The organism is Streptomyces sp. NPDC001604 (assembly GCF_042893475.1).
Taxonomy (GTDB): Bacteria; Actinomycetota; Actinomycetes; order Streptomycetales; family Streptomycetaceae; genus Streptomyces.
The window spans coordinates 225,737-283,407 of record NZ_JBIAUY010000008.1 but is presented as its reverse complement, the minus strand read 5'-3'; the positions used below and the strand labels follow the sequence as shown (position 1 = coordinate 283,407).

Annotated in this window: 48 protein-coding genes and 2 tRNA genes (2 of these 50 running past the window's edge); 34 read left to right on the top strand and 16 right to left on the bottom strand. The window is 70.1% G+C overall.

Translation table 11 applies throughout. From position 1 onward, the window contains the following. The 5 genes from ACFY1E_RS23725 to serA all read left to right on the top strand — a co-directional run. Positions 1-2,090 carry the 3' portion of an EAL domain-containing protein gene (locus ACFY1E_RS23725; RefSeq protein ID WP_389079123.1) on the top strand. It extends 922 nt beyond the left edge of the window, so the window shows 2,090 of its 3,012 coding nt (coding positions 923-3,012); its start codon lies beyond the left edge, outside the window; the stop codon is at positions 2,088-2,090. Positions 2,091-2,326: 236 nt separating this feature from the next. After that, positions 2,327-4,180 (top strand): acetolactate synthase large subunit, encoded by a 1,854-nt coding sequence (locus tag ACFY1E_RS23720; RefSeq protein WP_351475797.1) that lies wholly within the window; start codon positions 2,327-2,329, stop codon positions 4,178-4,180. 22 nt (positions 4,181-4,202) lie between these two features. Beyond that, positions 4,203-4,727 carry an acetolactate synthase small subunit gene (gene ilvN / locus ACFY1E_RS23715; protein ID WP_059128941.1) on the top strand — a complete coding sequence of 175 codons (525 nt, stop codon included), beginning with the start codon at positions 4,203-4,205 and terminating at the stop codon, positions 4,725-4,727. Between the two features lie 118 nt (positions 4,728-4,845). After that, entirely contained in the window at positions 4,846-5,844 is a 999-nt protein-coding gene (gene ilvC, locus ACFY1E_RS23710) for a ketol-acid reductoisomerase (RefSeq protein ID WP_389079119.1), read from the top strand. Between the two features lie 232 nt (positions 5,845-6,076). Then, the gene (serA, locus tag ACFY1E_RS23705) at positions 6,077-7,666 is read left to right on the top strand and encodes a phosphoglycerate dehydrogenase (protein WP_099931493.1); all 1,590 of its coding nucleotides are present in this window, start codon (positions 6,077-6,079) and stop codon (positions 7,664-7,666) included. Positions 7,667-7,725: 59 nt separating this feature from the next. Here the strand turns inward: serA and ACFY1E_RS23700 are convergent, their stop codons facing one another. Further along, a complete protein-coding gene (locus tag ACFY1E_RS23700; protein WP_389079115.1) occupies positions 7,726-9,246 on the bottom strand; it encodes an MFS transporter in 1,521 nt (506 codons plus the stop codon). Positions 9,247-9,341: 95 nt separating this feature from the next. On the opposite strand from ACFY1E_RS23700, the gene ACFY1E_RS23695 reads away from it, so the two are divergent. Next, on the top strand, positions 9,342-9,923 hold the full coding sequence (locus ACFY1E_RS23695; RefSeq protein WP_389079113.1) for a TetR/AcrR family transcriptional regulator: 582 nt from the start codon (positions 9,342-9,344) through the stop codon (positions 9,921-9,923). 137 nt (positions 9,924-10,060) lie between these two features. On the opposite strand, the gene ACFY1E_RS23690 is transcribed toward ACFY1E_RS23695, so the two are convergent. Further along, the gene (locus tag ACFY1E_RS23690) at positions 10,061-11,272 is read right to left on the bottom strand and encodes a PucR family transcriptional regulator (RefSeq protein ID WP_389079111.1); all 1,212 of its coding nucleotides are present in this window, start codon (positions 11,270-11,272) and stop codon (positions 10,061-10,063) included. A 128-nt stretch (positions 11,273-11,400) separates the two neighbouring features. Between ACFY1E_RS23690 and ACFY1E_RS23685 the strand changes: the two genes are divergently transcribed. The 3 genes from ACFY1E_RS23685 to ACFY1E_RS23675 all read left to right on the top strand — a co-directional run bounded on the left by ACFY1E_RS23685 (position 11,401) and on the right by ACFY1E_RS23675 (position 14,377). After that, a complete protein-coding gene (locus tag ACFY1E_RS23685) occupies positions 11,401-12,327 on the top strand; it encodes a proline dehydrogenase family protein (RefSeq protein ID WP_389079109.1) in 927 nt (308 codons plus the stop codon). Between the two features lie 80 nt (positions 12,328-12,407). After that, on the top strand, positions 12,408-14,039 hold the full coding sequence (pruA, locus tag ACFY1E_RS23680; RefSeq protein ID WP_389079106.1) for an L-glutamate gamma-semialdehyde dehydrogenase: 1,632 nt from the start codon (positions 12,408-12,410) through the stop codon (positions 14,037-14,039). Positions 14,040-14,065: 26 nt separating this feature from the next. After that, positions 14,066-14,377 carry an alpha/beta fold hydrolase gene (locus ACFY1E_RS23675; protein ID WP_389079104.1) on the top strand — a complete coding sequence of 104 codons (312 nt, stop codon included), beginning with the start codon at positions 14,066-14,068 and terminating at the stop codon, positions 14,375-14,377. A 205-nt stretch (positions 14,378-14,582) separates the two neighbouring features. Here the strand turns inward: ACFY1E_RS23675 and ACFY1E_RS23670 are convergent, their stop codons facing one another. Continuing rightward, positions 14,583-14,789 (bottom strand): DUF5988 family protein, encoded by a 207-nt coding sequence (locus tag ACFY1E_RS23670; protein WP_351475510.1) that lies wholly within the window; start codon positions 14,787-14,789, stop codon positions 14,583-14,585. 285 nt (positions 14,790-15,074) lie between these two features. Here ACFY1E_RS23670 and ACFY1E_RS23665 point away from each other — a divergent pair, with 285 nt between their 5' ends. Next, positions 15,075-15,206: a hypothetical protein gene (locus ACFY1E_RS23665; RefSeq protein ID WP_107056436.1), complete on the top strand. Its 132-nt coding sequence runs from the start codon at positions 15,075-15,077 to the stop codon at positions 15,204-15,206. Between the two features lie 52 nt (positions 15,207-15,258). On the opposite strand, the gene ACFY1E_RS23660 is transcribed toward ACFY1E_RS23665, so the two are convergent. Continuing rightward, on the bottom strand, positions 15,259-16,770 hold the full coding sequence (locus ACFY1E_RS23660) for a purple acid phosphatase family protein (RefSeq protein WP_389079101.1): 1,512 nt from the start codon (positions 16,768-16,770) through the stop codon (positions 15,259-15,261). Positions 16,771-16,987: 217 nt separating this feature from the next. Here ACFY1E_RS23660 and ACFY1E_RS23655 point away from each other — a divergent pair, with 217 nt between their 5' ends. Both ACFY1E_RS23655 and ACFY1E_RS23650 read left to right on the top strand, forming a co-directional pair. Beyond that, entirely contained in the window at positions 16,988-18,031 is a 1,044-nt protein-coding gene (locus ACFY1E_RS23655) for a 3-isopropylmalate dehydrogenase (protein WP_389079099.1), read from the top strand. 249 nt (positions 18,032-18,280) lie between these two features. After that, entirely contained in the window at positions 18,281-19,387 is a 1,107-nt protein-coding gene (locus ACFY1E_RS23650; protein ID WP_389079096.1) for a branched-chain amino acid aminotransferase, read from the top strand. A gap of 37 nt (positions 19,388-19,424) precedes the next feature. Here the strand turns inward: ACFY1E_RS23650 and ACFY1E_RS23645 are convergent, their stop codons facing one another. Continuing rightward, positions 19,425-20,906 (bottom strand): cytosine permease, encoded by a 1,482-nt coding sequence (locus tag ACFY1E_RS23645; protein WP_389079094.1) that lies wholly within the window; start codon positions 20,904-20,906, stop codon positions 19,425-19,427. 118 nt (positions 20,907-21,024) lie between these two features. On the opposite strand from ACFY1E_RS23645, the gene ureA reads away from it, so the two are divergent. From ureA to cimA, 7 genes are all read left to right on the top strand, one after another. Further along, positions 21,025-21,708: an urease subunit gamma gene (gene ureA / locus ACFY1E_RS23640; protein ID WP_389079092.1), complete on the top strand. Its 684-nt coding sequence runs from the start codon at positions 21,025-21,027 to the stop codon at positions 21,706-21,708. Beyond that, positions 21,705-23,399, top strand: a complete 1,695-nt coding sequence (locus ACFY1E_RS23635; RefSeq protein ID WP_389079090.1) for an urease subunit alpha — start codon at positions 21,705-21,707, stop codon at positions 23,397-23,399. The genes ureA and ACFY1E_RS23635 overlap by 4 nt, the downstream gene beginning before the upstream one ends. Before the next feature lie 84 nt (positions 23,400-23,483). After that, positions 23,484-24,521 (top strand): agmatine/peptidylarginine deiminase, encoded by a 1,038-nt coding sequence (locus ACFY1E_RS23630; protein WP_389079087.1) that lies wholly within the window; start codon positions 23,484-23,486, stop codon positions 24,519-24,521. Positions 24,522-24,558: 37 nt separating this feature from the next. Continuing rightward, positions 24,559-24,882: a hypothetical protein gene (locus tag ACFY1E_RS23625; protein ID WP_389079085.1), complete on the top strand. Its 324-nt coding sequence runs from the start codon at positions 24,559-24,561 to the stop codon at positions 24,880-24,882. Then, positions 24,879-25,481, top strand: a complete 603-nt coding sequence (locus ACFY1E_RS23620) for a TetR/AcrR family transcriptional regulator (RefSeq protein WP_389079083.1) — start codon at positions 24,879-24,881, stop codon at positions 25,479-25,481. The genes ACFY1E_RS23625 and ACFY1E_RS23620 overlap by 4 nt, the downstream gene beginning before the upstream one ends. A 148-nt stretch (positions 25,482-25,629) precedes the next feature. Continuing rightward, positions 25,630-26,907, top strand: a complete 1,278-nt coding sequence (locus tag ACFY1E_RS23615) for a TolB family protein (protein WP_389079080.1) — start codon at positions 25,630-25,632, stop codon at positions 26,905-26,907. A gap of 318 nt (positions 26,908-27,225) precedes the next feature. Then, positions 27,226-28,830, top strand: coding sequence for a citramalate synthase (cimA, locus tag ACFY1E_RS23610; RefSeq protein WP_389079077.1), 1,605 nt, complete (start codon positions 27,226-27,228; stop codon positions 28,828-28,830). Positions 28,831-28,851: 21 nt separating this feature from the next. Here the strand turns inward: cimA and ACFY1E_RS23605 are convergent, their stop codons facing one another. Continuing rightward, positions 28,852-29,340, bottom strand: a complete 489-nt coding sequence (locus tag ACFY1E_RS23605) for a hypothetical protein (protein WP_389079075.1) — start codon at positions 29,338-29,340, stop codon at positions 28,852-28,854. A gap of 291 nt (positions 29,341-29,631) precedes the next feature. Between ACFY1E_RS23605 and ACFY1E_RS23600 the strand changes: the two genes are divergently transcribed. Then, positions 29,632-32,640 (top strand): carbohydrate binding domain-containing protein, encoded by a 3,009-nt coding sequence (locus ACFY1E_RS23600; protein WP_389079074.1) that lies wholly within the window; start codon positions 29,632-29,634, stop codon positions 32,638-32,640. A 70-nt stretch (positions 32,641-32,710) separates the two neighbouring features. Further along, the gene (locus ACFY1E_RS23595) at positions 32,711-34,066 is read left to right on the top strand and encodes a hypothetical protein (RefSeq protein ID WP_389079071.1); all 1,356 of its coding nucleotides are present in this window, start codon (positions 32,711-32,713) and stop codon (positions 34,064-34,066) included. Positions 34,067-34,080: 14 nt separating this feature from the next. Here ACFY1E_RS23595 and ACFY1E_RS23590 read toward each other — a convergent pair whose 3' ends face one another. After that, on the bottom strand, positions 34,081-34,506 hold the full coding sequence (locus tag ACFY1E_RS23590) for a MarR family winged helix-turn-helix transcriptional regulator (RefSeq protein ID WP_389079070.1): 426 nt from the start codon (positions 34,504-34,506) through the stop codon (positions 34,081-34,083). A 62-nt stretch (positions 34,507-34,568) separates the two neighbouring features. Here ACFY1E_RS23590 and ACFY1E_RS23585 point away from each other — a divergent pair, with 62 nt between their 5' ends. The 3 genes from ACFY1E_RS23585 (at position 34,569) to ACFY1E_RS23575 (ending at position 36,975) form a co-directional block, all read left to right on the top strand. Beyond that, positions 34,569-35,729: an FUSC family protein gene (locus tag ACFY1E_RS23585; RefSeq protein WP_389079068.1), complete on the top strand. Its 1,161-nt coding sequence runs from the start codon at positions 34,569-34,571 to the stop codon at positions 35,727-35,729. Continuing rightward, the gene (locus ACFY1E_RS23580) at positions 35,659-36,204 is read left to right on the top strand and encodes a hypothetical protein (RefSeq protein ID WP_389079067.1); all 546 of its coding nucleotides are present in this window, start codon (positions 35,659-35,661) and stop codon (positions 36,202-36,204) included. The genes ACFY1E_RS23585 and ACFY1E_RS23580 overlap by 71 nt, the downstream gene beginning before the upstream one ends. 90 nt (positions 36,205-36,294) lie before the next feature. Beyond that, complete coding sequence (locus tag ACFY1E_RS23575) at positions 36,295-36,975, top strand: DUF899 family protein (RefSeq protein ID WP_389079064.1); 681 nt, start codon at positions 36,295-36,297, stop codon at positions 36,973-36,975. A gap of 33 nt (positions 36,976-37,008) precedes the next feature. Here ACFY1E_RS23575 and ACFY1E_RS23570 read toward each other — a convergent pair whose 3' ends face one another. Continuing rightward, positions 37,009-37,563 carry a YceI family protein gene (locus ACFY1E_RS23570; RefSeq protein WP_389079063.1) on the bottom strand — a complete coding sequence of 185 codons (555 nt, stop codon included), beginning with the start codon at positions 37,561-37,563 and terminating at the stop codon, positions 37,009-37,011. A 158-nt stretch (positions 37,564-37,721) separates the two neighbouring features. Between ACFY1E_RS23570 and ACFY1E_RS23565 the strand changes: the two genes are divergently transcribed. From ACFY1E_RS23565 to ACFY1E_RS23555, 3 genes are all read left to right on the top strand, one after another. After that, positions 37,722-40,025, top strand: a complete 2,304-nt coding sequence (locus ACFY1E_RS23565; protein WP_389079060.1) for a polysaccharide lyase 8 family protein — start codon at positions 37,722-37,724, stop codon at positions 40,023-40,025. A gap of 154 nt (positions 40,026-40,179) precedes the next feature. Next, the gene (locus ACFY1E_RS23560; protein WP_389079058.1) at positions 40,180-41,763 is read left to right on the top strand and encodes an acyl-CoA carboxylase subunit beta; all 1,584 of its coding nucleotides are present in this window, start codon (positions 40,180-40,182) and stop codon (positions 41,761-41,763) included. 57 nt (positions 41,764-41,820) lie between these two features. After that, positions 41,821-42,015: an acyl-CoA carboxylase subunit epsilon gene (locus tag ACFY1E_RS23555; RefSeq protein ID WP_389079055.1), complete on the top strand. Its 195-nt coding sequence runs from the start codon at positions 41,821-41,823 to the stop codon at positions 42,013-42,015. A gap of 113 nt (positions 42,016-42,128) precedes the next feature. Here the strand turns inward: ACFY1E_RS23555 and ACFY1E_RS23550 are convergent, their stop codons facing one another. The 8 genes from ACFY1E_RS23550 to ACFY1E_RS23515 all read right to left on the bottom strand — a co-directional run bounded on the left by ACFY1E_RS23550 (position 42,129) and on the right by ACFY1E_RS23515 (position 52,694). Then, positions 42,129-42,710 (bottom strand): ATP/GTP-binding protein, encoded by a 582-nt coding sequence (locus ACFY1E_RS23550; RefSeq protein ID WP_026248371.1) that lies wholly within the window; start codon positions 42,708-42,710, stop codon positions 42,129-42,131. After that, complete coding sequence (locus ACFY1E_RS23545) at positions 42,691-43,284, bottom strand: DUF742 domain-containing protein (RefSeq protein ID WP_115905690.1); 594 nt, start codon at positions 43,282-43,284, stop codon at positions 42,691-42,693. Before ACFY1E_RS23545 ends, ACFY1E_RS23550 begins: the two co-directional genes overlap by 20 nt. A 98-nt stretch (positions 43,285-43,382) precedes the next feature. Further along, positions 43,383-43,796 carry a roadblock/LC7 domain-containing protein gene (locus ACFY1E_RS23540; protein WP_004983065.1) on the bottom strand — a complete coding sequence of 138 codons (414 nt, stop codon included), beginning with the start codon at positions 43,794-43,796 and terminating at the stop codon, positions 43,383-43,385. 10 nt (positions 43,797-43,806) lie between these two features. Continuing rightward, positions 43,807-47,100, bottom strand: a complete 3,294-nt coding sequence (locus tag ACFY1E_RS23535) for a nitrate- and nitrite sensing domain-containing protein (RefSeq protein ID WP_389079053.1) — start codon at positions 47,098-47,100, stop codon at positions 43,807-43,809. 387 nt (positions 47,101-47,487) lie between these two features. Next, the gene (locus tag ACFY1E_RS23530) at positions 47,488-48,063 is read right to left on the bottom strand and encodes an ATP/GTP-binding protein (RefSeq protein WP_115905688.1); all 576 of its coding nucleotides are present in this window, start codon (positions 48,061-48,063) and stop codon (positions 47,488-47,490) included. Then, positions 48,044-48,439, bottom strand: coding sequence for a DUF742 domain-containing protein (locus ACFY1E_RS23525; RefSeq protein ID WP_030943001.1), 396 nt, complete (start codon positions 48,437-48,439; stop codon positions 48,044-48,046). The genes ACFY1E_RS23530 and ACFY1E_RS23525 overlap by 20 nt, the downstream gene beginning before the upstream one ends. Positions 48,440-48,548: 109 nt before the next feature. Next, complete coding sequence (locus ACFY1E_RS23520; protein ID WP_003973453.1) at positions 48,549-48,962, bottom strand: roadblock/LC7 domain-containing protein; 414 nt, start codon at positions 48,960-48,962, stop codon at positions 48,549-48,551. 9 nt (positions 48,963-48,971) lie between these two features. Continuing rightward, the gene (locus ACFY1E_RS23515) at positions 48,972-52,694 is read right to left on the bottom strand and encodes a nitrate- and nitrite sensing domain-containing protein (protein WP_389079050.1); all 3,723 of its coding nucleotides are present in this window, start codon (positions 52,692-52,694) and stop codon (positions 48,972-48,974) included. A gap of 602 nt (positions 52,695-53,296) precedes the next feature. Between ACFY1E_RS23515 and ACFY1E_RS23510 the strand changes: the two genes are divergently transcribed. From ACFY1E_RS23510 to ACFY1E_RS23480, 7 genes are all read left to right on the top strand, one after another. Then, positions 53,297-53,485 (top strand): hypothetical protein, encoded by a 189-nt coding sequence (locus ACFY1E_RS23510; RefSeq protein WP_389079047.1) that lies wholly within the window; start codon positions 53,297-53,299, stop codon positions 53,483-53,485. A 128-nt stretch (positions 53,486-53,613) separates the two neighbouring features. Next, positions 53,614-54,399, top strand: coding sequence for a fumarylacetoacetate hydrolase family protein (locus ACFY1E_RS23505; RefSeq protein ID WP_389079046.1), 786 nt, complete (start codon positions 53,614-53,616; stop codon positions 54,397-54,399). After that, positions 54,392-55,876, top strand: coding sequence for a glutamate--tRNA ligase (gene gltX, locus ACFY1E_RS23500; protein ID WP_389079043.1), 1,485 nt, complete (start codon positions 54,392-54,394; stop codon positions 55,874-55,876). The genes ACFY1E_RS23505 and gltX overlap by 8 nt, the downstream gene beginning before the upstream one ends. A gap of 111 nt (positions 55,877-55,987) precedes the next feature. Further along, positions 55,988-56,662, top strand: coding sequence for a DUF4241 domain-containing protein (locus ACFY1E_RS23495; protein WP_389079041.1), 675 nt, complete (start codon positions 55,988-55,990; stop codon positions 56,660-56,662). Between the two features lie 50 nt (positions 56,663-56,712). After that, on the top strand, positions 56,713-57,444 hold the full coding sequence (locus ACFY1E_RS23490) for an HAD family hydrolase (RefSeq protein ID WP_389079038.1): 732 nt from the start codon (positions 56,713-56,715) through the stop codon (positions 57,442-57,444). Between the two features lie 91 nt (positions 57,445-57,535). After that, positions 57,536-57,607: transfer RNA gene (locus tag ACFY1E_RS23485), tRNA-Gln, on the top strand. A gap of 39 nt (positions 57,608-57,646) precedes the next feature. Next, positions 57,647-57,671 (top strand) — tRNA-Glu (locus tag ACFY1E_RS23480) (it continues 48 nt past the right edge of the window).

Below are 57,671 nucleotides of genomic sequence, written 5' to 3'. Positions count from 1 at the left end.
GGGGCGGCGCGCACCAGCACCACCCGGCACCGCAAGGAAGTGAGCACAGTCGGTATCCGGCCGCCCGGCCCATCGCCGGCTCCCTGGCCGCCCTCACGCCCTATCTCGCCGCGGCCGTGTGCACCCTCGGCATCCTCTACACCGTCCTGAACGGCCATCGGGTCGACCGCGTGGTGCTCCTCACCGGCGGCACGGTGGTGCTCGCCCTCGTGGTGCGCCAGGGCATCATGCTGCTCGACAACATCACCCTCACCCAGGAACTGGCCCAGAAGGAGAACCACTTCCGCTCCCTGGTGCAGGGCTCCAGCGACGTCATCATGATCGCCGCGCCCAACGGCATCCTCCGCTACGTCTCCCCGGCCGCCGCCGGCGTCTACGGACGGCCCGCCGAGGACCTCGTGGGTACGGAACTGGCCAATCTCATCCACCCGGAGGACCTGGGCTGCGTGGTGCACGAGGTGCGCCGCTTCCTCGCCGCCAGCCCGCTCGAGGAACCCACTACGCGCATCGAGTGCCGCTTCCGGTCCGGCGACGGCGGCTGGCTCAACGTCGAGTCCACGGTCAACCGCCACCACGGCGGCCTCATCTTCAACAGCCGGGACGTGACCGAAAGAGTGCGGCTGCAGGCCCAGCTGCAGCACAACGCCGAGCACGACCCGCTCACCGACCTGCCCAACCGCGCCCTGTTCACCAAGCGCGTCCAGCAGGCCCTGTCCGGCCGCCGGGCCGCCGACCGGGTGTCCCTGCGCGGCACGGCCGTCCTCTTCATCGACCTCGACGGCTTCAAGGCCGTCAACGACACGATCGGGCACCAGGCCGGGGACGAACTGCTCGTCCAGGCCGCCCGCAGACTCCAGGACGCGGTACGGCACGGGGACACCGCCTCCCGGCTCGGCGGCGACGAGTTCGCGGCCCTGATCGCGGGGGACGGCACCCGGGACCGCTCCGCGCGCGAACGGCACATCCTGGAGCTCGCCGACCGCCTCAGGATCACGCTCTCGCAGCCGTACCTCATCGACGGCAACGATGTCCGGGTGGCGGCCTCCATCGGCGTCGCCTTCGCCGAGCCCGGCCTCGGCGCGGGCGAGCTGCTGCGCAACGCCGACCTCGCCATGTACCGCGCCAAGGCGGCCGGCAAGGGCCGCGTCGAGCTGTACGCCCCGCAGATGCAGCAGGACGTCGTACGCAAGGCGGAGCTGGCCACCCGGCTGCGTGCCGCACTGCACGACGGCGAGTTCGCGCTGCTGCACCAGCCCGTGGTCTGTCTGGAGGACGGCCGGATCACATCGGTCGAGGCCCAGGCGCGCTGGCGGTCCTCGCAGGGGGTGCTGTTCACCCCGGCCGAGTTCCTGCGGGTCGCCGAGGACAGCGACAAGACCGCCGAGCTCGGCCGCTGGATGCTGGAGGAGGCCGTGGAACAGGCCGCCGAGCGCACCGGCGCGGGACTGTCGGTGCCCGTCGCGGTCCCGATGAGCGCCCGGCGGCTGCTCGACCGTTCGATGCCGCTCGGCTCGATCGAGGCCCTGCTGACCCGGCACGGGCTGCCGTCCGGCTCCCTGGTGATCGAGCTGTCCGACACCGACCCCCGGGTCTCCCTGGACGAGCTGGAGCGACGCCTGGCCGCCCTGCGCAGACTCGGCGTCCGGATCGCCCTGGACGGCTTCGGCGGCGGCCACGCGGCGATCACGGCGCTGCGCAGACTCCCCGTCGACGTGCTGAAACTCGACCGCAGCCTGGTCGAGGGCGTCGTCGAGTCGGCGCGGCTGCACAAGATCACCAGTGGGCTGCTGCGGATCGCGACCGACCTCGGGCTGCAGTCCGTGGCCGACGGCGTGGACCTGCCCGAACAGGTCGTGGCGCTGCGCGCGATGGGGTGCACGCACGGGCAGGGCATGGCGTTCTCCGGTCCGCTGGACGAGGTCCGGGTGCGCCGGGCACTTGCTTCCGGCCACTATCCGGTGCCGCACGGGCCGATCGAGCCCGCGTTCGCGGGAGGTGGTTCAGGGGTGTACACAAGTGGTGTCCCCGCCGTTCTGGGAGGCGGAAGTGGACTCCGCTCACATAATGAGACTCCCGTCCCACCCACTTGACACGTGGTGCGTGCCGGGGGGAGGGTCTGTGCCATGCGCACCCGAATTCTCGTACTTGGAAAGCGCGTCGGCTGAGCTGGTGATGTCCGGACCGACCCGGAACTCCCAGCGACCACACCCGGCGCGCTCCCCTCGCTTGCCTTACGGCACGAGGGGTTTTTTGTTGCACAGGCACCAGTCGTGCAGCGCTTGAACACCGTACAAACCTCGCAAAAACCCTCAGCATCGAGAAGAGACTGACGATGACCGAGCAGGCCACCGGGGCCCATCCGCAGCCGCGGCCCCGATCCGGAGGACAGCAGTCCGCACCCGAGCACGTCACGGGTGCGAAGTCCCTCATCCGCTCTCTCGAGGAGGTCGGGGCCGACACGGTATTCGGCATTCCCGGCGGTGCGATCCTTCCCGCGTACGACCCGATGATGGACTCGACCCGGGTGCGTCACGTCCTGGTCCGCCACGAGCAGGGGGCCGGCCACGCGGCGACGGGTTACGCGCAGGCCACCGGCAAGGTCGGCGTCTGCATGGCGACCTCAGGACCGGGCGCCACCAACCTGGTGACCCCGATCGCCGACGCGCACATGGACTCGGTGCCGCTCGTGGCGATCACCGGGCAGGTCGCGTCCAAGGCGATCGGTACGGACGCCTTCCAGGAAGCGGACATCGTCGGCATCACCATGCCGATCACCAAGCACAACTTCCTGGTCACCAAGGCGGAGGACATCCCGCGGGTGATCGCGCAGGCCTTCCACATCGCCTCCACCGGCCGGCCCGGCCCGGTCCTGGTCGACATCGCGAAGGACGCGCTGCAGGCGCAGACGACCTTCTCCTGGCCGCCGGTCATGGACCTGCCCGGCTACCGTCCGGTGACCAAGCCGCACGCCAAGCAGATCCGCGAGGCCGCGAAGCTCATCACCTCCGCGAAGCGGCCCGTCCTCTACGTCGGCGGCGGTGTCATCAAGGCACACGCCACCGCCGAGCTCAAGGTTCTCGCCGAGCTCACCGGAGCGCCCGTCACCACCACCCTGATGGCGCTCGGCGCATTCCCCGACAGCCACCCGCTGCACGTGGGAATGCCGGGCATGCACGGTGCGGTCACCGCCGTCACCGCGCTGCAGAAGGCCGACCTGATCGTCGCCCTCGGAGCCCGCTTCGACGACCGCGTCACCGGCAAGCTGGACAGCTTCGCCCCGTACGCCAAGATCGTCCACGCCGACATCGACCCCGCCGAGATCGGCAAGAACCGCGCCGCGGACGTGCCGATCGTCGGGGACGCGCGCGAGGTCCTCGCCGACCTGATCCAGGCCGTCCAGAAGGAGCACAGCGAGGGCCACCAGGGCGACTACAGCGCCTGGTGGAAGGACCTCAGCCGCTGGCGCGAGACCTACCCGCTGGGCTACGAGCACCCCGAGAACGGCCAGCTGTCGCCGCAGCAGGTCATCCAGCGCATCGGAGAGCTCGCGCCGGAGGGCACGATCTTCGCCGCGGGCGTGGGCCAGCACCAGATGTGGGCCGCGCACTACATCCAGTACGAGAAGCCCGCCACCTGGCTGAACTCCGGCGGCGCCGGAACGATGGGCTACGCGGTCCCGGCCGCGATGGGGGCCAAGGCCGGCGCCCCGGACCAGACGGTCTGGGCGATCGACGGCGACGGCTGCTTCCAGATGACCAATCAGGAACTCACCACCTGCGCCCTGAACAACATCCCGATCAAGGTCGCCATCATCAACAACGGCGCCCTCGGGATGGTCCGCCAGTGGCAGACCCTCTTCTACAACCAGCGCTACTCCAACACCGTGCTGCACAGCGGCCCCGAGGCCGACGGCAAGCAGCCGAGCGCCGGCACCCGCGTCCCCGACTTCGTGAAGCTGTCGGAGGCCATGGGCTGCTACGCGATCCGCTGCGAGGACCCGGCCGACCTCGACAAGGTCATCGAAGAGGCCAACTCCATCAACGACCGCCCCGTCGTCATCGACTTCATCGTCCACGAGGACGCGATGGTGTGGCCGATGGTCGCCGCCGGCACCTCGAACGACACGATCATGGCCGCCCGGGACGTCCGCCCCGACTTCGGCGACAACGAAGACGACTGAGCGAGAGAGACGCAACCAGACCATGTCCAAGCACACGCTCTCCGTCCTGGTGGAGAACACCCCGGGCATCCTGGCCCGGATCGCCGCCCTGTTCTCCCGCCGCGGCTTCAACATCGACTCGCTCGCGGTCGGCGTCACCGAGCACCCCGACATCTCCCGCATCACCATCGTGGTGAACGTGGAGGACCTGCCGCTCGAGCAGGTGACCAAGCAGCTCAACAAGCTCGTCAACGTGCTGAAGATCGTCGAGCTGGAGCCGGCCCAGGCCGTCCAGCGCGAACTCGTCCTGGTGAAGGTGCGCGCCGACAACGAGACGCGCTCCCAGATCGTCGAGATCGTCCAGCTGTTCCGCGCCAAGACCGTCGACGTCTCCCCGGAGGCCGTCACCATCGAGGCCACCGGCAGCAGCGACAAGCTGTCCGCCATGCTGAAGATGCTGGAGCCGTACGGCATCAAGGAGCTCGTCCAGTCCGGCACGATCGCGATCGGCCGGGGCGCCCGCTCGATCACGGACCGGTCGCTGCGCGCTCTCGACCGGTCGGCGTAACGACGTATTGGGGCGGCCGGGTGACACCGGCCGCCCGTATTCCGAGACCCCGAAACTTCACTTCCGCCCGCCGTCATACGGTGGGACGCACAACCTGCACTCAAGGAGAGAACCCAAAGTGGCCGAGCTGTTCTACGACGCCGACGCCGACCTGTCCATCATCCAGGGCCGCAAGGTCGCGGTCATCGGTTACGGCAGCCAGGGCCACGCCCACGCGCTGTCGCTCCGTGACTCGGGTGTCGACGTCCGTGTCGGTCTGCACGAGGGCTCCAAGTCCAAGGCGAAGGCCGAGGAGCAGGGCCTGCGCGTGGTGACGCCGTCCGAGGCCGCCGCCGAGGCCGACGTCATCATGATCCTGGTGCCGGACCCGATCCAGGCCCAGGTCTACGAGGAGTCCATCAAGGACAACCTCAAGGACGGCGACGCGCTGTTCTTCGGCCACGGCCTGAACATCCGCTTCGACTTCATCAAGCCCCCGGCCAACGTCGACGTCTGCATGGTCGCCCCGAAGGGCCCGGGTCACCTGGTGCGCCGTCAGTACGAGGAGGGCCGCGGCGTTCCGTGCATCGCGGCCGTCGAGCAGGACGCGACCGGCAACGCCTTCGCGCTCGCGCTGTCGTACGCCAAGGGCATCGGCGGCACCCGCGCCGGCGTCATCAAGACCACCTTCACCGAGGAGACCGAGACCGACCTCTTCGGTGAGCAGGCCGTTCTCTGTGGTGGTACGGCCGCGCTGGTGAAGGCCGGTTTCGAGACGCTGACCGAGGCGGGCTACCAGCCGGAGATCGCGTACTTCGAGTGCCTGCACGAGCTGAAGCTGATCGTGGACCTCATGTACGAGGGCGGCCTGGAGAAGATGCGCTGGTCGATCTCCGAGACCGCCGAGTGGGGCGACTACGTCACCGGCCCGCGGATCATCACCGACGCCACCAAGGCCGAGATGAAGAAGGTCCTCGCCGAGATCCAGGACGGCACCTTCGCCCGTGAGTGGATGGCCGAGTACCACGGCGGTCTGAAGAAGTACAACGAGTACAAGACGCAGGACAGCGAGCACCTGCTGGAGACCACGGGCAAGCAGCTGCGGAAGCTGATGAGCTGGGTGGACGAGGAGGCGTAAGCCTCATGGCGACGGGGCCGGAGCGGACTGCTCCGGCCCCGTTGTCCAGACCGTCCACTCACGGACGGGTGATCCTTCCGGAGAGGCGCAGGACGATCGTCGCGGCGCCACTACACTGCCGTACTACATACGCGTCAGGCCCACAGCGTCGTGCGTCTTCCACGCGGCTAGCAAACCTCCACCGCCTGCGGCCGTCGGGACGGCCGTCCGCATTGGACTTGTGAGGACTCACGTGAGCTCGAAACCCGTCGTACTCATCGCTGAAGAGCTGTCGCCCGCGACCGTGGACGCGCTTGGCCCCGACTTCGAGATCCGGCACTGCAACGGAGCGGACCGAGCCGAACTGCTCCCGGCCATCGCCGACGTCGACGCCATCCTGATCCGCTCCGCCACCAAGGTGGACGCCGAGGCCATCGCCGCCGCGAACAAGCTGAAGGTCGTCGCACGAGCCGGCGTCGGCCTGGACAACGTGGACGTCTCCGCCGCCACCAAGGCCGGCGTGATGGTCGTCAACGCCCCCACCTCGAACATCGTGACCGCCGCCGAGCTGGCCTGCGGTCTCATCGTCGCCACCGCCCGCCACATCCCGCAGGCCAACGCCGCGCTGAAGAACGGCGAGTGGAAGCGCAGCAAGTACACGGGTGTCGAGCTCGCCGAGAAGACCCTCGGTGTCGTCGGTCTCGGCCGGATCGGTGCGCTGGTCGCCCAGCGCATGTCCGGGTTCGGCATGAAGGTCGTCGCCTACGACCCCTACATCCAGCCCGCGCGCGCCGCCCAGATGGGCGTCAAGGTGCTGTCCCTGGACGAGCTGCTCGAGGTCTCCGACTTCATCACCGTCCACCTGCCCAAGACCCCCGAGACCGTCGGCCTCATCGGCGACGAGGCGCTGCGCAAGGTCAAGCCGAGCGTGCGCATCGTCAACGCCGCGCGCGGCGGGATCGTCGACGAGGAGGCGCTGTACTCCGCCCTCAAGGAGGGCCGGGTCGCCGGTGCCGGTCTCGACGTGTACGCGAAGGAGCCCTGCACGGACTCCCCGCTGTTCGAGTTCGACCAGGTCGTCGCCACCCCGCACCTGGGCGCCTCCACCGACGAGGCCCAGGAGAAGGCCGGTATCGCCGTCGCCCGCTCGGTGCGCCTCGCCCTCGCCGGTGAGCTCGTGCCGGACGCGGTGAACGTCCAGGGCGGTGTCATCGCCGAGGACGTCAAGCCGGGCCTGCCGCTCGCCGAGCGCCTCGGCCGTATCTTCACCGCGCTCGCCGGTGAGGTCGCGGTCCGCCTCGACGTCGAGGTGTACGGCGAGATCACCCAGCACGACGTGAAGGTGCTGGAGCTGTCCGCCCTCAAGGGTGTCTTCGAGGACGTCGTCGACGAGACGGTGTCGTACGTCAACGCCCCGCTGTTCGCGCAGGAGCGCGGCGTCGAGGTGCGGCTGACCACCAGCTCGGAGGCGACCGACCACCGCAATGTCGTCACCGTGCGCGGCACGCTCTCGGGCGGCGAGGAGGTCTCGGTCTCCGGCACGCTGGCCGGTCCGAAGCACCTGCAGAAGATCGTGGCCGTGGGCGAGTACGACGTCGACCTCGCCCTTGCCGACCACATGGTCGTGCTGCGGTACGAGGACCGTCCCGGTGTCGTCGGCACCGTCGGCCGTATCTTCGGCGAGGCGGGGATCAACATCGCCGGTATGCAGGTCTCGCGGGCCGTGGCGGGTGGCGAGGCGCTGGCCGTGCTGACCGTCGACGACACGGTGCCCCCCGCGGTGCTGGTCGAGGTCGAGGCGGAGATCGGGGCGACGTTCGCCCGTTCCGTGAACCTGGTCTGACAGATCACCATACGAAGGGGCCGAGCCGACGTGAGTCGGCTCGGCCCCTTCGCGTTGCCCTACTTGTCGCCGGCGTGAATTCCCCGCAGCGCCCGCGCCGCCAGCGCCGCCGCCCCCACCAGGACCACCGTCCCGGCGATCGCCGCGCCGTGCATTCCGCTGGTGAACGCCTCGCGAGCGCTCGTCGCCAGGGCGTCTCCCGCGCGCCCCGGGAGCCGAGCGGCCACCGCCAGTGCGCCGCCCAGTGTTTCGTGGGCCGGAGCGGGGGCCGAGGCGGGGATCTCGTGGCGGTAGAGGGCCGTACCGATGGAGCCGAGGATGGCCATCCCGAGCGCACCGCCGAACTCCGCGCCGGTCTCCATCAGGGAGGACGCCGAGCCCGCCCGTTCCACCGGGGTGCTGCTCAGCGCCAGGTCCGTGATCTGGGAGATGACCATGACGACTCCCGAGGCGAGCACGCCGCACGCGACCAGGACCAGCCAGAGGGAGTCCGTGTCCGCGAAGGCCAGGAGCGCGTACCCGGCCGCGCCGATCGCGAAGCCCGCGGTGACCACGTAGGCGCGGTCGACGCCCTTCTGGACCAGTGCGGTCGCCAGTGGTGCCGCCATGCCGATGGGCACCGAGGGCAGCAGTGCCCACAGGGCCGCCTCCATGGCGCTCTTGTCGAGCACCGACTGCAGGTACTGCGTGGTGAAGTACGCCGAGCCCATGATGGCGAACGAGCCGATGAGGTTGAGGACGACGGAGGGTGCGAAGCCGCGGCCGCGGAACAGGGCGGGCGAGATCATCGGTGAGGCCGCGGTGCGCTGGCGGTGGACGAAGGCGGTCGCGAAGAGCAGGCCGACGGTGATCGAGACGACGTACTGGACGTGCCAGCCCTCCGAGGGGATCTCCTTGAGGCCGTAGATGACGGGCAGCACCGCGGCCATCGACAGGGGCACGCTCAGCCAGTCGAAGCGGCCGGGGGCGGGGTCGCGCGACTCGGGCAGCAGGAACGGGCCGAGGATCAGCAGCAGCGCCATCGCGGGCAGGTTGACCAGGAAGACCGAGCCCCACCAGAAGTACTGGACGAGGACACCGCTCATCACCGAGCCGAGCGCGATGCCGGCCGTCATCACACCGGACCACAGGCCGATCGCCTTCGCACGCTGGCCCGGGTCGGTGAACATCGTGCGGATCAGCGCCATCGTCGACGGCATCAGGGTCGCGCCACCGATGCCGAGGACCGCGCGGGCCGCGATCAGGGTCTCGGCGCTGTTCGCGTAGGCCGCGGTGAGCGACGCGATGCCGAAGGCCGCCGCGCCGATCAGGAGCAGTTTGCGGCGGCCGATGCGGTCGCCCAGGGCGCCCATCGTCATCAGCAGGCCGGCCAGGACGAAGGCGTAGATGTCGAAGATCCACAGCTGCTGGGTGCCGCTCGGCCCCAGGTCGGCGCTGATCGCCGGGATCGCGAAGTACAGGACCGAGACGTCCATCGAGACCAGCAGCAACGGGAGCATCAGCACGCCCAGTGCGGTCCATTCGCGGTGGCCGGCCAGTTGGCCGGACGGTGTTGTGGTGGTGCTCGTCGGGTTCGTCATGACAGGGACTGTACGGGCGTCTTAAACGCTTGTCTAGAACGATTGTATAATTCACGTGTCTAGGACGGGTGTATGGATCGGAGTAGGGTGGGGGCATGGGACACCGTGAGGATCTGCTCGAAGGCGCCAAGCGCTGCCTGCTGGAGAAGGGGTTCGCGCGCACGACGGCGCGGGACATCGTCAAGGCGTCGGGGACCAACCTGGCCTCGATCGGCTACCACTACGGGTCGAAGGACGCACTGCTGGCGCAGGCGTATGTGTCGCTGATCGAGGGAATGGGGGACGCCTTCGAGGGGGACGGGGCCGCGATGAGCGCCGAGCCCGGTTCCCTCGAACGGTTCCAGGAGGTGTGGTCGAACGTCATCGGCACCATGCGTGCGCCGGGCTCGATCTGGCGTCTCAGCATGGAGGTCGTGGTCATGGGCGACCAAATGCCCGAGCTGCGCGACCACTTGGTGCGGGCCCAGCGGGAGGCGGGGCGCGGGTTCGTGCCGATGCTCATGGGCGGGCGCGAGGAGGACGTCTCGGACGAGACCGCCGACACGCTCGGCATGTTCTACGTGACCCTCATGACGGGTCTCATCGCCCAGTGGAGCTTCGACCCGAAGACCGCACCCACCGCGGAGCAGCTCACCGAGGGGCTGCGCCAGGTGATCGCCGGAGTCACGAAGACCTGACCCGCCCGTCCCGCATCAGGTGCCCTCGACGGACACGGGCTCGAAGGAGTCGGTGTCCGCCCCGACCGGGTTCACCGTCTTCCCGCGCTACGCCTTCGCCGTGAGGACCGACGGCTGCCGCGGGTCGCGCGTGGCGGCTACAGCCGTGCGCTCTTCAGCGCCATGTGCAGCAGCAGCCGGTCCTCGCCGTCGTCCAGGTCGAGGCCCGTCAGTTTTTCCACGCGGGACAGGCGGTAGTACAGGGTCTGGCGGTGGATGCCCAGCTCGGCGGCCGTGCGGGCGGCCTGGCCCGCGCAGTCGAGGTAGATCTCGGCGGTGCGGGCGAGTTCGCGGTGGGCGGGGGACAACAGGGTGCGTACGGCAGGGTCGTGGGCGGCTTCCGGCGGGAGCGCGGTCAGCAGGCGGAACGGGCCGATGTGCGCCCACTCGGCGACCGGGCCGAGCCGGGGCTCCGCCAGCGCGGCCCGCGCCGCCGCCAGGGCCTCGTGCCAGGCCGTCGCCAGCTCCGCGAGCCCGGTGCGTGCGGCCGCGATGCCGCACGCCGCCGTGCCGCCCCCCTCCAGCTGCCGCGCCCGCTCGAGCAGCCGCGTCGCCGCCGAGCCGGCCGGCGTCAGGACGTCCGCCGAGCGCAGCCGTACCAGCAGGGCGAGCGAATGGGAGGCCGCACCCCACGGCACCGTGCACAGCGCCCGCGCCCCCGGCACCGTACGCACGGAAGGGGCGGCGTCCGGGTCGGCGGACGGCCAGGGGGTCACGCAGACCACCGTGTGCAGGCCGTCCGCGCGGGCGCCGAGCGCGGTGCGCAGTTCCGCCACCGCCATGTCCTGCGGCCAGCCGCGCTCGGCGGTGAGCACGGCCCGCAGCTCCCGGGTGAGGTCGGCACCGTGCTGCGCCTCGTCCGCCAGCAGGGCGCCGATGCGGGCCGCCACGTCCATGGCCGCGCTCAGCTGCCGCTCGGTCGGGCCCGGCTCGGAGTCCAGCAGCCAGACATAGCCGAGGACGACACCCCGATGGCGTACCGGAAGGCAGATGCGTCCCCGGTACACGCCCGCCTCGGGCGTCGGCGGGATACGGACCGGGCCCGTCGCCCGGGTGATGCCGAAGCCCTCGAACCACGAACGGACCGCGGACGTGGAGCGCCTTGTCAGGATCGAGCGGGTGCGCACCGGGTCCAGCGCGGAGGTGTCGAGGTCGTCCTCACTGTCGTACGCACCGAAGGCGATCAGCTCGAAGTCCCGGTTCTCCAGGGTCGCGGGCACGCCGAGGAGCTCGGAGATCTCGTCGACCAGCTCCTGGTAGTCACCCGCATGGCTGAAGACTTCGGACGTCACTCGGGCATTCTCCCGCATTTCCGGGCCTGCTTCATACATCTGTCTGAGATCTGCGGCACGGATGCGTGACAGCTGTCGATGGCTGAGGATCGGAGGGATCCTTAGGTTTCACGGTGGTTCTATCTGCTGGTTTGTGGAGGTGCCCCGTGCTGGGTCCCGTGATTCTTGCCGCGTCGCGCAGCGACCGGATGCGACGCCTGATCTCGGCGGCCCCGGTGACCAAGCAGGTCGTCGACCGCTTCATCCCCGGTGAGACCATCGACGACATCCTGCCGATCATCAAGGATCTCACCGGCCGTGGTCTGGAGCTGACGATGGACGTCGTCGGCGAGGACATCACCACCCCCGAGCAGGCCGCCGCGGCCCGCGACGCCTATCTGACGCTGGTCGACCGGCTGAGCGACCTGGGCCTCGGCGAGCGGGTCGAGATGTCCGTCAAACTGTCGATGTTCGGCCAGGCGCTGGACGGCGGCCATGAGCTGGCCCTCGCGAACGTCCGGCCCGTCGTCGAGGCCGCCGCCGCCATCGGTACGACGGTCACGCTCGACGCCGAGGACCACACCACCCTCGACTCGATGTTCGCCATCCACGAGGAGCTGCGGAAGGACTTCCCGCAGACCGGCTGCGTCATCCAGGCCTACCTGTTCCGCACCGAGGCCGACGCCCGCCGCCTCGCCGCGGCCGGCAGCCGGGTGCGGCTGGTGAAGGGCGCGTACAAGGAGCCCGCCGAGGTCGCGTACCAGCAGAAGCAGGAGATCGACAAGGCGTATGTGCGGATCCTCAGGATCCTGATGGAGGGCGAGGGGTACCCGATGGTCGGGTCCCACGACCCGCGTCTGATCTCCATCGCCCAGGAGCTGGCCCGCAAGGCCGGGCGCAAGCCCGACGAGTACGAGTTCCAGATGCTCTACGGCATCCGGAGCGACGAACACCTCCGCCTCGTCGCCGAGGGCCACCGCATGCGCGTCTACACCGCCTACGGCACCGACTGGTACGGCTACTTCATGCGCCGCCTCGCGGAGAAGCCGGCGAACCTGCGCTTCTTCCTCCGGTCGATGGTCAGCAAGGGCTGATCGCCGAGAACTGACCAGTAAGGGCTGAGCCCGCACCCCCGCTCGCAACACCCGCTCAACATCAAGGAGTTACGGATCCCATGGACGCTGTGACCCAGGTCCCCACCCCCGTCAACGAGCCGGTGCACGGCTACGCCCCCGGCTCGCCCGAGCGCGCCCGGCTGGAGGTCAAGCTGAAGGAGCTGGCCGAGAACCCGGTCGACCTGCCGATGACGATCGGCGGCGAGAAGCGGATGGGCGGCGGCGAGCGGTTCGACGTCGTGCAGCCGCACAACCACAAGGCCCGCCTGGGCACCTACGCCAACGCCACCCAGCAGGACGCCCAGGACGCCATCGACGCGGCCCTCGCCGCCGCGCCCGCCTGGCGCGCGATGTCCTTCGACGACCGCGCCGCGATCATCCTGCGCGCGGCCGAGCTGCTGTCCGGCCCGTGGCGCGAGACGCTCGCCGCATCGACCATGCTCGGCCAGTCGAAGACCGCCCAGCAGGCCGAGATCGACTGTCCCTGCGAGCTGATCGACTTCTGGCGCTTCAACGTCGCCTACGCCCGCCAGATCCTGGCCGAGCAGCCCCCGGCCAACTCCCCGGGTGTGTGGAACCGTCTCGACCACCGCCCGCTGGAGGGCTTCGTCTACGCGATCACGCCCTTCAACTTCACCGCGATCGCAGGCAATCTGCCCACCGCGCCCGCGCTCATGGGCAACGTCGTCGTCTGGAAGCCGTCCCCGACCCAGACCCACGCGGCCGTCCTGCTGATGCAGCTGCTGGAGGAGGCCGGGCTGCCCAAGGGCGTCATCAACCTCGTCACCGGTGACGGCATCGAGGTCTCCAAGGTGGCGCTGGAGCACCGGGACCTGGCCGGCATCCACTTCACCGGCTCGACGAAGACCTTCCAGTACCTGTGGAAGACGGTCGGCACCAACATCGAGAAGTACCGCTCCTACCCGCGCCTGGTCGGCGAGACCGGCGGCAAGGACTTCCTGGTCGCCCACCCGAGCGCCGACCGCGCGGTCCTGAAGACGGCGCTGACCCGCGGTGCCTTCGAGTACCAGGGCCAGAAGTGCTCGGCGACCTCCCGCGCCTACATCCCGGCGTCCATCTGGAACTCCGGGTTCAAGGAGGAGTTCGCCGCCGAGGTCGACTACCTGACCATGGGCGACGTCACCGACCTGTCCAACTTCATCGGCGCCGTCATCGACGAGCGCTCCTTCGCCAAGAACAAGGCCGCCATCGACCGCGCGAAGTCCGACCCGGCCTGCACGATCGTCGCGGGCGGCAGCTACGACGACTCGGTCGGCTGGTTCGTCCGCCCGACCGTGGTCGAGTGCACCGACCCGGAGAACGAGGTCTTCCGCACCGAGTACTTCGGCCCGTTCCTCGCCGTGTACGTCTACGAGGACGACAGGTACGAGGAGATGCTGACCCAGATGGAGTCGGTGTCCGACTACGCGCTGACCGGCTCGGTCATCTCCAACGACCGTGCGGCGGCCGCGTACACGATGGACAAGCTCCGCTACGCGGCCGGCAACTTCTACATCAACGACAAGTCGACCGGCGCCGTCGTCGGCCAGCAGCCCTTCGGCGGCGGCCGCGCCTCCGGCACCAACGACAAGGCCGGCGCCCCGCAGAACCTGATGCGCTGGACCCTGACCCGCGCCATCAAGGAGACGCTGGTCCCGCCGACCGACTACACCTACCCGCACATGGGCTGACCCGTCACCGGGGCAGACTGCCCCTCATGACGGCGAAGCAGAACGAGAGCCCGACCGTGGCGGCCGACGACGGCGTACGTCTGTGGGCCGCGCGGTCGGGCTCCGGCGATCCCTGGGGGCTGCGGGCGTTCGGAGCGGCAGGGCACCGGTCCCCGGACGCTCGACCGCTTCGTCGCCGATCTCGACGTCGTACGACGCACTTCGGTCTGGAGCGGATACGGCTGCTCGGCCACTCGTGGGGCGCGCAGCTCGCGTTGAGCTACGCCCTGGCGCACCCGGAGCGGGTGAGCCTGCTCGTGTACGTGTCCGGCACGGGCATCGGACCGGACGCCGACTGACACCCCGCCTTCCTGGCCCACCCCCTCGCCCGCCTCGGCGAGCAGCCCGAACGCCTCGCCCGCTGGCGGGAGTTGGACGACCGCCCGGTGCGATCCGACGACGAGCACCGCGAGTCGGCGGTTCTCCAGTGGTCGGCCGAGTTCCAGGACCATGCGGAAGGACGACCCGACGGGGCTTCCGGGAGGCGGTCGGGTCGGTGGTGGCCTAGCCGGGCATCTCCGTCCGCTCCCACCACTCGTACACCGGCAGGCTGCCTTCCGGGGTGTTCGCGTGACGCGAGGTCGCCCTGAAGTGCTCGTAGCCGTTCCGGAGCTCGATCTTCAGGTCCGGTCCGGAGGTGTCGACCGGGACGATCCGTGCGGGCAGATCCTGCGGGCCGCCCTCGAGAAGTGCCTTGACCGTGTCGGGCATGACCTCACCCTTCCCTCGGTTGGAGTCCGGCAGAAAACGACATTACTCCTGATCAGAGCCGTGTGACCCAATCCACTGTCTCAGATAGTAGGAAGTCCGAGTAATTGTGGAGACAGACCGGGCCCGCTCGCTTACTTTTGTAGGAGCCGAACGTCTCGCTCGACCAAGCGAATGGCGGTCGTGAGCGCGCCCCGTGCAGGCAACCCCTGCGGCATCGCTCCCCGCCCCATCCGGCGTCTCGTAACCCCTTTCCGCACTCCCGGATGTCGAAGGAGTCGATTTCCCATGGCCGAGACGACCGCACGCCGCCGAGTCCGTCACATCTCCCGCACGAGCGAGTCCGACCGCAAGAACGCCGCAGCCGCCCTCCAGCGCGCCCTGGACCGCAGGGACAACGGTGGTTCGACCGGCCACTGAGCCGGGCATCACCACTGAGCCGGGAGCCGCACCCGCAAGGTGCGGCGCGGGCTCACGCCCCGCGCCGCACCTCGAAGTGATCGATCCGCTCGCCGCTGTCCGTGAGTGCCGACACTTTCAGGCTGGGCCTCGCACCGCTCTCCGCCTCCACCGTGAGCAGGGAGAAACCCCGGTAGCGCACCCGCGACCACTCCACGGTCTCCGCCGCGGAGGCCCTTGACTTCGTCCACTGAAAAGTGTCGACGGAGTCGTGGTGCGTGACGTGTCCCTCGTAGCTCTCCTGCACGCCCGCCGGGAAGCCGTACAGATCCCGGCCGCCGCCGCCCGCCGTGACGTACACGATCCCGTCCCGTGTCGGGTCGGTGGACGCACCGATGGGGACCGGCCTGCCGACCCCGTCGTTCCTGATGGCGTCCGTCCGCTCGTACACATGGTTGTGCCCGTTGATCACCAGGTCCACCTGGTGCCTGGCGAACAGCGGCAGCCATTCCGCCCGTACCCCGCCGTCGGAGGCGTGCGCGGAGGTCGAGTAGGCGCAGTGGTGGAAGAAGACGACGACGAAGTCGACGTCCTTCGCCGACCGCAGCTCGGCCAGCTTCTCGTCCAGCCACTTCGTCTGCCTGCCGCCGCTGTGGCCGAAGTTGGCGGGGATCTCGTACGAGACGTCGTTCGCGTCCAGCGCCACGAAGCCGACGTTGCCGTAGGTGAACGCGTACACCCCGGGCGCGGTGCGGGCGTCGAAGCCGCTGTCCGGGAGGGAGAAGCGGGCCAGCTGGCCGCCGTAGCCCTCTGGTGAGTACCAGGCCTCCATGTCGTGGTTGCCGGTCGTCACCATCCACGGGACCGACCTGGCCACGGGCTCGTTCTGCTTGAGGAACAGGTCCCAGAAGGCGGGGTCGTAGCCGTCCGACTTCTCGCCCCGGCCATTGGTGTCGGCGTAGCAGATGTCCCCGGCGTGCAGATGGAAGGCGGGCTTCTGGCGCAGGATGACGTGGTCGTTGGCGGCCGCGGCCTGGCTGACCCCCTGGTCGCCGAAGGCCGTGAACACGAACCTCTCCGGGGAGGCCGGCGCCGTGCGGAAGGTGGCGATCGTCGAGCGGTGTTTCGGGTCCGCCGGGTCGAAGCCCTCGTGGCCCACGCCGTAGTAGTACGTCGTGCCGGGGCGCAGGCCGTCCAGGGCCGCGTGGAGGTAGTACTGCTCCAGCGCCGGACGCACGCCCGTCACGCCCGGGGTGTGCAGATCGCGGACCTCGGCCTCGATCTTCCGGCCCAGACCGTCGGGCGTCAGGCCGATGCGGACGTACGGCTTCCGCACCGCGAGCGGGACCTGCCAGGAGACCCGCAGCTGCGACTTCGGGTCGGCGCCGAAGGCGAGATGCCGGCCGAAGGGGGAGATCACAGAGCCGTGCACCGCCGGGCTCGCGGGCGCCGAGGCCCTCGTGCCCTGCGCTCCCGATCCGCCACCGCAGCCGCTCAGCAGCCCGCCCGCCGCCACCGCACCCGCCGTCACCAGCGTGCGGCGCCGGATCAGCTTGGTGCGCAGGTACTCGTGCTGCTCGGCCATGCTCAGCCGGTCTGCAAGCTGCGGCGGGATTCCGACGTCGGGTACGGGGGGTGTCCCCCTGGAGGGCACAGTCATGGGAGGGAACTTCCCAGCGACGGCCAACGCCCGCCAGACATACGGGTGAACGGGCGACGACCAGTTGGCGCTCCCCGTCACTGTCATGTCCGTATGGCGGACATGACATGTCATTCAATGGGACGCGGAGTAGGGTGCCGACATGTCTCGCAGCATCAATCTCGCAGTGATTCCCGGTGACGGCATCGGCCAGGAGGTCGTGGCCGAAGGTCTGAAGGTCCTCTCCGCCGTCCTTCCGCAGGATGTGAAGCTGGAGACCAAGGAGTACGACTTCGGCGCCAAGCGCTACCACGACACCGGTGAGACCCTCACCGACGCCGACCTCGACGCGCTGAAGAAGCACGACGCCATTCTGCTCGGCGCCATCGGCGACCCGAGCGTCCCCTCCGGCGTCCTGGAGCGCGGCTTCCTGCTCAAACTCCGCTTCGCCTTCGACCACCACGTCAACCTGCGTCCGTCGAAGCTCCTGCCGGGTGTCGCCACCCCGCTGGCCGGCGAGCCGAGCATCGACTTCGTCGTGGTCCGCGAGGGCACCGAGGGCCCGTACACGGGCAACGGCGGCACCATCCGCAAGGGCACCGAGCACGAGGTCGCCACCGAGGTCTCCGTGAACACGGCCTTCGGTGTCGAGCGCGTCGTACGTGACGCCTTCGCCCGCGCCCAGGCCCGTCCCCGCAAGAAGCTCACGCTGGTCCACAAGAACAACGTGCTGACCTTCGCGGGCCACCTGTGGACGAACATCTTCAACCAGGTGGCCAAGGAGTTCCCCGAGGTCACCACCGACTACATCCACGTCGACGCGGCGACCATCTACCTGGTCACCGACCCGGGCCGGTTCGACGTGATCGTCACCGACAACCTCTTCGGCGACATCATCACCGACCTCGCCGCGGCCGTCTCCGGCGGCATCGGCGTCGCCGCGAGCGGGAACATCAACCCGTCCGGCGAGTTCCCCTCGATGTTCGAGCCCGTGCACGGCTCGGCGCCCGACATCGCGGGCCAGGGCAAGGCCGACCCCTCCGCCACGGTCCTGTCCGTCGCGCTGCTCCTGCGCCACCTCGGCTACGAGGCCGAGGCCGCCCGCATCGAGGAGGCGGTCTCCGCCGACCTCGCCGAGCGCACCGGCAAGCCCGCCCGCTCCACGTCGGAGATCGGCGACGCGCTGGCCGTACGAGTAGCCGGCTGACCCCGCGCTCCTCGAAACTTTCGAAGCCGCCGGGTCGCATCAGCACCCGGCGGCTTCCGCTGTGTCCCCGCCGGGTGCCACCATCATCCCCGGGCCGCATTTCACGCCGTTTCTTCCACGGTCCCCGCCTTGCGATAATCGAACGCGGAGCCGCGGATTGAGGGAATGCTCGGACGTCCCAGCACTGGCCACCGGCCGTACGGACGTGAGCGCGGCCCGTCACACACAACCGGTGAAGGACAACCACTCATGACGACGCCCACGATCGAGCTCAAGCCCTCGGCCTCGCCACTCTCCGACGCGGAGCGCGAGGCGATCCTGGCGAACCCCGGGTTCGGCCGCCACTTCACCGACCACATGGTGACGATCAAGTGGACCGAGGGCCGCGGCTGGCACGACGGCCAGCTCGTCCCGTACGGCCCGCTCTCGCTCGACCCGGCGAACATGACCCTGCACTACGCCCAGGAGATCTTCGAGGGCCTCAAGGCCTACCGCCGCCCGGACGGCTCGGTCGCCACCTTCCGCCCCGAGATGAACGCGCGCCGCTTCCAGCGCTCCGCGCACCGCCTCGGCATGCCCGAGCTTCCGGTCGAGACCTTCATCGAGGCCTGTGACGTCCTCGTCCAGCAGGACAAGGCATGGGTGCCCGCGCACGGCGGCGAGGAGTCCCTCTATCTGCGCCCGTTCATGATCGCGACCGAGGTCGGCCTGGGCGTGAAGCCCGCCAACGAGTACCTCTTCCTGGTCATCGCCTCCCCGGCCGGCGCCTACTTCCCCGGCGGCGTCAGGCCGGTCTCCATCTGGCTCGCCGAGGACCGCGTCCGTGCCGTCCCCGGCGGCATGGGCGACGCGAAGACGGGCGGCAACTACGCGGCCTCCCTGCTCGCCCAGGCCGAGGCCGCCGCCAAGGGCTGCGACCAGGTCTGCTACCTCGACGCGGTCGAGCACAAGTGGGTCGAGGAACTCGGCGGCATGAACCTGTACTTCGTGTACGGCGCTGCGTCCAATGAAAAGCCGGTGATCATCACGCCCTCGCTGACGGGCTCCATCCTGGAGGGCGTCACCCGTGACTCGCTGCTGACCGTCGCCCGCGACCTCGGCTACGAGTCCGAGGAGGGCCGCATCTCCATCGACCAGTGGCAGCGCGACGCCGAGAACGGCACGCTGACCGAGGTCTTCGCCTGCGGTACCGCCGCCGTGATCACCCCGGTGGGCACCGTCAAGCGCGCGAGCGCCGAGTGGCAGCAGTCGGGCGGCGAGCCGGGCGAGGTCACGCTCAAGCTCCGCGAGGCGCTGCTGAACATCCAGCGCGGGACGGCGGAGGACAAGCACGGCTGGATGCACGTTCTCGGCTGAGGGCTGAGCGGGGGTTTGTGCGGGGGGTGCCGTGACCCTACTGGGGGGCTGCGCCCCCCAGGCCCCCCGTTTCGGCCTGGACGGCCTCGTCCTCAAGCGCCGGACGGGCTGGAGTTGCTGACCCGGGCCGAGAAAGCACCGTCAGTTGCAGCAACGAGTACGTCGCACCCCCCACCAGCCCCGACAGCACAAAGCTGCAGTCCACCCCGCCCGTCAGCGACAGCAGTGGGCCCTGGTACGACGGTAGTGACACCGCCAGCAGGCCGAACCCGGCGCCCACCGCCCAGGACAGCGTCGCCCGTACGTTCCAGCCCGCCCGGTACCAGTAGATCCCGCCCCGGGCGCGGCGGTTGAAGACCTGCAGGGCGTCCGCGTCGTACACCCCGCGGCAGCGCACGAAGCCGATGAGGGTGATGACCGCCCACGGGGTGCCGATGGCCGTCAGCAGGAGGACGAAGGACGTCATCGCGGACTGGGCGTTCCAGGTGTAGTGGCCGATGAAGACGCAGGCCGTGGCGACGATCGCGACCGTGTAGGTGGCTCGGGCGCGGGATGCGCGCGGCAGGATCGCGTCCAGGTCGAGGCCCATCGAGTAAAGCATCAGACCCGCGTTGCCGACCGAGCCCGCGGAGGCGGAGAGCAGGAGCGGGACCAGGTACCAGGCGGGGGACGCCGTCACCAGCGGGCCCGCGTAGTCCGCTGCCGCGCGGGCCGCGTACGCCGTGAAGGTGCCGAAGAGCTGGGGGACCAGCAGGCCCAGGATCAGGCCGAGCCAGGTCGCGTGCAGGACCCGGCGGGAGGAGTGGCGGGCCGGGGAGATGTAGCGGGTGTAGTCGCCGAGGAGGGTGATGAAGGCGATCGGGCCGGACAGGCCCGCGGCCACCGTCGCGAGGAGCCAGGTCGGCCAGTAGCCGCCCAGCAGATAGCCGCCGGTCTCCGGGATCGCCGAGGTGGTGAAGTGCGGGGCGTAGGCGAGGACGCCCAGCGCCAGCAGCGCCGTCATGCCGATCGCCAGGACCCGGGACATGGCCAGCAGCACCCGGTAGCCGTACACCGCGCCCGCGACCGTCGCCCCGGCGAGGACCGCGTAGACCAGGGCGTACGCCACTCCGTCCACCGGCAGCCCGAACAGCCGCCGCAGCACGCCCACCATGACGTCCCCGCCGATCCACACGGTCAGCGCCGTGTAGCCGAGGGCGAGGAGCAGGCCGACCACCGAGCCGACCAGCCGGCCGCGCACGCCGAACTGGGCGCCGGAGGAGGTGGAGAGGTTCGTCGCGGTGCGCAGCGAGATCAGGGCCAGGGGCGCCGTCAGGGCCGTGCCCGCCACCGTGCCGACCACGATCGAGCTCAGCGACGACCACCAGTCCAGGCCGAACGACGGCGGCAGCCAGCCGAAGATGATCACGCCCAGACAGAGGTTGGAGCCCAGCAGGATCGAGACGAGGTCGCGGGGCCCGCTGGTGCGTTCCTCCTCGGGGATGGTGTCCACTCCGCGCTGTTCCATCGAGATCGGCATGGCGGCCCTTTCGGTTGGTTAGAGCGGCACTCAATGTGACTCCTGACGCTGTGGCCGTCAAGACCTTCCTCCTAAGGACTTCCATGTTTAGAGTGATGCTCTAAATGGAGGGATGGACATGCGGCTGACACCGACCGAACGCGACCGGCTGCTGCTCTTCGGGGCCGCCGAGCTGGCCCGGGCACGGCGGGCCAGGGGCCTTCGGCTCAACGTGCCCGAGGCGACCGCGCTGATAGCGGACACCGTCTGCGAGGCCGCCCGTGACGGCGCGCGGCTCGCCGAGGCCATCGAGCGCGCCCGGTCCGTCCTCGGCCCGGCCGATGTGCTGCCCGGCGTCGCGGACGTCGTCACCGAGGTACATGTCGAGGCCGTCTTCGACGACGGTTCGCGGCTCGCGGTGGTGAGCGATCCGATCGGCGGGGGCGGGCTGGGGGAGCAGGCGCCGGGCGCGCTGCTGCCCGGGCCCGAGCATGCCGAGCCCGAGGCGGCCGTGCGGCTGACGGTGACCAACACCGCCACCGTGCCGGTCTCCGTCACCTCCCACTTCCACTTCTTCGAGGCCAACCCGCGCCTCGTCTTCGTACGGGAACAGGCCTATGGGATGCGGCTCGCCGTGCCCGCCGGGTCGTCGGTGCGGTTCGGGCCGGGGGAGAGCGTCGAGGTCGGGCTGGTGCCGATCGGGGGCGAGCGGGTCGCGATCGGGTTCGCGGGACTCGTCGACGGGGCGCTGGACGCGCCGGGGGCGAAGGAAGAGGCCCTGCGCAGGGCCGCCGCCTGCGGATATCTGGGAGCAGAACGATGAGCAACGACCACCGCCCGGGCATCGACCCTCGCGCCTATGCCGCCACCCATGGGCCCCGCGCCGGCGACCGGGTCCGGCTCGGTGACTCCGGGCTGACCGTCCGCGTGGAGTCCGACTCCCAGCAGTACGGCGACGAGTTCCTCGCCGGCTTCGGCAAGACCGCCCGCGACGGGCTGCACCTCAAGGCGGCGGCCGTCCGGGAGACCTGTGACGTCGTCATCAGCAATGTGGTGGTGATCGATGCCGTGCAGGGGATCCGGAAGGTGTCGATCGGCATCCGGGAGGGGCGGATCTGCTCGATCGGGCGCGCCGGGAACCCCGACACCCTCGACGGGGTCGACGTCGTCGTCGGCACGGGTACCTCGATCGTGTCCGGCGAGGGGCTCATCGCCACCGCCGGTGCCGTCGACACGCACGTCCATCTGCTGTCGCCGCGGATCATGGAGGCCTCGCTGGCGTCCGGCGTGACCACGATCATCGGGCAGGAGTTCGGGCCCGTGTGGGGTGTCGGCGTCAACTCGCCGTGGGCGCTGCGGCACGCGTTCAACGCCTTCGACGCCTGGCCGGTCAACATCGGCTTCCTGGGCCGCGGTTCGTCCTCGCACTCCGCGCCCCTGGTGGAGGCGCTGGCGGAGGGCGGCGCGAGCGGCTTCAAGGTGCACGAGGACATGGGCGCCCACACGCGTGCCCTGGACACGGCGTTGCGTGTCGCCGAGGAGCACGACGTCCAAGTCGCCCTGCACAGCGACGGGTTGAACGAGTGCCTGTCGGTGGAGGACACCCTGCGGGTGCTGGAGGGCCGGACCATCCATGCCTTCCACATCGAGGGGTGCGGGGGCGGGCACGTCCCCAATGTCCTCAAGATGGCGGGTGTCCCGAACGTCATCGGCTCCTCCACCAACCCCACCCTCCCCTTCGGGCGGGACGCCGTCGCCGAGCACTACGGCATGATCGTCTCCGTCCACGACCTGAAGACCGACCTGCCGGGCGACGCCGCCATGGCCCGCGACCGCATCCGCGCCGGGACCATGGGCGCCGAGGACGTGCTGCACGACCTGGGCGCCATCGGCATCACCTCGTCCGACGCGCAGGGCATGGGGCGGGCCGGCGAGACCGTCCGCCGTACCTTCGCCATGGCCGGGAAGATGAAGGCCGAGTTCGGCGCCCCGGACGAGCACGACAACGAGCGCGTCCTGCGCTACATCGCCAAGCTGACCATCAACCCCGCGATCGCGCACGGGCTCTCGCACGAGGTCGGTTCGATCGAGGTCGGCAAGCTCGCCGACATCGTGCTGTGGCGGCCGGAGTACTTCGGGGCGAAGCCGCAGCTGGTCCTCAAGTCCGGCTTCCCGGCGTACGGCGTGGTCGGCGACCCCAACGCGGCGACGGACACCTGTGAACCGCTGGTCCTCGGGCCGCAGTTCGGGGCGCACGGAGCGACGCCCGCCGAGATCTCCGTCGCCTTCGTCGCCCAGGCCGCCCTGGACCAGGGCAACGACACCATGCCGACCCGGCGCAGAAGGGTCGCCGTGCACGGCACCCGCGGCATCGGACCGGCCGACCTGCGGCTCAACTCCCGTACCGGAGCCGTGGACGTCGACCAGCGGACCGGTCTGGTCACCCTCGACGGAGAGCCGGTCCGCTCACATCCGGCCGACTCCGTCTCTCTCAACCGCCTCTACTTCCTCTGAGCCTTCCTCTGCGCCTTTCTCCGCGCCTTTCTCTGATCCCTCCTTCGACCCTTCCTCCGATCCTTCCTCCGACAAGGACCTTCGATGTCTGCTGCCGCCGACGGCTTCCGCATGCCCGCCGAATGGACTCCGCACGAGCGCACCTGGATGGCGTGGCCGGGGCCCAACGCGACCTTCGACGACCCGGAGGCCCTCGCCGCCTCACGCGCCGCCTGGGCGTCGGTCGCCCGTGCGGTCCGCCGCTTCGAGCCGGTGACGGTGGTGTGCGGACCGGGACAGTCGGCGCAGGCGCGGGCGTCGCTGGGCCCGGGCGTCGACACCGTCGAGCGCGAGCTGGACGACGCGTGGATGCGGGACATCGGCCCGACGTTTCTCACGAACGGGCGTGAACTCGCCGCCGTCGACTGGACGTTCAACGGCTGGGGCGCCCAGGGCTGGGCCCGCTGGGAGCACGACGCGAAGATCGCCGCGTATGTCTCGGACCTCGCGGGCGCGAGGACGTACGCCTCGAAGCTGGTCAACGAGGGCGGCGCGATCCACGTCGACGGCGAGGGGACGGTCCTGCTCACTCAGACCGTGCAGCTCGGTCCCGAGCGCAACCCGGGCTGGACGAAGGAGCAGGTCGAGGCGGAGATCCACGCCCAGCTCGGCACCCGCAAGGCGATCTGGCTGCCCCGCGGCCTCACCGGCGACTATCCGCCGCACGGCTTCGGCACCCTCGGCCATGTCGACATCGTCGCCGCGTTCGCACGCCCCGGTGTCGTGGTCGCACATTCCCAGCCGGACCCGGCGCACCCGGACCACGAGGTGACGAAGGAGGTCATCGGGCTGCTGAGGGCGCAGACGGACGCGCGGGGCCGCAGCCTGGAGGTCGTCGAGGTCCCGGCGCCCACCGTGCTGGAGGCCGACGGCCACTGGGCCGACTACTCCTACATCAACCACTACCTCTGCAACGGCGGCGTCGTGCTCTGCGGCTTCGACGACCCGCGCGACGAGATCGCCGCCGGGATCTTCCGTCGGCTCTTCCCGGAGCGGACGGTGACCCTCGTGGACGCCCGGACGATCTTCGCGGGCGGGGGCGGCATCCACTGCATCACCCAGCAGCAGCCGAAGGTCCGCTGACGGCCCGCGGGGCAGGACCGTCAGGTAGAACATACGGGTGAACGTGCTGATCTGTGCCGCCTGCGGAGGCCGGCTGACCGAGCCCGTCCGGCAACTGGACGAGATGCCCGGGTACCCGGGCTGGGACGGGCTCCCGGGCCCGGACGGCAGGCGGCACGGCCCGCCGTCCGAGCCGGTCGATGACGACGAGGAGTACGACGGGGTCGTGCCCGGCGGCAAGTGGAAGTCCGACGAGCGGGGCGCGCCGGTCTCCGCCGGGCCGCGCGGCACATATGTCCTGCACCCGGACGACGTCGTGTGCCGCAGCGGCTACGAGGCGCGGCGCGTCCCGGATGCCGTGCGTGTCGAGGCGGCCGCGTGACCGCCCGGCGCCGCACTCCCGCCCCGCCCCGCGAACAACTCCTCGCCGCCGCCATGGACATGATCGCCGAACGCGGTCTGGAGAAGCTCACCATGGCGGCGCTCGGCCGCGAGGTCGGCATGAGCAGCGGTCACCTGCTCTACTACTTCCGCTCCAAGGACGAACTGCTGCTGCAGGCCCTGGAGTGGAGCGAGGGCCGGCTGGGCGCCGAGCGCGGACGGCTGCTGGCGCGCGGCGGCACGGCCCGCGAGCGGCTCGACGCCTACGTCGACCTGTACGTCCCCGACGGCCACCGCGACCCGCACTGGACCCTCTGGCTGGAGGTCTGGAACCGCTCGCAGAACGCCGACGAGGATGCCCGCGACCGGCAGGCCGCCATCGAGGGCGTCTGGCACCGCGACCTGGTGGCACTGATCGCGGAGGGGGTGTCGCGGGGGGAGTTCCGCCGCGTCGACCCCGACCGTTACGCGGCCCGGCTGCGGGCTCTGCTGGACGGATTCTCCATCCATGTGGCGATCGGGCTGCGAGGGACGGACCGGGGGCAAGTTCTCGGCCACGTACGGGACTTCCTGGACGAGAGCCTGCTCGCGGACGTCTGAGCCCGTGTCCCGGGTTGTACTCAATTCGGGGGATTGACGCTGTACCGCGTGGTGCGTTTGTCTCGAAAGGAGCCCTTGGCGCAGGGCAGGGGACAAGCGTCACACGGGGAACACAACGGGGATCACAGGGGGAATCGTGCTCAGAGCCATGCGTGGGATGTCCGTCGCGGCGGTGGCGGGAGCCATGGTCGCGTTGACGGCGACATCGCCGTCCGGGGCAGCGGCTCCCAGGCCCGCGACCGAGCGGGTCACGGTGTCGGCGACGGGGGAGCAGGCCGACGAGAACGCGTACGGACCGCAGTTCAGCGCGGACGGCCGCTTCGCGCTCTTCACGGCGTACGCGTCCAATCTGGTGCCCGGCGACACCAACCGCAGCGCGGACGTCTTCGTGCGCGACCTGCGCAAGGGGACGGTCGAGCGGGTCGATGTCGCTTCGGACGGCGCCCAGGCGGCCGGCGGCGATTCGCAGGCGCGCGCCATCAGCGCGGACGGCCGGTACGTGCTGTTCAGCTCCAACGCCAGGAACCTGGTCCACTGGGACAACCCACCCACGAACGAGGCGGCCCAGGACATCTACCTGCACGACCGGCGCACCGGCCGCACGGAACGGATCAGCGTCGCGCTCGACGGGGGTTCCGCCTTCACCGCCAACGCCACGATGACACCGGACGCCCGCTACATCGCCTTCAACGCCAAGGCCGAGCGGATGGAGACGAACCCCCGCGACCTCTTCGGGATCGTGTATCTCCTCGACCGCCGCACCGGCACCGTGGAGCGGATCAGCAACCGGGACCGCCCGGACAATCCCTCCCTGCTGCAGGGGCTGAGCGACAACGGCCGCTATGTGGCGTACACCCAGCCGGTGCCGCGCAGTTCCTACGGCCGCACCTGGGTGCACGACCGCCGCACCGGCACCGAGGAACAGGTCAACGTCAGACCGGACGGCGCCCCGGCCCAGCGGTACGCGCTGCCCGCCTCGCTCTCCGCCGACGGCCGCACCATCGCCTTCTCCTACTGGGGCGACGAGGAGATCGTCCCGGGCGAGGACCCCGGCACCGGCTCCACCGTCTACGTCCGCGACCTGCGCAAGGACGTCACGCGGCGGGTCAAGGCAGGCCCCGCGGGCGAGGACGGGATCAGCGAGCCCGTCCTCAGCCCGGACGGCCGCTACGTGACCTATCAGGCACAGCCGCGACTGGCGGACGGCCGCCTCGGGCCCGCCAACGTCTACCTCCGCGACCTGCGCACCGGCTCCACCCGCCTGGTCAGCGAGTCCGTCACGGGCGGACCCGTCACGGACCGGTCCGTCGCCGTCTACGCGGTGAGCGCGGGCGCCCGCCGCATCGGCCTCGGCAGCGAGTCGGGCCAGCTCGTCGCGGGCGACACCAACGGCTTCTACGACGGTTTCGTACGACGCCTGCCGTGATCAGCACAGTGCTCGCATCCTGAGACGGACAGTGAACACGGGGGCGGGTTGTGCCAGACTGCCCCCGTGCTCTCGTTCGCCATGATTATTGGCAGCAGGCGCGCCGGTCCGCAGTGACCGCCACGTACGACCAGGTACGGGTGGACACCGTCGTCCTCGACCCGCGCGCAGACCTCTCGCACCCGCGAGAGGTTTTTCGCTTTTCTGGCCCACCTTCAGCCGGGAGCAAAGCGCGAGGGATCATTGAGGACGGTGGAGCCGGTCATTCCGGTAACGACCGTGATCCGACGGGATCCAACAGCAGGAGCCTTGAACACCATGACCGCAACCAGCGAGCTCGACGATTCGTTCCACGTCTTCGACACCACCCTGCGCGACGGCGCGCAGCGCGAGGGAATCAACCTCACCGTCGCGGACAAGCTGGCCATCGCACGGCACCTGGACGACTTCGGCGTGGGCTTCATCGAGGGCGGCTGGCCCGGCGCCAACCCGCGGGACACCGAGTTCTTCGCCCGCGCCCGGCAGGAGATCGACTTCAGGCACGCCCAGCTCGTCGCCTTCGGCGCCACCCGCCGCGCGGGCGCCAAGGCGAGCGAGGACCCGCAGGTCAAGGCGCTCCTGGACTCGGGCGCCGAGGTGATCACTCTGGTCGCGAAGTCCCACGACCGGCACGTCGAGCTCGCGCTGCGCACCACCCTCGACGAGAACCTGGAGATGGTCCGCGACACCGTCTCGTTCCTGCGTGAACAGGGCCGCCGGGTCTTCGTCGACTGCGAGCACTTCTTCGACGGCTACCGCGCCAACCCGGAGTACGCCAAGGCCGTCGTACGGGCCGCCGCCGAGGCCGGAGCGTCCGTGGTGATCCTGTGCGACACCAACGGCGGCATGCTCCCCGCCCAGGTCCAGGCCGTCGTCTCCACCGTCCTCGCCGACACCGGCGCCCGGCTCGGCATCCACGCCCAGGACGACACCGGCTGCGCGGTCGCCAACACGCTCGCCGCCGTCGACGCGGGCGCCACCCACGTCCAGTGCACGGCCAACGGTTACGGCGAGCGCGTCGGCAACGCCAACCTCTTCCCGGTCGTCGCCGCCCTGGAGCTCAAGTACGGCAAGCAGGTCCTGCCCGAGGGCGCGCTGCGCGAGATGACCCGGATCTCGCACGCCATCGCCGAGGTCGTGAACCTCACCCCCTCCACGCACCAGCCGTACGTCGGTGTCTCCGCCTTCGCCCACAAGGCCGGTCTGCACGCCTCCGCGATCAAGGTCGACCCGGACCTGTACCAGCACATCGACCCCGAGCTCGTCGGCAACACCATGCGGATGCTCGTGTCCGACATGGCGGGCCGCGCCTCGATCGAGCTGAAGGGCAAGGAGCTCGGCGTCGACCTGGGCGGCGACCGTGAGCTGGTCGGGCGGGTCGTCGAGCGGGTCAAGGAGCGCGAGCTCAAGGGCTACACCTACGAGGCCGCCGACGCGAGCTTCGAACTGCTGCTGCGCGCCGAGGTCCAGGGCAAGCCCCTGCAGTACTTCGAGGTCGAGTCCTGGCGTGCCATCGTCGAGGACCGCCCCGACGGCAGCCACGCCAACGAGGCCACCGTCAAGCTCTACGCCAAGGGCGAGCGCATCGTCGCCACCGCCGAGGGCAACGGCCCGGTCAACGCCCTCGACCGCGCCCTGCGCGTGGCACTCGAGAAGATCTACCCCCAGCTGGCCAAGCTGGACCTCGTCGACTACAAGGTCCGCATCCTGGAGGGCGTCCACGGCACGCAGTCCACCACTCGCGTGCTGATCTCCACCTCCGACGGTGCGGGCGAGTGGTCCACGGTCGGCGTGGCGGAAAACGTCATCGCGGCGTCGTGGCAGGCGCTGGAGGACGCGTACACGTACGGTCTGCTGCGGGCCGGGGTGGAGCCCGCGGAGTAACTCCGCGGTTCGGCGGGCAGTTCAGCACGAGTCCTCGGCGAGCTTCTCGAACTCGCCGAGGCTCATGACCCGGTCGTCCGCCCAGACCTGACCGGGCCTCAGCTTCGCCAGGTCGGCCGCGCGAAACGTCAGCGTGGTGCTGTACTCGTAGTTGAAGTCGCCCTTCATGAAGCCGAGTTGGTAGGTGTACTCGGCCACCGGCCGCTGGGGTCCGGTGTGGTGGGCGTGCCACTCGGCCAAGGGCGAGAAGAGCGGAAAACCCGCGTCCCCGGTGCGCCGCTTTCCGCGCACCCACCAACCGGAGAGGTCCTTCCCGGTACCGTCCCCGGCCTTCGTGCCGGTGAGCGACAAACCCTGGATGCGGTCGTCACCGCAAGGCCGGATCAGGGCATACGGAACGCCGTCCGCTCCGACCCGCACCCCCGCGAGCGGCAGCTCGATCGCCCCGCAACCGCTCAGAAGCAACGCCCCGCCGACGGCCCCCGCGACCGCGCCCACCCCACGTCTCATGTCCTTCAGGACATCACCGAGCGATCCGCACTACGACCACGGCATCGCACCGGTTCCATTGCGGTCGCACAACTGCCCGACGAAAGGCGGCCCATGTGCCGGGGCCGCGGTGACGACGTGGCCGGTGATCCCGGAGTCCCGGACCGTGCAGGTGGCGCACGCTCTCGGACCGGGCCAAATGGACTGGTGTGAGTTCCGGGGCTGTCGGCCGTCTTGACGGCTTCCTGCGCCACTCGTTAACTCACGAGGTGAACTAAGTCGTTTGTGGGACAAGAGAGTTGAGGGAAGGCCATGCGCAGAACCGCCCTGCTCGTCTCCACCGCCTTGCTCACCGCCCTGTTACCCCTCGCCGTGGCCCAGGCGGTCGACGATCCGCCCCCCACGCCCGTCGACCGCTTCGAGGGCGAGGTCCCCTTCGCCTCCCAGCCCGCGGAGGGCATCTTCACCTGGGGCGGCGACAGCGACGATCCGCCCACGCTGCAGCTGACCGCCAGAACCGACGCCCCCGAGGGCGAGAAAGTGCTGACCGGCACCTACGACATCAGCGGCTACGGCGGCTTCACCCACGACTTCGCCGCGAACGAACCCGCCCACGACTGGTCGGCCCACAAGGGCATCCGCTTCTGGTGGGACGGCCAGGACAACGGCAAGAAGATCGCCTTCGAGATCAAGGACGGCGGCGCGAACGGCGAGGCCTCCGAACTCTGGACGACCTCCTTCACCGACGACTTCACCGGCTGGAAACAGGTCGAGATCCCCTTCGGCGACTTCGTCTACCGCACCGACTACCAGCCCGTCGGCGGCATCGACCACGTTCTCGGGCTCACTCAGATGTGGGGCTACTCCGTCACCCTCCCGGTCGGCGTCAAGGGCCGATTCGCCATGGACGACGTCGAGTTGTACGGCAAGGCGGACCAATCGCTGCGGGCGGGCGTCACGACCGACACCGCCGTGTACCCGGTGAAGGAGGGCGGTACGGCCGCGGTCCGGGTCACCCTCGCCACCACCGGCTCCGCCCCCGTCGCGGACCCGGTGACCGTCACCTACGAGACCACGGGCGGCACCGCGGACCCCGGCAGGGACTACACACCGGTCTCCGGAACCCTCACCTTCCCCGCCGGTACGGCCTCCGGAGCGACGCGCACCATCCACGTGCCGACCCTGCGCGACAAGTCGCCCGAGTCCGCCGAGACGATCCCGCTCAAGCTCACGGTGACCGGCGCCAAGCCCCCGGCCGAGACCCCGCAGGTGGTGATCGACGCGCACGGACTGCCGTACCTGGACCCGAAGTTGCCGGTCCGCAAGCGTGTCGCCGACCTCGTCTCGCGTATGTCCCTGGCGGAGAAGGCCGGCCAGATGACCCAGGCCGAGCGCGGAGCCGTGGGGGACGGCGGGGACGTCGCCGCCTACGACCTCGGCTCGCTCCTGTCCGGCGGCGGCTCCACACCCACGCCCAACACCCCCGAGGCCTGGGCGAAGATGATCGACGGCTTCCAACTGCGGGCGCAGGCAACGCGGTTCCAGATCCCGCTGATCTACGGCGTGGACGCGGTGCACGGCCACAACAACCTGGTCGGCGCCACGATCATGCCGCACAACATCGGCATCGGGGCGACCCGAGATCCCCGACTCGCCGAGAAGGCAGGCGCGGCGACCGCGTCCGAGGTCCGCGCCACCGGCGTCCCCTGGGACTTCGCCCCCTGCCTCTGCGTATCCCGCGACGAACGCTGGGGCCGCTCCTACGAGTCCTTCGGCGAGGACCCGGCCCTCGTCGAGTCCATGGAGACAGTCATCCAGGGCCTCCAAGGCCCGGCGAGCGGGCGGGAGTTGAAGGACAACGACAAGGTACTCGCCACCGCCAAGCACTTCGTCGGCGACGGCGGCACCGAGTACGGCTCGTCCACCACCGGCACGTACACCATCGACCAGGGCGTCACCAAGGTCACCCGGCAGCAGCTGGAGGCCGTCCACCTGGCGCCGTACCGGACCGCCGTCGACCGGGGCATCGGTACGGTCATGCCCTCGTACTCCTCGCTCGACATCCTCGGCGACGGACAGGGCCCGGTGAAGATGCACGCCCGCGCCGACATGATCAACGGCGTGCTCAAGGGCCGTATGGGCTTCGACGGCTTCGTGATCAGCGACTGGAACGCCATCGACCAGCTCCCCGGCGACTACTCCTCCCACGTGCGCACATCCGTCAATGCGGGCGTGGACATGATGATGGTGCCGTACGCGTACAAGGACTTCACCGCGCAGCTCGTCGCCGAGGTGCAGGCCGGTCGCATCAGCGAGCGGCGGATCGACGACGCCGTCTCGCGCATCCTCACCCAGAAGTTCCGGCTGGGGCTCTTCGAGAAGCCGTACGCCGACACGAGCGGGGCCGCGCAGATCGGTTCGGCGGCGCACCGGGCCGTCGCACGGCAGGCGGCCGCCGAGTCTCAGGTCCTGCTGAAGAACGCGAACGGCGTGCTGCCCCTGAAGAAGGACCAGAAGGTGTACGTCGCCGGGTCCAACGCCGACGACCTCGGCAACCAGACCGGCGGCTGGACCGTCACCTGGCAGGGCGCCTCCGGCACCCACACCCAGGGCACGACGATCCTCGCCGGGATGCGCAAGGACGGAGACGTCACCTACTCCAAGGACGCCTCCGCACCCACGGCCGGCTACGACGTCGGCGTGGTCGTCGTCGGCGAGACCCCGTACGCCGAGGGCGTCGGAGACGTCGGCAACGGGCACGATCTGCTGCTCTCCGCCGCCGACCGGGCCGCCGTCGACAAGGTGTGCGCGGCCATGAAGTGCGTGGTGCTGATCGTCTCCGGGCGTCCCCAGCTGATCGGTGACCGGCTCGGCGAGATCGACGGCCTGGTCGCCTCCTGGCTCCCGGGCACGGAGGGCGACGGGGTGGCCGACGTGCTGTACGGCAAACGCCCCTTCACCGGTCAGCTCCCGGTCACCTGGCCCAAGTCCGAGGCGCAGCTGCCGATCAACGTCGGTGACACGGCGTACGACCCGCAGTTCCCGTACGGCTGGGGTCTGACGACCCTGACCAAGGTGCCGGAGGGAGGCGCGGCGACGCTGAAGGCGCTCGCGACGGCGGCCGCCGTCGCCGAGAAGAAGGGCGCGGACGAGACCGGCCGCGCGCTCGTCACCAGGGCCCGGCTGATCGTCCAGCAGAAGGCGGGCACGGGCATCACGGAGGCGGTGGCGAAACCCTTCGCCGACGCGGACCACCTCTCGCTCACCGGACGGTACGGGGCGGCCGTGGAGAAGCTGATCACGGCCTACCGGGCCACCTGAGGAGGACATCACCCGCCTCTTTCACCTGAACGGATGACCAGTTTTGGGAGGCTTCGGGTAGCTTCGAACCATGAAGGCCGCCGTACGGACCCGAAGCCTCCCGGGGCTGCTCCTGGCCCTGTTGCTCGCCGCCCTGACCGTACTGTCGGCGGGCTCCCCGCCGGCCTCCGCCGATACGAGCGTCTCGACGATCGCCGAGGCCCTGCGCAAGAGCCCGGTCTACGTCGACCCGGCGGCGAGCGCCCAGCTGTCGTCCGCCGACGCGCACTCCCTCGCCGAACGGATCAAGGACGCCGACAAACCGCTCTTCGTCGCCGTCCTCCCCGCCGGCTACCCCACGACGGACCTCTTCCGCAACCTCCGCACCGCCACCGGCATCACAGGCCTGTACGCGATCCGGCTCGGCGACCGCTTCGACGCGAGGGCCGACTCCTCCGTCCTGCCGCGCACCGCCGTACAGAACCTCGTCAGCAGCGTCCAGGGCGAGAAGGACGCGAAGACCCAGCTGACCGACTTCACGAACAACGCCCTCACCAACATGGGCGGCTCCGCCCCGTCGAGCTGGGGCTCCTCCTCCGGAGGCGGCGGGGTGTCGTACACCGCGCTGATCACCGCGGGCGCGGTGCTGGTGGCGGGCGGCGCGGGCGCCTACACGCTGGTACGGCGGAGCCGGCGCCGCAGGGCCGCGGAGCAGCAGGCGGCGCTGGACCGGCTGCGGATCGTGGTCGACGAGGACATCACGGCCTTCGGCGAGGAACTGGACCGCCTCGACTTCCACCCGGCAGAGGCGGGCGCCGACGACGCCATGCGCGCCGACTACGAACGGGCGCTGGACGCCTACGAGCAGGCCAAGTCCGCCATGGCCGAGGCCCGTAAGCCCGAGGACGTGCGGGCCGTCACCCAGGCACTGGAGGACGGCCGTTTCTCGCTGGCCCTGCTCGCCGCCCGCCGCGAGGGCCGCCCCCTGCCCGAACGCCGGCCGCCCTGCTTCTTCGACCCCCGCCACGGCCCGTCCGTCGCCGACGCAGAGTGGACGCCGCCGGGCGGCGCCCCGCGCGAGGTCCCCGTCTGCGCGGCCGACGCCACCCGCCTCGCCGACGGCCGCGACCCCGTCGTCCGCGAGGTCGACACCGACTACGGCCGCCGCCCGTACTGGGACGCGGGCCCGGCCTACGGCCCCTGGGCGGGCGGCTACTTCGGCGGCGGCCTGCTGCCCGGCCTGCTCGTCGGCACGCTGCTGGGCAGCATGATGGCGACCCCGTCGTACGCGGCCGACTACGGCACCGGATACGGGGACTTCGGCGGCGGATACGAGGGCGGGGACACCTCCGGCGCGGACTTCGACCCGGGTGACTTCGGGGGCGGCTTCGGCGACGGTGGGGGAGGGGACTTCGGGGGCGGCGGGGACTTCGGCGGAGGGTTCTGAGGCGCCCTGCGGCGTCACACCTCCGCGTCCGCCAGCTGCTCCATCAGCGCCCCCGCCAGCTCCAGCAGGCCCCGCTCGGTCGGGCTCAGCGAGGCCAGGGCCCGCGACAGCCAGGCGTCCCGCTCGGCCATGTCCCGCTCCAGCGCCCGCCGCCCCGCCTCGGTCAGCGACAGCACGGACTGCCGCCGGTCGACCGTGTCCGGCTCCCGCACGATCAGTGCTTCCGTCTCCAGCTCCGCGAAGACCCGGGTCAGCGACTGCGGCCGCTGCCGCTCGGCCGCCGCGACCTCGCCGGGGGTGGCCGAACCGTGCCGGTGCAGGTGGCCGAGCACCAACAGCTGGTTGGCGCTGAGACTCCCGTCGCCGCGCTCCTGCCGCAGCCGACGGTTGAGACGCATGACGCCACGGCGGATGCGGGCGGCTTCAGCGAGGTGCTCCATGAGAAAGATCGTACGCAACTACTTACTGCCTTGATGCCATCAATGACCGTAGTATCAGGTGAGTGACCGCAAAATTAATACGCAATGCGTATGAAGCGGCGCTGACGATGAGCGCCATGCTGCTGTGCTGGGCCGCCGCCCTCGTGCTGGAGGGCGCCGCCGGGCTGCACACCGATGTGCTCGTCCTCGCGGTGGCCCTGTCGCTCACCCTGTCCTCGACCCAGCGCACCGCGGACACCCGCCGTCGGCTCACCGCGCTCGTGGTGCTGCCCGTGGCGGCCGGTGCGTCGATCTTCCTCGGCCGGCTGATCGCCGCCCACTATGCGATCGGGGCCGCCGTCTTCACCGTCGGCATCTCACTGGCCATCTGGATCCGCCGCTACGGCCCGGCCGCCACCAAGGCCGGGACCCTGCTGACCCTCCCGCTCATCGCCCTCCTGGTCGTCCCCGGCCCCGCGCTGCCGCCCGAGGCGCAGAGCGGGCTGGTGACCTGGTTCTGGTCGGCGCTGATCGGGGCGCTGGCGTGCGGCTCGGTCTGGCTGGTGCAGGGGCTGGCGGACCGGTACGGACCCTGGCGCGCCGAGCCGGTCCCCGAGCAGCCGCCGCGCCGCTCCCGTCTCCATCCCCGCCCGAGCACCCGCATGGCCCTGCAGATGGCGGCCGGCGTCGCCATCGCCTTCGCCCTCGGCCGCCTGCTCTTCGACGACCACTGGCCCTGGGTGGTGCTGACCGCCTATGTGGCGGCGAGCGGCAACCGCGGCCGGACCGACGTACTGCGCAAAGGGGTCGAGCGGCTGCTGGGCGCCTGTGTCGGCACGCTGCTGGCGACGGGGGTGGGCGCGGCCGGCATCACCGGTCACGTCTCGGTGGCGCTGATGTTCACGATCCTCGCGGTCGCCCTGTGGCTGCGCCCGCTCAACTACGCCTACTGGGCGGCAGGCATGACCTGCGCCCTTTCCCTGCTCCTCGGCTACTTCGGCCAGAACGCCCAGCACCTGCTGCCGACTCGCCTGGAGGGCATCGCCGTCGGTGCGGTGCTCTCGGTGGCATCGGCGTGGTGGCTGCTGCCGGTGCCGCGGAGGCGGGCGACGGCGGCACAGATTGCTCCGACCGATGTCCAACGGCCGCGCGCGCTCCTACCCTTGGGGAGTGGTGACCGCGCCCGATGGGGACGAACGGGAACTCGTCGAGGGCTTCGGCGACGATCGGCCGCTGCTCGGTGAGCGGTGGCGGGCGTTGTCGCGCCGGGTCCGGGTGGCGGTCGTCGGGTCGGTCTGCGCAGCCCTGCTGGGCGTGCTTCTCGGATACGTCGTCGCCACGCGCCCGCCGCCCGACCCGGTCGCCGCCACCAGTGTCCGGATCACTGCTGTGGAGATGCCGCAGCGCTACACCCTGGACCTCGGCATCACCCTCCGCGTCGCCTCCGCCGTTCCCGTCACCCTCACGGGAACGAGGCAGGGCTACGACGGCTTCCTGCAGACCTTGCCCGTGCCCGGCGCCGTGCTCCTGCCCGGTCGGGTCCGCATCCTGCACGCCCGCCTGAACGTCTACTGCCAGTTGCCCCTGCCACGGCAGGGAACGCCCCTGCTGTTCGTGACCGTGCGCAACGCCCGCCGCGAGGGCCGGGCACCGGTCGTACCCACCGCGGCGCAACTCGCCGGCATCGACCGCGCCGTGCAGCGGATCTGCCGACGGTGACCGCATCCGGCAGAATCCCGTGCGACCGCCCTGCATGCGACCGCCCTACAGTGGAAGAACCGGCACGGGGGCCTCACCCCAGGAGGCGCGATGTTGCGGCACACACGACTGGCCGGGGAGACCGCGGAGTACCTCGCCGCCCGCGAAGAGCTGCGCCTGGCCGAGATCGAGCTCATGCGCCGGCGGGAGGAGGTCGCCGCTCAGCGCCGCGCGCTGCCGCCGGGGCCGCCCGTGGACGACTACACCTTCCTCGAAGGTCCGGCCGACCTCGACGCCGGCGACACCCCGGTGCGCGAGGTCAGGCTGAGCGAGCTGTTCAGCGCCCCCGAACGCCCGCTGATCGTCTACCAGTTCATGTACGGCAAGAAGCAGACCGACCCCTGCCCGATGTGCACCCTGTGGATCGACGGCTTCAGCGGCGTAGCCCACCACGTCACCCGCAACGCCGACTTCGTCGTCGCGGCCGCCGCCGACCCTCCCGTCCTGCGCCGGCACGCCCGCAACCGCGGCTGGCACGGGCTGCGCCTGCTCAGCTGCGGCGACAGCACGTTCAAGTACGACACCGGCAGCGAGGACGAGAACGGCGAACAGGACTCCACCGTCTCGGTCTTCACCCGCGACGACGGCACGGTCCGCCACTTCTACTCCACCCACCCCCGCATGGCCGACGACATCAAGGAACGAGGCATCGACCTGCTGACCCCGGTCTGGCACCTCCTGGACCTGACCCCGCGGGGGCGCGGCGACTGGTACCCGAGCATCGAGTACTGACCCCGCGCCCCGGCTCCGCCTCAGGCGCCGGAATCAGGCGTTCTTGATCGCCGAGATGTCGAAGTTCAGCTTGATCTTGTCGGAGATCAGCACCCCACCCGTCTCCAGTGCCGCGTTCCACGTCAGACCCCACTCGGAGCGCTTGATCTCCGCCTTGCCCTCGAAGCCCACGCGCTCGTTGCCGAAGGGGTCCTTCGCGGCGCCGTTGAACTCGAGGTCGATGGTGAGCGGCTTGGTGGTGCCCAGGATCGTCAGATCACCGGTGATGCGGTAGTCGTCGCCGCCGAGGGCCTCCGCCGAGGTCGAGCGGAAGGTCATCGTCGGGAACTCGTCGATCTTGAAGAAGTCCGCGCTCTTCAGGTGACCGTCACGGTCGGCCGACCCCGTGTCGATGCTCTCCATCTTGACGTCGATGGAGGCGGACGACGCGGACGGGTTGCCGCCGTCCAGGTGCAGTGACCCGCTGAAGTCGAGGAACTTGCCCTTGACGTTGGTGACCATGGCGTGGCGGACGGTGAAGCCGATGGTGGAGTGGGCCGTGTCGATCGTGTAGTCGCCGGTCAGTGCGGTCAGGTCGGTGTTCGCCATGACTGTGCTCCCTGAATGAGGATGTTGAACGTTGAACTACTCAACGGGAACGACCGTAGACCTATTCCCTTCGCGTTTCAACGTCATCCGCAAAGTGTTGGCGTGGTTACGCTGAGGTGGTAGATGCCCATGGCATGACCACACACCGCAGGGGCTCCATGAGACCCACCCGCAGAGCCGTGTTACTCGCGGCGGCCCTCCTGGCCGCGGCCGCACCGCCCGCCCGTGCCGTCGCCCCCGACCCCTACGACGCCCTGCGCCGCCGCTGGCTCGACCTCGCCCTCGGCACGGGCTACGACCCCACCGCGGAGCCCTACGCCTCCCGGCTCGCCGAGACCGGCGAACTCGCCCGCGCCGCCCGGGCCACCATGGCCCCCACCCCCACCTCCCTCTGGCCCGGCTACCCCTACGACCCGCCCTCCGGCATCACCCAGAGCTACGGCCGCCTGTGGACCATGGCCCGGGCCTACGTCCAGCACGGCACCGGTTCGACCGGCGACCCCGCCCTCCTCGCGGCCGTCCTGCGCGGGCTCGACCACCTCTCCGCCACGATCTACAACCCCTCCACCACCCGCTACGGCAACTGGTGGGAATGGCAGATCGGGAGCCCCCGCCTGCTGATGGACATCACGGCCGTCCTGTACGACGACCTCACCGATGCCCAGCGGGCAGCGGCCTGCGCCGCCGTGGACCATTTCATCCCCGACGCGATGCTCACCGACTACTCCGGCACCTCCACCGGCGCCAACCGGGTCGACCTGTGCCGCTCGGTCGCCCTGCGTGGCATCCTCGGCCGCGCGGACACCAAGCTCGCCCTCGCCCGCGACGCCCTCTCCCCGGTCTTCCCGTACGTCACCAAGGGGGACGGGTTGTACGCGGACGGCTCGTTCGTCCAGCACACCTGGGTCGCGTACTCGGGGACGTACGGACAGGTCATGCTCGATGGTCTCGGGCGCCTCTTCACGCTCCTCGCGGGATCGGCGTGGGAGGTGACGGACCCCGATCGGCAGATCGTCCTCGACAGCGTCGAGCACGCCTACATGCCCCTGATCCACGACGGGTTGGTGATGGACGGCGTCAACGGCCGTGCGATCAGCCGGGGTTACCTCAAGAGCGACGACCGGCAGGTCATGCGCAGCGACCACTTCCATGGGCAGGGCGTCATCGCGGCCGTCGCCCTGCTGGCCGGCGGGGCGAGCGCAGCCGAACGGGACCGCTGGTACGCGTACATCAAGGGCTGGATCGAACGGGACACCGTGACACCGATCCTGACGGCACGTCAGTTCGACGTCGCCGACCTGGCCCGGCTGCACGCGGTCGCCGCCGCGCCGGTCCCGGCCGCCCCCGAACCCGTCGGCCACCGCCTCTTTCCGGCGATGGACCGCGCCGTGCACCGCGGCCCGGGCTTCACGGCGAGCATCGCCATGTGCAGCGACCGCATCGCGTACTACGAGTGCGGCAACGGCGAGAACCCGCGCGGCTGGCACACGGGCGCCGGAATGCTCTACTGGTGGCCGAAAGGGCGCAGCGATCAGTACACCGACTGGTTCTGGCCGACCGTCGACTGGTACCGCCTCCCCGGCACCACCGTCTCCACCCTTCCCCTGCCCGACAAGGCGGGCGGCGAATGGGGCGCGCCCAAGCCGGACGTGCGCTGGGTCGGCGGCACGACGGACGGCGAGTACGCGGCCGTCGGCCAGCATCTCAAGGGTCTCGGCTCGACGCTTCAGGCCCGCAAGTCGTGGTTCTGCGTCACGGACGCGGTGATCTGCCTCGGCGCGGGCATCACCTGCACCGACGGCGTCCCCGTCGAGACCGTCGTCGACAACCGCAACCTGGGGGAGGGCGGAACGCAGGAGTTCGTACGGGGGAGGGGCTGGGCCCATCTGGAGGGCCACGGCGGCTGGGTCGTCCCCGGCGGCGAGCTGCACACCCTCCGCGAGGACCGCACCGGCGCCTGGTCGGACATCAACACCACCAGCACCACCCGGCGGGTCACCCGCCGCTGGCAGACCCTGTGGCTCGCCCACGGCACGGACCCCGCCGACGCCGGCTACGTCTACCTGCTCATGCCCGGTGCCTCCCGCCGGGCCGTCGCCTCCCGCGCCGCCGACCGCCACTGGCTGTCGCTCCTCGCCAACGACAGCTCCTGCCAGGCCGTCCATGTCCCCTCCCTCGGTCTGACGGCCGCCAACTTCTGGGCGCCCGGGACAGCGGGGCCGCTGACCGCCTCCGCGGCCGCCAGCGTCCTCGTACGCCGTCACCGCCGCACCGCTACCCTCTGCGTGAGCGAGCCACCCCGAACGGGTGAGCCGTTCGAGATCACCTGGAACCACCCGGTGCGCGGGGTGGTGCGGGCCGACGACACCGTCGAAGTCCTCGGTACAGGCCGCCGTACGACCCTCCGGATTACCCCAGGCGTGTCATGTGCGACTCACCGATGTGAGCTGGCTCTCAGCTGACCGCTTTGTGCGACCTCTACAAGCCGCACGCCCTCTGAGCAGTCGGAAGGCCTGCATGCCGCCACGGTTCTGTTCAGTGGCACCAGGAAAACGGGCCGGAGACTGTACGGAGTCGACGGCTCGCTTTCTCGGGTGGGCTTCGTAAGGTCACTACATGACCGTTTTGGATGAGGCGCCGGGTGAGCCGACGGACGCGCGCGGGCGAGTGGCCGAACTGCACGAGATCCGTGCGCAGGCACTGGCCGGCCCGAGCGAGAAGGCGACCGAGGCGCAGCACGCCAAGGGCAAGCTGACCGGCCGGGAGCGCATCGAGCTGCTCCTCGACCCGGGCTCCTTCCAGGAGGTCGAGCAGCTGCGCAGGCACCGTGCGGTCGGCTTCGGCCTGGAGGCGAAGAAGCCTTACACGGACGGTGTGATCACCGGCTGGGGCACGGTGGAGGGCCGCACGGTCTTCGTCTACGCCCATGACTTCCGCATCTTCGGCGGCGCGCTGGGCGAGGCCCACGCCACCAAGATCCACAAGATCATGGACATGGCCATCGCGGCAGGCGCCCCGCTGGTCTCCCTCAACGACGGCGCCGGTGCCCGTATCCAGGAAGGCGTCTCGGCGCTCGCCGGCTACGGCGGCATCTTCCAGCGCAACACCAAGGCGTCCGGCGTCATCCCGCAGATCTCGGTGATGCTCGGCCCCTGCGCCGGCGGCGCCGCGTACTCGCCGGCCCTGACGGACTTCGTCTTCATGGTCCGCGACACCTCGCAGATGTTCATCACCGGCCCTGACGTGGTCAAGGCGGTGACGGGCGAGGAGATCACCCAGAACGGCCTGGGCGGCGCGGACGTGCACGCGGAGACCTCCGGTGTCTGCCACTTCGCCTACGACGACGAAGAGACCTGCATCGCCGAGGTCCGCTACCTGCTCTCCCTCCTCCCGCAGAACAACCGGGAGAACCCGCCGCGGGTGGAGTCCACCGACGCGGCGGACCGCCGCAGCGACGTGCTGCTCGACCTGGTCCCGGCGGACGGCAACCGGCCGTACGACATGGCCAAGGTGATCGAGGAGATCGTCGACGACGGCGAGTACCTGGAGGTCCACGAGCGCTGGGCCCGCAACATCATCTGCGCACTGGGGCGCCTGGACGGCCAGGTGGTGGGCATCGTCGCCAACCAGCCGCAGACCCTCGCGGGCGTCCTGGACATCGAGGCCTCGGAAAAAGCTGCGCGTTTCGTCCAGATGTGTGACGCTTTTAACATCCCGATCGTCACCTTCCTGGACGTCCCGGGGTTCCTCCCCGGTGTCGACCAGGAGCACGGCGGAATCATCCGCCACGGCGCGAAGCTCCTCTACGCCTACTGCAACGCGACCGTGCCGAGGATTTCGCTGATCCTGCGCAAGGCGTACGGAGGTGCCTACATCGTCATGGACAGCCAGTCCATCGGTGCCGACCTCACCTATGCCTGGCCGACGAACGAGATCGCCGTGATGGGCGCCGAAGGGGCCGCCAACGTCATCTTCCGGCGACAGATCGCAGAGGCCGAGGACCCCGAGGCCATGCGGGCCCGCATGGTCAAGGAGTACAAGTCCGAGCTGATGCACCCGTACTACGCGGCCGAGCGCGGCCTTGTCGACGACGTCATCGACCCGACCGAAACCCGCGAGATCCTCATCCGCTCCCTGGCGATGCTGCAGACCAAGCACGCCGACCTGCCGTCCCGCAAGCACGGCAACCCCCCGCAGTAACCCAGCGGACCCTCCGCGACACCCTCGCGGAAACCTCTCTCACGGAGACTGAGACCTATGAACACCCCTGACATTCGTGTCGAGAAGGGCCACGCCGAGCCCGAGGAGGTCGCCGCCATCACGGCCGTCCTCCTGGCCCGCGCCGCGGCCGCCCCGTCCGACGACGCCCGGACCCACCGCGGCCGCGCCAAAGCAGGCTGGCGCCGCCTGGAACGCGAGGGCGGCTTCCGCGCCCCGCACAGCTGGCACTGAGCCGGTACGACACAGAAGGGCCCCTCCCGAACCGGGAGGGGCCCTTCTCGTACGTCTGCCTGCCGGAGGCAGCAGACAGGCCCCTCCGAAGAGGGGCCTGTCTGCAGGGGGTGCTAGCGCAGTCGTGCCATGAGGGCGTGCTCGACCAGGGTGATCAGCGCGCTCTTGGCGTCGGCCCGGTGCCGGGCGTCGGTGGTGATGATCGGGGTGTCCGGACCGATCTGCAGGGCTTCCCGGACCTCGTCCGGGTTGTACGGCTGGTTGCCGTCGAAGCCGTTCAGGGCGATCACGAAGGGCAGACCGCTGTTCTCGAAGTAGTCGACCGCAGGGAAGCAGTCGGCGAGACGGCGGGTGTCGACCAGGACGATCGCGCCGATGGCGCCCCGCACCAGGTCGTCCCACATGAACCAGAACCGGTCCTGACCGGGGGTGCCGAACAGGTACAGGATCAGGTCCTGGTCCAGGGTGATACGGCCGAAGTCCATGGCCACCGTCGTGGTGGTCTTGTCCCCGGTGTGGGTGAGGTCGTCGATGCCTGCCGAAGCAGACGTCATGACGGCCTCGGTACGCAGCGGGTTGATCTCCGAGACGGCCCCGACGAACGTGGTCTTGCCCACGCCGAAGCCACCCGCCACCACGATCTTCGCCGAGGTGGTGGAGCGGGAAGGACCGCCGCTAGAGCTTGCGAAGTCCACTGAGCACCCTTTCGAGCAGTGTCACGTCTGGCTGGCCGCCGGCGTTCTCGTCGCCGCCGGGCTGATGGATGGCGACCAGTCCCGCCTCCGCCAAGTCGGCGACGAGGATCCTGGCCACGCCGAGAGGGATCGTCAGGAGGGCGGAGATTTCCGCCACCGACTTGATCTCGCGGCAGAGGTTGCAGATCCGCTGATGCTCGGGCAGCTGGCCCTGCATCTGGTGCGGCTGCGCGGTGGTGTGCACCAGCGCCTCGATGGCGAGCTGGTAGCGCGGGCGGGTCCGGCCGCCGGTCATGGCGTACGGACGCACCAGGGGGTTGTTCGACGACCCTGCGGGCGCCGGCTCGGGAGCGCGTCGCTGCGGCTGCACGGGCTGGATACGCGGCGCCGGCGGCTGGTCGTACGGCGACGGACCAGGGCCCTGCGGACCCTGGGGCGCATACGGGTTCTGACGCCGCTGGCTCGGGGTGGAGGGGAAGTTGTAGCGGTTCGGGTTCTGGGAACCGCCGCCCTGGCCCTGGGCAGGGCCGTACGACCAGTTGCCCGAATTCGAACCGCCTGGGGGTGTTGCCACTCTCTTCTCCTCCTCCGACCGTGCCGGGCACCCAATCCCTGTGGAGCCGCGTCCCGAAACCTTACGGCCCCGGGACGCCAAAACGCACCGTCTGACTGTCAGTTGAGCAGGCTGCCCTGGAGCTCCGCACGAAGATCCGGTGTCAGGACCGTACCGGCACGGTCGACCAGAAGCGCCATCTCGTACCCGATGAGACCGATGTCCGCCTCGGGGTGGGCCAGCACCGCGAGCGAGGAGCCGTCGGAGATGGACATGATGAACAGGAATCCCCGCTCCATCTCCACAACGGTCTGGTTCACGCTGCCGCCCTCGAAGATGCGCGAGGCACCGGCGGTCAGCGAGGTCAGACCGGAGGCGACGGCCGCGAGCTGATCGGCGCGGTCGCGCGGAAACCCTTCGGACATCGCCAGAAGGAGTCCGTCGGCGGAGACCACCACGGTGTGGGACACCCCCGGGGTGTTGTCCACGAAGTTGGTGATCAACCAGTTCAGGTTCTGTGCCGCCTGGCTCATCGGGCTCACACTAACGCTCCTGGTTGTAGGTGCTGTCAGAACCGAAGCCCTGACCGTTCGTTTCACTGCCTGCGCCGGCGCTGCGTCCGCGCTGGACGCCCCGGCGCAGGTTGCTCAGCCTGCCCCGGACGTCCTCCGGGGCGCGGGAGACCTGTGGGCCGCCCTGGGGGGTGGTCTCGGCGGCTCCCTCGACCAGGTTGGCCTTGGGCACCCGCCGCGGCAGGCCGGAGGAGGTGACCCCGCCCGCCTTGGGCTTCCGGAGCTGCGAGGCCTGCTGCCAGCGCTCGTCGTTCGCCGAACGCCAGTCGCCGGTGCCATTGCCGTTGCTCTCCGGCTTGGGGGCCGGCGCCTCCTGGCTCACATGCCGTGTGCCGTTCGAACCGCTCGCACCGCTCGTGCCGTTCGCACCGCCTGCGAACGATCCGCGGCGGGGCAGTCCGGCGTCGGTCAGCGCGTGGGCGGCGGAAGAGGCCGGTCCCGGACGGTCGAAGCCTACGCGGTCCCGCTCACTCACGTCAGCGGCCTGCGCAGATTCCGTTTCCGGAGCGTAATCCGACGAGTAGCCGTTCTGGTAGCCGTCCTGCTGCGGCCAGTCGTCCTGCTGGCGGCGCTCCTGGAAGGCAGGGAAGGACTCCGGGGCGGAGGCGCGCTCCTCGCGGACCGGTTCCGCATACGAGGGCTCGGGGTAGCCGCCGTTCGACGAGAACGTGTCGTTCTGCGGAAGCCCGCCGTTCGGCGCGTAGTACGGCTCGTCGTACGACGGGCGCTGCGCCGGCTCGTCATACGCGGGGCGCTGGGGCTCCTCGTACGGAGTCTGCTGCGGCTCGTCGTAGGCCGGGCGCGGGTCGTAGCCGCCGGGCTGCTGCTCGGGGAAGCCGCCGAGGCCGTTGTCGTAGGACGGCTGGTCGAACGCGTCGGCGTACGGGGTCTCGGGGGACTCCTGGGCCGGCTGGTCCTGCGCCTGGGCCTCCAGGGCCGCACGGCGCTCCTCGCGCATCAGCGAGCGGCCGACGGGGTCCAGCTCGCGTATGTCGTCCGGGATCTCGGAGTAGCGGCTGTCGTCGAACCCGAGCTCCGCGGCCGTGCGCATCGGCAGGCCGTTGTTGAAGTCCTCACCCTGGTAGCTCTGCTCCGGGATGATCTGCGAGACCGTGAACTCGTCGCGCGGCTGCTGCTCGCCGCCACCGCCGTGGGTGATCGCGTCCGGCAGCATGACCAGCGAGGTGGTGCCCGCCTGCTCGCCGGAGGGGCGCAGCTGGACGCGGATGCCGTGCCGGTCGGACAGCCGCCCGACCACGAACAGGCCCATGCGCTGGGATATCGCGGCGTCGACGGTGGGCGGGTTCGCGAGCTTGTGGTTGATGTCCGCGAAGTCCTCGGCGGTCAGGCCGATGCCCTTGTCGTGGATCTCGATCATGATGCGGCCGTCGGGGAGACGGGTCGCGGTGACGCGGACCTTGGTCTGCGGGGAGGAGAACGTCGTCGCGTTCTCCAGGAGCTCGGCGAGCAGGTGCACGAGGTCGGTGACCGCGCGGCCGTGGATCTCGGCCTCCGGGACGCCCGACAGCTCGATGCGCTCGTACTGCTCCACCTCGGAGGAGGCGGCGCGCAGCACGTCGACCAGCGGGACCGGCTGGTCCCAGCGACGGCCGGGCTCCTCGCCGGCGAGGACCAGGAGGTTCTCGCCGTTGCGGCGCATACGGGTCGCGAGGTGGTCCAGGCGGAAGAGGTTCTCCAGCTGGTCCGGGTCGGCCTCGTTGTTCTCCAGGTCGGTGATCAGGGTCAGCTGGCCCTCGATCAGCGACTGGTTGCGGCGCGAGAGGTTGGTGAAGATCGCGTTGATGTTGCCACGCAGCAGGGCCTGCTCGGCGGCGAGCCGGACCGCCTCTCGGTGGACCTGGTCGAAGGCGCGGGCGACCTCGCCGATCTCGTCGCGGGTGTTGATCGGGATGGGCTGGACGCGGGTGTCCACGCGGCCCGGGTCGGTGCGCGAGAGCTGGTCGACCAGCATCGGCAGCCGCTGCTCGGCGATGCCGAAGGCGGCGTTGCGCAGCTGGCGCATCGAGCGGGACATCTGGCGGGCCACGGCACCGGCCAGGATGAACGCCAGGAGCAGGGCGACGACGACGGCGGCACCCGTGATGAGGGCGTCACGCTTGGCGTTGTCGGCGATGTCCGAGGCCTCGTTCACGGCCTTGTCGGCCATGTCCGACTGGATCTTCCGGTAGACGTCGGCCCGGAGGGTGGTGACCCCCCACCAGTTCTCCGCGGTGATGCCCTGCGCGGCGAGCGCGGCGCGGTCGCTGGTGTCGGTGGACTGCAGTGCCGAGAGGTACGCGACCATCTTCACCGGGTCGGGCGGCGGCACATACGTCTGGTTGTTGGCTGCTGCCTGCGCGGCGGCCTGCTTGGCCTGGGCCACACCCTCGGCCTTGGCCTTCGCCTCGAGGTCGACGAGCTTCTGCGCGTCCGCCTCGGTGCCGCCCGCCTTGTACTCCTCGATGGCGATGCCCTCGAGGTAGGCGTAGGAGGAGAGGGCGACGCGCTGCTTGGCGAGGTCGTCCTTCTTGGGGCCGGGGCTGACCAGCAGGTGCATGCCGATCGACCGCTCCAGGGACAGGGCGGCCTGGGTGAGCGAGATGGCGTAGACGGTCCGGCCGTAGCTGGTGATGTTGCCCGTGCCCAGGCCCAGCTCGTTGGCGAACTCCATTAGGGGGTGGGCGACGCCGACGTAGCCCTCCTCGGTCTCCACTCCGTGGGTCTTGGAGGAGTACGCGATCGCGCGCAGGGTGGCCAGCTGCGGCTCGGCCTGGCGGAACAGCTTGAGGCGGCGGAGCAGGCCGGACTTCTGCGGCATGTTCTGCGCCGCCGCGTCGAAGGCGTCGGCCGCGTCGTCGGTGGCCTTGCGGGCCGCCTCGATCGTCGCCTTGTCCTTGGCGGTGGCGCTCCTGCCCTTGAGCAGCGGTGCCGCGGTGATGTCGCGCTCGTTGTTCACCGCGTTGGCATAGGTCAGGGAGGCCCGCACCAGCCGTGCGGTGTTCTCCGCGTCCTGCGCCTCCTGCCAGGTGTCGATCGAGCTCTTCACCTGGAAGCCGCCCATGACGAGCCCGACCGTCACGGGTATGAGCAGGATCGCGTTCAGCCGGGTCGGCACCCGCCAGTTGCGGGGGGAGAAACGACCGCCGCTCGGAGCGGGTACGGCCGTCGGTTCCGAACCGGGCACAGGGGCGGGCGCCGCTCCGCGCGGCGGCGGGGTGAAGTTGCCCCGGGCCGACGGCTCGGGACCGTTCTTGCTTCGCCTCACTCGACCAACAACCTCTCGGCGGCGGGCACCAACGTTGTGCCGCAGTGTCTCAGAGCCCAGTACGCCATTGAGTACGCAGTACTACCGAGTACGTCTTTGACTATTGGGCAGTTCAGGCATTCCAGCACGACGGCCTGCGCTCTTCCAAACAGTGGAAAGCGAGGATTCCGTGTGATGTAAGCCCCAGATAAAACGGTCATAAAGAGCGAGCCCCGTCAAAAGACGGGGCTGATGTGAGCGCAGCGAGACCGTTTGGCAACGACGCGTGGCCGTTCCACCCGATTCCTCTGCCGAAACGTTATGAACACCGGGGCCGACCGTGTCAAAGGCCACAGCCGGCTCCGATGCGTCTACGACAACTGTCGTACGGCATGGCTGATTTGGGTGTTATCTCAGCCGTGCCATGAGAGCGTGCTCGACCAGCGTGATCAGCGCACTCTTGGCATCCGCGCGGTGCCGGGCGTCCGTCGTGATGATCGGCGTGTCCGGGCCGATCTGCAGCGCCTCGCGCACCTCCTCGGGAGCATACGGCTGGTGCCCGTCGAAGCCGTTCAGCGCGACGACGAAGGGCAGGCCGCTGTTCTCGAAGTAGTCGACCGCGGGGAAGCAGTCCGCCAGGCGCCGGGTGTCCACGAGCACCACCGCGCCGATCGCACCGCGTACCAGGTCGTCCCACATGAACCAGAACCGGTCCTGACCCGGCGTACCGAAGAGGTACAGGATCAGGTCCTGGTCCAGGGTGATACGGCCGAAGTCCATGGCCACCGTCGTGGTGGTCTTGTCCCCGGTGTGCGTGAGGTCGTCGATACCCGCGGAAGCGGAGGTCATGACGGCCTCGGTGCGCAGCGGGTTGATCTCCGAGACGGCGCCGACGAACGTGGTCTTGCCCACGCCGAAGCCGCCCGCCACCACGATCTTGGCGGAGGTGGTGGCACGACTCGGTTCAGAGCTTGCGAAGTCCACTGAGCACCCTTTCGAGCAGGGTCACGTCCGGCGCACCGGTCGTCTCGTCGCCACCAGGCTGGTGGATGGCGACGAGCCCGGCCTCGGCCAGGTCCGCGACAAGGATCCGGGCCACGCCCAGCGGCATGGACAAGAGCGCCGACACCTCTGCGACCGACTTCACCTCACGGCACAGGTGGCAGATGCGCTGGTGCTCCGGGAGCAGCCCCATGAGTGCTGCCGGGTCGGCCGTGGTGCTGATCAGCGCCTCGATGGCCAGCTGATAGCGGGGCCGGGTCCGGCCACCGGTCATCGCGTACGGACGTACCAGTGGCTGGTCGCCCTCGTCCTCGTACGGCTCCGCGTACGGATCATGAGAGGCGGTGGGCGGGGTCATGAATCCTCCGGGCGGGACAGCAAGTCGGTCGGGCTGGCCGTCTTATTGGCCGTGGGGGGATTGTGGCGGCCGGACGGTGATGTGGTGACGGGGGTGGATCCTGGGCGGGTCAGTGGAGCAGACTGCCCTGTAGTTCGGCGCGCAGGTCCGGCGTGAGGACCGCACCTGCCCGGTCGACGAGCAGCGCCATCTCGTAGCCCACCAGGCCGATGTCGCACTCGGGGTGCGCGAGCACGGCCAGGGACGAGCCGTCCGAGACGGACATCAGGAAGAGAAAACCCCGCTCCATCTCGACGACCGTCTGCGCCACGTTGCCGCCCTCGAAGATCCGGGAGGCCCCGGCCGTCAGCGAGGTCAGCCCGGATGCGACGGCCGCCAGCTGATCGGCGCGGTCACGGGGGAAGCCTTCCGACATCGCCAGAAGGAGACCGTCGGCGGACACGACGACGGTGTGGGACACACCCGGGGTGTTGTCCACGAAGTTGGTGATCAACCAGTTGAGGTTCTGTGCCGCCTGGCTCATCTGGCTCAACTAACGCTCCTGCTGGTGAGTGGGGCTCGGGAAACTGCCGGTCTGACCGGTACCGGTACCGGCCTGGCGACCCTGCGCGATGCCCCGACGGAGATTGGTCAGCCGGCCGCGTACGTCGTCAGGCGCACGCGAGACCTGCGGACCGGCTTGGTGCTGTTGCTGCTGAGCCGTGCCCGGAACGAGGTTCGCCCGGGGCACCCGGCGCGGCAGGCCGGAGGTGGTGACGCCGCCCGCCGCCGGCTGCCTGACACGCTCTGCCTGCCGGACGAGATCGTCGTTCGGCGAGGTGCGCCAGGAAGAGGTGGCGGGACGCTGTGAAGCCGCAGAGTGCTGTGGTGGGGCCGCGGGAGCGGCCGGGGCCTGCGGCTGCTGCGGGGCCGGTGCGGAGCCGTTGCTCTGCTGACCGCCCTGCTGGCCGTGGAACCAGTTGGTCTCCAGCGTGTCGTACAGCGGCGTACGGCCGTCGCCCGGGCCCGGCGCCGGCGGCAGCGCCTCGGGCTCCTGGCGGACGGGCCGCTGCTGCGGACGCTGCGGAGCCGGCTGCCGCGGAGCACCGAAGTCGCCGCCCGGACGCTCGAACTGCCCGGTGGAGCCGTTGTCGTAGCCCGGTGCGGCGAACTGGCCCGTGGAGCTGCCGTCGTACGCCTGAGGGCTCGCGAACTGGCCCGTGTTGGCGGGGTTGTTCGGGTTGTTCAGGTGGTTCTGGCCGCCTCGCCCGTTCTGGCCGGACGGAGCGCCGAAGACGTCCGAGCGGACGAACTGGCCCGTGTTCTGCGAACCGTTGCTGCTCGGCTGCTGCGCCCCGAAGTCCTGGGCGGCGAACTGACCGGTGTGCTGCGGGTTGCCCGGCGCCGGAGCACCGAAGTCGGGGCGGGCGAATTCCGAGGTGGAACCGGGGCCCTGGCGGTCGTCGGACCGCGGAACCGCCGGCATCTCGGACGTCGCGTCGATGCGCGGCATCCGGGAGGTCTCGTCGTGGCCGCGCGGGGTGTCGAGCGAGGCACGCGGCACCGGCGGCTGCGCGTTCTCGTCGCTCCAGCTCGGCCGGGACTGCTGCTGGTTGCCGCCCGGCAGCTCGGCACGCGGACCGCCACGGCCCGGCAGCTGAGGCTGACGGCCACGGCGGCCGCGGCCCTGCTCGTTGCCCGCGTCGGCGTTGTTCGAGGACTGCGGCGGTACGGCGCCACGAGCGCCGCCGAAGCTGTCCTGGCCCAGGCCCGCGGCCTGCAGGCCCTGCGGCGCACCCGGCGCCTGACCGAACGCGGCGCCCGCACCCGCGGGAGCCGGACGGCCCTGCTGCGGGACTGCCGGGGACTGCGGCCCACGCGCTCCGCCGGGCGCACCCGGACGGCCGTCGCCGGCACCCGGCAGCGCGGCCCGCGGGCCCTGACCGGCACCGAGCAGACCGCCACCGGAGGCAGCACCGGCACCGAGGGCGCCACCACCGGGCGCACCGGCACCGGCCTGGCGCCGTGCGGCGGCCACACCCGCGGCGGCCTGCGCGGCGGCGGGGCCACCGGAGGAACCGGCGCCCTGACCCGGCTTGGGCTGCGGCTTCTTGCCGCCCTGGGCGACATCGACGGGCAGCATGACCAGCGCGGTCGTACCACCGGAGTCGGAGGGGCGCAGCTGGATGCGGATGCCGTGGCGCTGCGAAAGTCGGCCGACCACGAACAGACCCATACGGCGGGAGACGGAGACGTCCACGGTGGGCGGCGAGGCGAGCCGCTCGTTGATCGCCGCGAGGTCCTCGGGGGAGAGGCCGATACCGGTGTCGTGGATCTCGATCAGGACGCGGCCGTCGGGCAGCGCGTGACCGGTGACCTTGACCTTGGTCTGCGGCGAGGAGAACGAGGTCGCGTTCTCGAGCAGCTCGGCGAGGAGGTGCACGAGGTCGTTGACCACACGGCCGGCGACCTCGGTCGTCGGCACGGCGGCCAGCTCGATGCGCTCGTACTGCTCCACCTCGGAGGCGGCGGCGCGGAGCACGTCGACCAGCGGGACCGGGCGGGTCCAGCGGCGGCCGGGCTCCTCACCGGCGAGGACGAGGAGGTTCTCGCCGTTACGGCGCATACGCGTCGCGAGGTGGTCGAGCTTGAACAGCGAGGACAGCTGGTCCGGGTCGGCCTCACGGGACTCGAGCTCGGAGATCAGCGACAGCTGACGCTGGATGAGGCCCTGGGAGCGGCGCGAGAGGTTGGTGAACATCGCGTTGACGTTGCCCCGCAGCAGCGCCTGCTCGGCGGCGAGGCGGACCGCCTCGCGGTGCACGTCGTCGAAGGCCGCGGCCACCTGGCCGATCTCGTCCCGGGAGTGCACACCGACCGACTCGACGGAGGTGTCGACGTCCTGCGGGTCCGACTCGGACAGCTGCTTGACCAGCTCGGGCAGCCGGTCCTGGGCCACCTTGTTGGCGGTCTCCTGCAGCCGGCGCAGCGAGCGGATCATGGAGCGGGCGATGACGAAGGCGCCGACGAGGGAGACGCCGAGCACGAGCAGGATCAGCGCACCGGAGATGATCGCCTCACGCTCGGAGGCGGAACGCAGCTCGCGGGCCTTCTGCTCCATGTCCTCGAGCAGCGTGTGCTCGATCTTCTTCATCTGCTCGATCTTGGTCGAGCTGTCGTCCACCCAGTCCTGGTACGAGCGCTTCGGCAGGTCGTCCAGGGCGTTCTGGGAGGCGAGGGCACGGCTGGCGTACTTGTCGCTGGCCGTGATCGTCGTGTTGTTCTCCTCGATGGGCTTGAGGAGAGCGGTGGCCTTCTCGGTGCCGTAGATGCTCCGGAAGCTGCGCAGCTCCGACTTCTGGCTCTCCAGCGCCGACTGCGCGTAGAGCCGGTCGTTCTCCGACAGGTCGCCGACCGTGGTGTTGTTCGCGGGGAGCGCCGCCGCCAGGACGGCGCGCTGCATCGACGCGTACTCCTTGGCGGAGGAGAAGGAGGCCAGGGCGCGGGTGCGCTGGATCATCTCGGGGTTGCTGGTGGCCTCGGCCATGTCCTGGGAGAGGTCCAGCAGGTGCGTGACCAGACGGTGGTAGGCCTCGACGGTCTGGGTCGAGTTGTTCTTGGCCTGGTAGGCACTGGAGCGGATCTTCGACAGCTGTTCGAGGTCGCCGACCACGCCGACGAGGCTCTCGCGGACGCCCTGGAGCGAGCCGTCCTTGTTGGACGTGTCGATCTGCTCGGCGGAGTCGATGAAGTTGGTCTTGGCCCGGTCCGTCTTGTCCCGGTAGCCCTTGACCGTGTAGTCGCTCGCCTTGGAGCCGTGCGCCAGCGGACCGGAGGACAGGTCGCGCTCCTTCTGGAGCGCGTCGGCAAGCTCGGTGGCCTGCTTGGTCATGTCCGTCAGCAGCTTCATGTTGTCGAGCTGCTGGATGTCGTTCAAGTTGTCGCTGATGCGCAGGGCGCCCAGCGAGGTGGCCGCCACCACGGGAAGCGCGAGCAGCGACACCAGGCGCGTGGAGATGCGCCAGTTGCGCAGGGCCACACGGGACCCCGGACCGCTCGGACCGCTGGGCGGCTTGACCGCCGGAGCGGCGGAGCCGGGGGACCCGGGAGGTGCCGACGCGCCGGAGCGCCCGGAGCGCTCTCCGCCGTCGCCGGACGGTGCCGGGCCCGGGTTCTGGGCGTGCTGGGGGGAGGGACTGCCGGCATTGGGGCCAGTCCCGCCGTGCGGCTCCGGCTCCGCCGAAGCACTGCCATCCCTCTTGAAACGTCCCTGCACTAGCGTCGCAACCTCTGGACCAGGCGCCCCTCCGGGTGAACGGAAAGACACGGTGTCGGCGTTTTAGGTGGCGCCCTGAATGCGCCCCCTGTGGTCGTGAAGTGACCGGCGCTGGATCCCCCTTCTCGCCGCAACGCGACGCTCGTCGCGCCCCCTGTGCGCCGGCTCGATCCTGCGGCGGTCCGTGGAATTCCAGCACAGTGCCGGATCTCCAACAAGGGCCGAGCACTATGCCGTGACGCACGTGACTGCACGTGAGTGCAGGATTACCGGACGTAGAAAGTGATCTCGTCCATAACGGACTTATGTGAGCGAGTCACCCAGGTGGGAGCGGTGTCCCAGTCGCCATGATCAGGAGCGGAATGAGGGCTTCAGGTGGGCAATGTCCGTTTCGTAGTGGTCATCCACTGGCCCGAATTGACCGTTTTGCCTGTCAGGTCGTGAGCAAACTCACATGCTGATCATGGGGACTTCACGTCTTGGGAAGGGAATTGAATGTTTAGCCTGACGCTTTACAGGATGTAACACTTTGACAACCGCGCCTGCGCGAGGGGCCCGAGGCCCCGCCCCGGCGCCCGTAGACGACAAGGTCACGTACAACAGTGAAGACGACGATGATGTTCCGCAACATAGCCAACCCGCGGCGCACTACGCTGGCGCACCTCGAGGACGCAGACGCACTGCAGACGCCGCAGCAGCCGGAGCACCCCGTCGACCTCCCGCCCCAGACGGCCAACCCGCGCCGCACCATCCTGGTGGAGGCCCCCGCCACGGCCTCCGTCGCGGAGTAGTACGCACGCCGGCCGTAGATCACTCACCGCGGCCGCGCGCAGGATCAAATGCGCGAAGCGCAGCCCCCTCACCGCGTTAGCCTGGAGCGTCAGACTCCAGCCGGCTCAAGTGAGGGGCGCAGGATCCCGTGCGCATCGCCAGGTTCTCCATCGACGGGAACGTCGCCTTCGGCGCGGTCGAGGGCGACAAGCCGGACGAGCTCGTCCTCGACATCATCAAGGGCATCCCGTTCGCGGACTTCGAGCTCTCCGGTACGAAGGTGCCGGTCAGCAAGGTCAGGCTGCTCCCGCCGGTGCTCCCCAACAAGGTCGTGGCCTTCGGCCGCAACTACGCGGAGCACGCGCGCGAACTGGGCAACGAGGTGCCCGACGCCCCGTTCGCCTTCTTCAAGCCCTCCACCTCGGTGATCGGCCCCGGCGACGAGATCCAGTACCCCTCCTTCTCCGAGGAACTGCACCACGAGGCCGAACTGGCCGTCGTCATCGGCCGCATGTGCCGCGAGGTCCCGCGCGAGCGCGTGGCCGACGTGATCTTCGGCTACACCTGCGCCAACGACGTCACCGCCCGCGATGTGCAGAGGCGCGAGAAGCAGTGGGCCCGGGCCAAGGGCTTCGACAGCTCCTGCCCGCTCGGCCCCTGGGTGGAGACGGACATCGACCTCGCCACCGCGTCCGATCTGACCGTCCAGCTCACGGTCAACGGCGAACAACGCCAGCTCGGCCGCACCAGCGAGATGATCCACCCCATCGAGGACCTGATCGTCAACATCTCCGAGGCCATGACGCTGCTCCCCGGCGACGTGATCCTCACGGGCACCCCGGCAGGCGTCGGGCCGCTCACCGTCGGCGACGAGGTCGCCGTCACCATCGAAGGCATCGGCACTCTCACCAACAAGGTTGTCAAGCGTGGCTAGCGCACCCGCCTCCCCCGTACGCGTCCGTTTCTGCCCCTCGCCCACCGGTAACCCCCATGTGGGCCTGGTCCGCACCGCCCTGTTCAACTGGGCGTTCGCCCGGCACCACCAGGGCACGCTGGTCTTCCGCATCGAGGACACCGACGCCGCCCGCGACTCCGAGGAGTCGTACAACCAGCTGCTCGACTCGATGCGCTGGCTGGGCTTCGACTGGGACGAGGGCCCCGAGGTCGGCGGCCCGCACGCGCCGTACCGCCAGTCGCAGCGCATGGACCTCTACGCCGACGTGGCGCAGAAGCTCCTCGCCGCCGGGCACGCCTACCACTGCTACTGCTCGCAGCAGGAGCTGGACACCCGCCGTGAGGCAGCCCGCGCCGCCGGCAGGCCGTCCGGCTACGACGGCCACTGCCGCGACCTCACGGCCGCGCAGGTCGAGGAGTACAAGGCCCAGGGCCGTACGCCGATCGTCCGCTTCCGGATGCCCGACGAGACGATCACCTTCACGGACCTGGTCCGCGGGGAGCTGACGTTCACGCCGGAGAACGTCCCGGACTACGGCATCGTCCGCGCCAACGGCGCCCCGCTATACACGCTCGTCAACCCGGTCGACGACGCCCTGATGGAGATCACCCACGTCCTGCGCGGCGAGGACCTGCTCTCCTCCACGCCCCGCCAGATCGCCCTCTACAAGGCGCTGATCGAGCTGGGCATCGCCAAGGAGATCCCGCAGTTCGGGCACCTGCCGTACGTGATGGGCGAGGGCAACAAGAAGCTGTCCAAGCGCGATCCGCAGTCCTCGCTGAACCTCTACCGCGAGCGCGGCTTCCTCCCTGAGGGCCTGCTCAACTACCTGTCCCTGCTGGGCTGGTCGCTCTCCGCGGACCAGGACATCTTCACCATCGAGGAGATGGTGGCGGCCTTCGACATCGCGGACGTGAACCCCAACCCGGCCCGCTTCGACCTCAAGAAGTGCGAGGCGATCAACGCCGACCACATCCGCCTGCTGGATGTGAAGGACTTCACGGAGCGCTGCGCCCCCTGGCTCAGGGCCCCCTTCGCCCCCTGGGCGCCGGAGGACTTCGACGAGGCCAAGTGGCAGGCGGTCGCCCCGCACGCCCAGACCCGTCTGAAGGTCCTCTCGGAGATCACGGACAACGTCGACTTCCTGTTCCTCGCCGAGCCGGTCTTCGACGAGGCGTCCTGGACGAAGGCCATGAAGGAAGGCTCGGATGCCCTCCTGCGCACGGCCCGCGAGAAACTGGAGTCCGCCGACTGGACCTCCGCCGAGTCCCTCAAGGAGGCCGTCCTGGCCGCCGGCGAGACCCACGGCCTCAAGCTCGGCAAGGCCCAGGCCCCGGTCCGCGTCGCCGTCACCGGCCGCACGGTCGGCCTGCCCCTGTTCGAGTCCCTGGAGATCCTGGGCAAGGAGAAGACGCTTGCTCGGATCGATGCGGCGCTGGCGAAGCTGACCGCGTAGCGCACACGCGCGTGCAGGGGCGGTGGCCGTTGCGGCCGCCGCCCCTCGGCGTTGTCAGTGGGGCCCAATAGTGTTCCGGCATCGCACTCAAGATCCGGAAGGGCGCCACTCATGCCGATGTCTCCTCGTGACTACACCTGGCTGTTCACCCCGGGCAGCACGTTCGCCTACGAGTCCGGGCAGACGGGCGTCATCCACGTGGCCGACGGCGGGATGCTCGACCTGCCCACCGGACGGGTCGTCGCCTGCGACCCGTTCGTCTACCTCGGGTCCGGGGACATAGAACCGTTCACCGTCACCGTCGCCCCGGGTCGTTACCGCGTCGATGCGGCTGTCGCGACCCTGACCCGTCCCGGCGAGCCCCCGGCCGAGCGCCCCCACCGGCGGGTGGCGGCGGCCCGCCTCGTGATCCGCGACGAGCCCGCTGTGACCTGGGAGTTGGCCCTCGGTCCGGAACAGGACCTCGCCGAACTCGGGGACGACGAGTTCTACGGCTACGGCGTCGACGCCGGCACCGGCTGCTTCTACGACGCCTCGGCCGAGGAGGCCTTCCCCGGGACCGAGGAGGAAGAGGGCCCGCTGTGGGAGGCCTTCGAGAACAGCGACTGGTCGCACGGGCCCCACCTGGTCACCTCCACCTCCACCGGCCACACGCTGGCCGCGTTCACCTCCGGCTGGGGCGACGGGTTCTACCCCACCTGGATCGGCCGCACCGCCGCCGGCGAGGTCAGCTGCTACCTCACGGACTTCTTCGTCGCGCCGTCCCCCACCGACGCCCCCGTGTGACAGTCGCCGAACCACGGACACGCCCCCGACCTCCGGGTTACCGTCGGATCATGAGCATTCGCGCCGTGGTCTGGGACGTCGACGACACCCTCTTCGACTACACCAGCGCGGACCGCGAGGGCATGCGGTCCCATCTGGCCGCCGAGGGCCTGCTCACCGGGGACGAGACCCCTGAGCAGGCCCTCGCGCGCTGGCGGGAGATCACCGACCGGCAGTGGGCGCGGTTCTCGGCGGGGGAGCTGTCCTTCGAGGAGCAGCGCCGCGAGCGCATCCGGGTGTTCCTGGGCACACCCCTGGGCGCTGCCGAGGCCGACGCCTGGTTCCAGCGGTACATGACGCACTACGAGGCCGCCTGGGCTCTCTTCCCTGACGTCGTGCCGGTCCTGGACGCCCTTGCCGCCAGCCACCGGCACGCCGTGCTGTCCAACTCCAGCCTCACCGTCCAGGACCACAAGCTGCGCACCCTCGGCGTGCACGACCGCTTCGAGGTCATCCTGTGCGCCGCCGAACTCGGCGTCTCCAAGCCCGAGGCCGGTGCCTTCCTGGCAGCCTGCGAGGCCCTGGGACTCGCACCGCACCAGGTCGCGTACGTCGGCGACCACCCGGAGATCGACGGCCGCGGCGCCGCCGACGCCGGGCTGCTGTCGGTGTGGATCGACCGCAACGGCGTGCACACCAGCGGTGATGCACACACGGGCCCGCACCGGATCGCGTCCCTCGCCGAACTCCCCGCCGTCCTCGGCGCCGATACCCGTTTTGGAGCCCCGTCCACCTTCAGGTAATGTTCTTCCTGCGCCGCCGGAGAGCGGGCCGAAAGGCCGGGAACCGGAGGAGCAAACTAGAACAAGGACCCCGCAGGGGCTTGCGTTCCAGTGGCCTATGGTGTAATTGGCAGCACGACTGATTCTGGTTCAGTTAGTCTTGGTTCGAGTCCAGGTAGGCCAGCTCGCGGAGCTCATCCGTAACCGCGGATCCTTTCCGCAGGCCCCCGTTGTGTAGCGGCCTAGCA

Excerpts from the sequence above, each read along its gene's own strand:
- ACFY1E_RS23665 (WP_107056436.1), top strand. The coding sequence starts at position 15,075 with ATGGCCGAGACGACCGCACGCCGCCGAGTCCGTCACATCTCCCGCACG.
- ACFY1E_RS23635 (WP_389079090.1), top strand. The coding sequence starts at position 21,705 with ATGAGCAACGACCACCGCCCGGGCATCGACCCTCGCGCCTATGCCGCC.
- ACFY1E_RS23555 (WP_389079055.1), top strand. The coding sequence starts at position 41,821 with ATGAACACCCCTGACATTCGTGTCGAGAAGGGCCACGCCGAGCCCGAG.
- ACFY1E_RS23670 (WP_351475510.1), bottom strand. The coding sequence starts at position 14,789 with ATGCCCGACACGGTCAAGGCACTTCTCGAGGGCGGCCCGCAGGATCTG.
- ilvN (WP_059128941.1), top strand. The coding sequence starts at position 4,203 with ATGTCCAAGCACACGCTCTCCGTCCTGGTGGAGAACACCCCGGGCATC.
- ACFY1E_RS23540 (WP_004983065.1), bottom strand. The coding sequence starts at position 43,796 with ATGAGCCAGGCGGCACAGAACCTGAACTGGTTGATCACCAACTTCGTG.
- cimA (WP_389079077.1), top strand. The coding sequence starts at position 27,226 with ATGACCGCAACCAGCGAGCTCGACGATTCGTTCCACGTCTTCGACACC.
- ACFY1E_RS23520 (WP_003973453.1), bottom strand. The coding sequence starts at position 48,962 with ATGAGCCAGGCGGCACAGAACCTCAACTGGTTGATCACCAACTTCGTG.
- ACFY1E_RS23660 (WP_389079101.1), bottom strand. The coding sequence starts at position 16,770 with ATGGCCGAGCAGCACGAGTACCTGCGCACCAAGCTGATCCGGCGCCGC.
- pruA (WP_389079106.1), top strand. The coding sequence starts at position 12,408 with ATGGACGCTGTGACCCAGGTCCCCACCCCCGTCAACGAGCCGGTGCAC.
- ACFY1E_RS23495 (WP_389079041.1), top strand. The coding sequence starts at position 55,988 with ATGCCGATGTCTCCTCGTGACTACACCTGGCTGTTCACCCCGGGCAGC.
- ACFY1E_RS23570 (WP_389079063.1), bottom strand. The coding sequence starts at position 37,563 with ATGGCGAACACCGACCTGACCGCACTGACCGGCGACTACACGATCGAC.
- ACFY1E_RS23645 (WP_389079094.1), bottom strand. The coding sequence starts at position 20,906 with ATGCCGATCTCGATGGAACAGCGCGGAGTGGACACCATCCCCGAGGAG.
- ACFY1E_RS23600 (WP_389079074.1), top strand. The coding sequence starts at position 29,632 with ATGCGCAGAACCGCCCTGCTCGTCTCCACCGCCTTGCTCACCGCCCTG.
- ACFY1E_RS23525 (WP_030943001.1), bottom strand. The coding sequence starts at position 48,439 with ATGACCCCGCCCACCGCCTCTCATGATCCGTACGCGGAGCCGTACGAG.
- ACFY1E_RS23490 (WP_389079038.1), top strand. The coding sequence starts at position 56,713 with ATGAGCATTCGCGCCGTGGTCTGGGACGTCGACGACACCCTCTTCGAC.
- ACFY1E_RS23650 (WP_389079096.1), top strand. The coding sequence starts at position 18,281 with ATGACGACGCCCACGATCGAGCTCAAGCCCTCGGCCTCGCCACTCTCC.
- ACFY1E_RS23695 (WP_389079113.1), top strand. The coding sequence starts at position 9,342 with ATGGGACACCGTGAGGATCTGCTCGAAGGCGCCAAGCGCTGCCTGCTG.
- ACFY1E_RS23630 (WP_389079087.1), top strand. The coding sequence starts at position 23,484 with ATGTCTGCTGCCGCCGACGGCTTCCGCATGCCCGCCGAATGGACTCCG.
- ACFY1E_RS23590 (WP_389079070.1), bottom strand. The coding sequence starts at position 34,506 with ATGGAGCACCTCGCTGAAGCCGCCCGCATCCGCCGTGGCGTCATGCGT.
- ACFY1E_RS23655 (WP_389079099.1), top strand. The coding sequence starts at position 16,988 with ATGTCTCGCAGCATCAATCTCGCAGTGATTCCCGGTGACGGCATCGGC.
- ACFY1E_RS23575 (WP_389079064.1), top strand. The coding sequence starts at position 36,295 with ATGTTGCGGCACACACGACTGGCCGGGGAGACCGCGGAGTACCTCGCC.
- ureA (WP_389079092.1), top strand. The coding sequence starts at position 21,025 with ATGCGGCTGACACCGACCGAACGCGACCGGCTGCTGCTCTTCGGGGCC.
- ACFY1E_RS23615 (WP_389079080.1), top strand. The coding sequence starts at position 25,630 with ATGCGTGGGATGTCCGTCGCGGCGGTGGCGGGAGCCATGGTCGCGTTG.
- ACFY1E_RS23605 (WP_389079075.1), bottom strand. The coding sequence starts at position 29,340 with ATGAGACGTGGGGTGGGCGCGGTCGCGGGGGCCGTCGGCGGGGCGTTG.
- ACFY1E_RS23595 (WP_389079071.1), top strand. The coding sequence starts at position 32,711 with ATGAAGGCCGCCGTACGGACCCGAAGCCTCCCGGGGCTGCTCCTGGCC.
- ACFY1E_RS23700 (WP_389079115.1), bottom strand. The coding sequence starts at position 9,246 with ATGACGAACCCGACGAGCACCACCACAACACCGTCCGGCCAACTGGCC.
- ACFY1E_RS23675 (WP_389079104.1), top strand. The coding sequence starts at position 14,066 with ATGACGGCGAAGCAGAACGAGAGCCCGACCGTGGCGGCCGACGACGGC.
- ACFY1E_RS23690 (WP_389079111.1), bottom strand. The coding sequence starts at position 11,272 with ATGCGGGAGAATGCCCGAGTGACGTCCGAAGTCTTCAGCCATGCGGGT.
- ACFY1E_RS23560 (WP_389079058.1), top strand. The coding sequence starts at position 40,180 with ATGACCGTTTTGGATGAGGCGCCGGGTGAGCCGACGGACGCGCGCGGG.
- ACFY1E_RS23565 (WP_389079060.1), top strand. The coding sequence starts at position 37,722 with ATGAGACCCACCCGCAGAGCCGTGTTACTCGCGGCGGCCCTCCTGGCC.